The organism is Pseudomonas sp. NPDC087598, assembly GCF_044743525.1.
In the GTDB taxonomy this organism is placed as follows: Bacteria; Pseudomonadota; Gammaproteobacteria; order Pseudomonadales; family Pseudomonadaceae; genus Aquipseudomonas.
In genome coordinates, this window is sequence record NZ_JBIUWQ010000014.1 from 50,233 (window position 1) to 105,524 (window position 55,292).

Annotated in this window: 58 protein-coding genes, 1 tRNA gene and 1 pseudogene (2 of these 60 only partly in view); 26 read left to right on the forward strand and 34 right to left on the reverse strand. The window is 56.4% G+C overall.

Annotation, left to right across the window (positions count from 1 at the left end; translation table 11 throughout):
- Positions 1 to 889, forward strand: partial view of a DNA cytosine methyltransferase gene (locus tag ACIOWE_RS10670; RefSeq protein ID WP_401390740.1) — the 3' portion only. It extends 713 nt beyond the left edge of the window; 889 of the gene's 1,602 nt are visible here — the last part of the coding sequence; its start codon lies beyond the left edge, outside the window; its stop codon occupies positions 887 to 889.
- On the opposite strand, the gene ACIOWE_RS10675 is transcribed toward ACIOWE_RS10670, so the two are convergent.
- Positions 890 to 1,111, reverse strand: coding sequence for a hypothetical protein (locus tag ACIOWE_RS10675; protein ID WP_401390743.1), 222 nt, complete (start codon positions 1,109 to 1,111; stop codon positions 890 to 892).
- 105 nt (positions 1,112 to 1,216) lie between these two features.
- Here ACIOWE_RS10675 and ACIOWE_RS10680 point away from each other — a divergent pair, with 105 nt between their 5' ends.
- A complete protein-coding gene (locus tag ACIOWE_RS10680; protein ID WP_401390746.1) occupies positions 1,217 to 1,861 on the forward strand; it encodes a hypothetical protein in 645 nt (214 codons plus the stop codon).
- Positions 1,858 to 2,172 carry a DUF4406 domain-containing protein gene (locus ACIOWE_RS10685; protein ID WP_401390749.1) on the forward strand — a complete coding sequence of 105 codons (315 nt, stop codon included), beginning with the start codon at positions 1,858 to 1,860 and terminating at the stop codon, positions 2,170 to 2,172. Before ACIOWE_RS10680 ends, ACIOWE_RS10685 begins: the two co-directional genes overlap by 4 nt.
- On the opposite strand, the gene ACIOWE_RS10690 is transcribed toward ACIOWE_RS10685, so the two are convergent.
- Positions 2,156 to 3,010, reverse strand: coding sequence for a hypothetical protein (locus ACIOWE_RS10690; RefSeq protein ID WP_401390751.1), 855 nt, complete (start codon positions 3,008 to 3,010; stop codon positions 2,156 to 2,158). The genes ACIOWE_RS10685 and ACIOWE_RS10690 overlap by 17 nt on opposite strands.
- Before the next feature lie 129 nt (positions 3,011 to 3,139).
- Here ACIOWE_RS10690 and ACIOWE_RS10695 point away from each other — a divergent pair, with 129 nt between their 5' ends.
- The 8 genes and pseudogenes from ACIOWE_RS10695 to ACIOWE_RS10730 all read left to right on the forward strand — a co-directional run bounded on the left by ACIOWE_RS10695 (position 3,140) and on the right by ACIOWE_RS10730 (position 7,631).
- Positions 3,140 to 3,643 carry an HNH endonuclease gene (locus tag ACIOWE_RS10695; protein ID WP_401390754.1) on the forward strand — a complete coding sequence of 168 codons (504 nt, stop codon included), beginning with the start codon at positions 3,140 to 3,142 and terminating at the stop codon, positions 3,641 to 3,643.
- Positions 3,644 to 3,716: 73 nt separating this feature from the next.
- Entirely contained in the window at positions 3,717 to 4,052 is a 336-nt protein-coding gene (locus tag ACIOWE_RS10700; protein ID WP_401390756.1) for a hypothetical protein, read from the forward strand.
- Positions 4,053 to 4,303: 251 nt separating this feature from the next.
- Complete coding sequence (locus ACIOWE_RS10705; protein WP_401390759.1) at positions 4,304 to 4,483, forward strand: hypothetical protein; 180 nt, start codon at positions 4,304 to 4,306, stop codon at positions 4,481 to 4,483.
- Positions 4,484 to 4,732: 249 nt separating this feature from the next.
- Complete coding sequence (locus ACIOWE_RS10710; protein ID WP_401390762.1) at positions 4,733 to 5,098, forward strand: hypothetical protein; 366 nt, start codon at positions 4,733 to 4,735, stop codon at positions 5,096 to 5,098.
- 42 nt (positions 5,099 to 5,140) lie between these two features.
- Positions 5,141 to 5,383, forward strand: coding sequence for a DUF4224 domain-containing protein (locus ACIOWE_RS10715; RefSeq protein ID WP_401390765.1), 243 nt, complete (start codon positions 5,141 to 5,143; stop codon positions 5,381 to 5,383).
- Position 5,384: 1 nt separating this feature from the next.
- A complete protein-coding gene (locus tag ACIOWE_RS10720) occupies positions 5,385 to 6,434 on the forward strand; it encodes a tyrosine-type recombinase/integrase (RefSeq protein WP_401390768.1) in 1,050 nt (349 codons plus the stop codon).
- Between the two features lie 370 nt (positions 6,435 to 6,804).
- Positions 6,805 to 7,008, forward strand: a pseudogene (locus ACIOWE_RS10725) (hypothetical protein); the annotation flags it as partial.
- 233 nt (positions 7,009 to 7,241) lie between these two features.
- On the forward strand, positions 7,242 to 7,631 hold the full coding sequence (locus tag ACIOWE_RS10730) for a hypothetical protein (protein WP_401390771.1): 390 nt from the start codon (positions 7,242 to 7,244) through the stop codon (positions 7,629 to 7,631).
- Positions 7,632 to 7,909: 278 nt separating this feature from the next.
- Here the strand turns inward: ACIOWE_RS10730 and ACIOWE_RS10735 are convergent, their stop codons facing one another.
- On the reverse strand, positions 7,910 to 8,167 hold the full coding sequence (locus tag ACIOWE_RS10735; protein WP_401390774.1) for a hypothetical protein: 258 nt from the start codon (positions 8,165 to 8,167) through the stop codon (positions 7,910 to 7,912).
- 171 nt (positions 8,168 to 8,338) lie between these two features.
- Complete coding sequence (locus ACIOWE_RS10740; protein ID WP_401390777.1) at positions 8,339 to 8,854, reverse strand: hypothetical protein; 516 nt, start codon at positions 8,852 to 8,854, stop codon at positions 8,339 to 8,341.
- 90 nt (positions 8,855 to 8,944) lie between these two features.
- Between ACIOWE_RS10740 and ACIOWE_RS10745 the strand changes: the two genes are divergently transcribed.
- Both ACIOWE_RS10745 and ACIOWE_RS10750 read left to right on the forward strand, forming a co-directional pair.
- Positions 8,945 to 9,445, forward strand: coding sequence for a hypothetical protein (locus ACIOWE_RS10745; protein WP_401390780.1), 501 nt, complete (start codon positions 8,945 to 8,947; stop codon positions 9,443 to 9,445).
- Between the two features lie 2 nt (positions 9,446 to 9,447).
- Positions 9,448 to 10,089: a hypothetical protein gene (locus ACIOWE_RS10750; RefSeq protein ID WP_401390783.1), complete on the forward strand. Its 642-nt coding sequence runs from the start codon at positions 9,448 to 9,450 to the stop codon at positions 10,087 to 10,089.
- A 607-nt stretch (positions 10,090 to 10,696) separates the two neighbouring features.
- Here the strand turns inward: ACIOWE_RS10750 and ACIOWE_RS10755 are convergent.
- Positions 10,697 to 11,059 carry a hypothetical protein gene (locus ACIOWE_RS10755; RefSeq protein WP_401390786.1) on the reverse strand — a complete coding sequence of 121 codons (363 nt, stop codon included), beginning with the start codon at positions 11,057 to 11,059 and terminating at the stop codon, positions 10,697 to 10,699.
- Between the two features lie 272 nt (positions 11,060 to 11,331).
- A complete protein-coding gene (locus ACIOWE_RS10760; protein ID WP_401390789.1) occupies positions 11,332 to 12,252 on the reverse strand; it encodes an EamA family transporter in 921 nt (306 codons plus the stop codon).
- A 109-nt stretch (positions 12,253 to 12,361) separates the two neighbouring features.
- Here ACIOWE_RS10760 and ACIOWE_RS10765 point away from each other — a divergent pair, with 109 nt between their 5' ends.
- A complete protein-coding gene (locus ACIOWE_RS10765; protein ID WP_401390792.1) occupies positions 12,362 to 13,144 on the forward strand; it encodes an AraC family transcriptional regulator in 783 nt (260 codons plus the stop codon).
- Positions 13,145 to 13,334: 190 nt separating this feature from the next.
- Here the strand turns inward: ACIOWE_RS10765 and ACIOWE_RS10770 are convergent, their stop codons facing one another.
- Complete coding sequence (locus tag ACIOWE_RS10770) at positions 13,335 to 13,985, reverse strand: DUF2625 domain-containing protein (RefSeq protein WP_401390794.1); 651 nt, start codon at positions 13,983 to 13,985, stop codon at positions 13,335 to 13,337.
- Positions 13,986 to 14,126: 141 nt separating this feature from the next.
- Here ACIOWE_RS10770 and ACIOWE_RS10775 point away from each other — a divergent pair, with 141 nt between their 5' ends.
- A complete protein-coding gene (locus tag ACIOWE_RS10775; RefSeq protein ID WP_401390797.1) occupies positions 14,127 to 14,336 on the forward strand; it encodes a hypothetical protein in 210 nt (69 codons plus the stop codon).
- A gap of 212 nt (positions 14,337 to 14,548) precedes the next feature.
- On the opposite strand, the gene ACIOWE_RS10780 is transcribed toward ACIOWE_RS10775, so the two are convergent.
- Positions 14,549 to 14,962, reverse strand: a complete 414-nt coding sequence (locus ACIOWE_RS10780) for a cupin domain-containing protein (protein ID WP_401390800.1) — start codon at positions 14,960 to 14,962, stop codon at positions 14,549 to 14,551.
- A 123-nt stretch (positions 14,963 to 15,085) separates the two neighbouring features.
- Entirely contained in the window at positions 15,086 to 15,994 is a 909-nt protein-coding gene (locus ACIOWE_RS10785; protein WP_401390803.1) for a transcriptional regulator GcvA, read from the reverse strand.
- 109 nt (positions 15,995 to 16,103) lie between these two features.
- On the opposite strand from ACIOWE_RS10785, the gene gstA reads away from it, so the two are divergent.
- On the forward strand, positions 16,104 to 16,715 hold the full coding sequence (gstA, locus tag ACIOWE_RS10790; protein WP_401390805.1) for a glutathione transferase GstA: 612 nt from the start codon (positions 16,104 to 16,106) through the stop codon (positions 16,713 to 16,715).
- Between the two features lie 7 nt (positions 16,716 to 16,722).
- On the opposite strand, the gene ACIOWE_RS10795 is transcribed toward gstA, so the two are convergent.
- A complete protein-coding gene (locus ACIOWE_RS10795) occupies positions 16,723 to 17,421 on the reverse strand; it encodes an alpha/beta hydrolase (RefSeq protein ID WP_401390807.1) in 699 nt (232 codons plus the stop codon).
- A gap of 139 nt (positions 17,422 to 17,560) precedes the next feature.
- On the opposite strand from ACIOWE_RS10795, the gene ACIOWE_RS10800 reads away from it, so the two are divergent.
- Positions 17,561 to 17,941, forward strand: a complete 381-nt coding sequence (locus ACIOWE_RS10800) for a RidA family protein (RefSeq protein WP_123464338.1) — start codon at positions 17,561 to 17,563, stop codon at positions 17,939 to 17,941.
- Positions 17,942 to 18,286: 345 nt separating this feature from the next.
- Complete coding sequence (locus ACIOWE_RS10805; RefSeq protein WP_401390810.1) at positions 18,287 to 20,275, forward strand: U32 family peptidase; 1,989 nt, start codon at positions 18,287 to 18,289, stop codon at positions 20,273 to 20,275.
- A gap of 115 nt (positions 20,276 to 20,390) precedes the next feature.
- Here the strand turns inward: ACIOWE_RS10805 and ACIOWE_RS10810 are convergent.
- Positions 20,391 to 20,465, reverse strand: a tRNA-Gln gene (locus ACIOWE_RS10810).
- A gap of 318 nt (positions 20,466 to 20,783) precedes the next feature.
- Between ACIOWE_RS10810 and ACIOWE_RS10815 the strand changes: the two genes are divergently transcribed.
- Positions 20,784 to 21,812: an alpha/beta fold hydrolase gene (locus ACIOWE_RS10815; protein WP_401390813.1), complete on the forward strand. Its 1,029-nt coding sequence runs from the start codon at positions 20,784 to 20,786 to the stop codon at positions 21,810 to 21,812.
- A gap of 228 nt (positions 21,813 to 22,040) precedes the next feature.
- Here the strand turns inward: ACIOWE_RS10815 and ACIOWE_RS10820 are convergent, their stop codons facing one another.
- The 19 genes from ACIOWE_RS10820 to ACIOWE_RS10910 form a co-directional block, all read right to left on the reverse strand.
- Positions 22,041 to 22,397, reverse strand: a complete 357-nt coding sequence (locus ACIOWE_RS10820) for a DUF6124 family protein (protein WP_401390816.1) — start codon at positions 22,395 to 22,397, stop codon at positions 22,041 to 22,043.
- A gap of 118 nt (positions 22,398 to 22,515) precedes the next feature.
- A complete protein-coding gene (locus tag ACIOWE_RS10825) occupies positions 22,516 to 22,881 on the reverse strand; it encodes a DUF6124 family protein (protein ID WP_401390818.1) in 366 nt (121 codons plus the stop codon).
- 464 nt (positions 22,882 to 23,345) lie between these two features.
- Positions 23,346 to 23,837, reverse strand: coding sequence for a hypothetical protein (locus ACIOWE_RS10830; RefSeq protein WP_401390821.1), 492 nt, complete (start codon positions 23,835 to 23,837; stop codon positions 23,346 to 23,348).
- 208 nt (positions 23,838 to 24,045) lie between these two features.
- Positions 24,046 to 24,540 (reverse strand): hypothetical protein, encoded by a 495-nt coding sequence (locus ACIOWE_RS10835; protein ID WP_401390824.1) that lies wholly within the window; start codon positions 24,538 to 24,540, stop codon positions 24,046 to 24,048.
- Positions 24,541 to 24,842: 302 nt separating this feature from the next.
- Positions 24,843 to 25,160 carry a hypothetical protein gene (locus ACIOWE_RS10840; RefSeq protein ID WP_401390827.1) on the reverse strand — a complete coding sequence of 106 codons (318 nt, stop codon included), beginning with the start codon at positions 25,158 to 25,160 and terminating at the stop codon, positions 24,843 to 24,845.
- Between the two features lie 116 nt (positions 25,161 to 25,276).
- Entirely contained in the window at positions 25,277 to 25,573 is a 297-nt protein-coding gene (locus ACIOWE_RS10845) for a hypothetical protein (protein WP_401390830.1), read from the reverse strand.
- A gap of 227 nt (positions 25,574 to 25,800) precedes the next feature.
- The gene (locus ACIOWE_RS10850; protein WP_401390833.1) at positions 25,801 to 26,427 is read right to left on the reverse strand and encodes a hypothetical protein; all 627 of its coding nucleotides are present in this window, start codon (positions 26,425 to 26,427) and stop codon (positions 25,801 to 25,803) included.
- A 136-nt stretch (positions 26,428 to 26,563) separates the two neighbouring features.
- Positions 26,564 to 27,292, reverse strand: a complete 729-nt coding sequence (locus tag ACIOWE_RS10855) for a hypothetical protein (protein ID WP_401390836.1) — start codon at positions 27,290 to 27,292, stop codon at positions 26,564 to 26,566.
- The gene (locus tag ACIOWE_RS10860) at positions 27,293 to 31,966 is read right to left on the reverse strand and encodes an RHS repeat-associated core domain-containing protein (RefSeq protein WP_401390839.1); all 4,674 of its coding nucleotides are present in this window, start codon (positions 31,964 to 31,966) and stop codon (positions 27,293 to 27,295) included.
- Positions 31,967 to 32,079: 113 nt separating this feature from the next.
- On the reverse strand, positions 32,080 to 32,343 hold the full coding sequence (locus ACIOWE_RS10865; protein WP_123462276.1) for a PAAR domain-containing protein: 264 nt from the start codon (positions 32,341 to 32,343) through the stop codon (positions 32,080 to 32,082).
- 82 nt (positions 32,344 to 32,425) lie between these two features.
- Positions 32,426 to 32,641 (reverse strand): hypothetical protein, encoded by a 216-nt coding sequence (locus ACIOWE_RS10870; protein ID WP_150776455.1) that lies wholly within the window; start codon positions 32,639 to 32,641, stop codon positions 32,426 to 32,428.
- Between the two features lie 8 nt (positions 32,642 to 32,649).
- A complete protein-coding gene (locus ACIOWE_RS10875; RefSeq protein ID WP_401390842.1) occupies positions 32,650 to 37,296 on the reverse strand; it encodes an RHS repeat-associated core domain-containing protein in 4,647 nt (1,548 codons plus the stop codon).
- Positions 37,293 to 40,199, reverse strand: a complete 2,907-nt coding sequence (locus tag ACIOWE_RS10880) for a type VI secretion system tip protein VgrG (protein ID WP_401390845.1) — start codon at positions 40,197 to 40,199, stop codon at positions 37,293 to 37,295. The genes ACIOWE_RS10875 and ACIOWE_RS10880 overlap by 4 nt, the downstream gene beginning before the upstream one ends.
- 127 nt (positions 40,200 to 40,326) lie before the next feature.
- The gene (locus ACIOWE_RS10885) at positions 40,327 to 40,842 is read right to left on the reverse strand and encodes an Hcp family type VI secretion system effector (protein WP_123593248.1); all 516 of its coding nucleotides are present in this window, start codon (positions 40,840 to 40,842) and stop codon (positions 40,327 to 40,329) included.
- Positions 40,843 to 41,281: 439 nt separating this feature from the next.
- Positions 41,282 to 42,304 (reverse strand): GlxA family transcriptional regulator, encoded by a 1,023-nt coding sequence (locus ACIOWE_RS10890; RefSeq protein WP_401390849.1) that lies wholly within the window; start codon positions 42,302 to 42,304, stop codon positions 41,282 to 41,284.
- Positions 42,305 to 42,354: 50 nt separating this feature from the next.
- A complete protein-coding gene (locus tag ACIOWE_RS10895) occupies positions 42,355 to 43,473 on the reverse strand; it encodes an agmatine/peptidylarginine deiminase (RefSeq protein WP_401390852.1) in 1,119 nt (372 codons plus the stop codon).
- Positions 43,474 to 43,525: 52 nt separating this feature from the next.
- A complete protein-coding gene (locus ACIOWE_RS10900; protein ID WP_401390854.1) occupies positions 43,526 to 44,629 on the reverse strand; it encodes an extracellular solute-binding protein in 1,104 nt (367 codons plus the stop codon).
- Position 44,630: 1 nt separating this feature from the next.
- Positions 44,631 to 45,539 (reverse strand): N-carbamoylputrescine amidase, encoded by a 909-nt coding sequence (gene aguB, locus ACIOWE_RS10905; protein WP_401390857.1) that lies wholly within the window; start codon positions 45,537 to 45,539, stop codon positions 44,631 to 44,633.
- A gap of 3 nt (positions 45,540 to 45,542) precedes the next feature.
- Entirely contained in the window at positions 45,543 to 46,595 is a 1,053-nt protein-coding gene (locus ACIOWE_RS10910; RefSeq protein ID WP_401390860.1) for an agmatine/peptidylarginine deiminase, read from the reverse strand.
- Positions 46,596 to 46,706: 111 nt separating this feature from the next.
- On the opposite strand from ACIOWE_RS10910, the gene ACIOWE_RS10915 reads away from it, so the two are divergent.
- Entirely contained in the window at positions 46,707 to 47,567 is an 861-nt protein-coding gene (locus ACIOWE_RS10915) for a LysR substrate-binding domain-containing protein (protein ID WP_401390863.1), read from the forward strand.
- A 7-nt stretch (positions 47,568 to 47,574) separates the two neighbouring features.
- Here the strand turns inward: ACIOWE_RS10915 and ACIOWE_RS10920 are convergent, their stop codons facing one another.
- Complete coding sequence (locus ACIOWE_RS10920; RefSeq protein ID WP_401390866.1) at positions 47,575 to 48,735, reverse strand: radical SAM/SPASM domain-containing protein; 1,161 nt, start codon at positions 48,733 to 48,735, stop codon at positions 47,575 to 47,577.
- Between the two features lie 118 nt (positions 48,736 to 48,853).
- A complete protein-coding gene (locus ACIOWE_RS10925; RefSeq protein ID WP_401390869.1) occupies positions 48,854 to 49,747 on the reverse strand; it encodes a LysR substrate-binding domain-containing protein in 894 nt (297 codons plus the stop codon).
- A gap of 113 nt (positions 49,748 to 49,860) precedes the next feature.
- Between ACIOWE_RS10925 and ACIOWE_RS10930 the strand changes: the two genes are divergently transcribed.
- Complete coding sequence (locus ACIOWE_RS10930) at positions 49,861 to 50,262, forward strand: RidA family protein (RefSeq protein WP_401390872.1); 402 nt, start codon at positions 49,861 to 49,863, stop codon at positions 50,260 to 50,262.
- Positions 50,263 to 50,370: 108 nt separating this feature from the next.
- Here the strand turns inward: ACIOWE_RS10930 and ACIOWE_RS10935 are convergent, their stop codons facing one another.
- A complete protein-coding gene (locus ACIOWE_RS10935; RefSeq protein WP_401390875.1) occupies positions 50,371 to 50,823 on the reverse strand; it encodes an Lrp/AsnC family transcriptional regulator in 453 nt (150 codons plus the stop codon).
- Positions 50,824 to 50,936: 113 nt separating this feature from the next.
- On the opposite strand from ACIOWE_RS10935, the gene ACIOWE_RS10940 reads away from it, so the two are divergent.
- The 5 genes from ACIOWE_RS10940 (at position 50,937) to phnE (ending at position 54,966) form a co-directional block, all read left to right on the forward strand.
- A complete protein-coding gene (locus ACIOWE_RS10940) occupies positions 50,937 to 51,554 on the forward strand; it encodes a LysE family translocator (protein WP_401390878.1) in 618 nt (205 codons plus the stop codon).
- Positions 51,555 to 51,726: 172 nt separating this feature from the next.
- Positions 51,727 to 52,590 carry a putative selenate ABC transporter substrate-binding protein gene (locus ACIOWE_RS10945; protein WP_401390881.1) on the forward strand — a complete coding sequence of 288 codons (864 nt, stop codon included), beginning with the start codon at positions 51,727 to 51,729 and terminating at the stop codon, positions 52,588 to 52,590.
- Positions 52,587 to 53,384 carry a phosphonate ABC transporter ATP-binding protein gene (locus ACIOWE_RS10950; protein WP_401390883.1) on the forward strand — a complete coding sequence of 266 codons (798 nt, stop codon included), beginning with the start codon at positions 52,587 to 52,589 and terminating at the stop codon, positions 53,382 to 53,384. The genes ACIOWE_RS10945 and ACIOWE_RS10950 overlap by 4 nt, the downstream gene beginning before the upstream one ends.
- Complete coding sequence (locus ACIOWE_RS10955; RefSeq protein ID WP_201238357.1) at positions 53,378 to 54,202, forward strand: ABC transporter permease; 825 nt, start codon at positions 53,378 to 53,380, stop codon at positions 54,200 to 54,202. Before ACIOWE_RS10950 ends, ACIOWE_RS10955 begins: the two co-directional genes overlap by 7 nt.
- Positions 54,199 to 54,966, forward strand: a complete 768-nt coding sequence (gene phnE, locus ACIOWE_RS10960) for a phosphonate ABC transporter, permease protein PhnE (protein ID WP_401390887.1) — start codon at positions 54,199 to 54,201, stop codon at positions 54,964 to 54,966. Before ACIOWE_RS10955 ends, phnE begins: the two co-directional genes overlap by 4 nt.
- A 14-nt stretch (positions 54,967 to 54,980) precedes the next feature.
- Here the strand turns inward: phnE and ACIOWE_RS10965 are convergent, their stop codons facing one another.
- On the reverse strand, positions 54,981 to 55,292 hold the 3' portion of the coding sequence (locus ACIOWE_RS10965) for a bpX6 domain-containing protein (protein ID WP_401390889.1). It continues 2,589 nt past the right edge of the window; only the last 312 of its 2,901 coding nucleotides appear in the window; the start codon falls outside the window, past its right edge; it ends in the stop codon at positions 54,981 to 54,983.

Here is a 55,292-nt window from a genome sequence, read left to right on the forward strand (position 1 = left end):
CGGATGTGGATACACCTTCGACGAGTCACTAGGGCAGTACGGCTGCCCAAACTGCGAGGGCGACGAAGGCCCAGCGGTTGGTGTGTTCTGCGGCGTACCGGCGTTCGGCGGCCACAGCCTCAGCGGATCGGTCGAACGGTCTGCCACGCTCACAGCGAAAGACACCCGGCTCGACATGGAAAGCGAGACGTTCTTTCTCCACCCTGAAGTGGCTGGAGCGCTCACCAGTCATGCATTCAGTGGTGGCGCGGGCGGCCGTCCAGATGGCGCGGCCGCCGGCCATTTCGTTGTGGCGCCTACGCTCGCCGGCGGTGCGCGAAAGTCCGGCGGTTACAGCTACGACGATGTGCCTGTCGTCGCCGCAACCCTGGATGCAAGTTATGGACGCCTTCAGGGCTGCTCCGGTCAGGACGCCAACCATGGCCACAGTCATCTTGTTGTCCACGGCACACAGGATCCATGCGTGCTGAATGATCAGGCTCACACCCTCGGCCGGAACAGTGGCCAGGAGAACGTGCTCTATTGCCGCGAAGTTGCCCAGACCGTCACCAGCAACTACGGCAAGCAGCTGGACAATACGAACTCTGCCTTAGGTCCAAACATCGTCGCCGAGCTATCGCCGACCTTGCGATCCGGGAATATGCGCGACAACAGCAATCCAGTAACCGAGGCCGAAATGCTCGTTGGCGGCTCGAAGGTTCGCCGCCTGATCCCGCGAGAGTGCGAACGGCTCCAGGGCATGGTCGACGACTACACGCTGATCCCGTGGCGCGGGAAGCCCGCCAGTGAATGTCCAGACGGGCCGCGCTACAAGGCGATCGGGAACAGCAAAGCGGTCACCGTCGTGCGCTGGATAGGTAGAAGGATTCTGAGACAGATTGAGCGCTGATCAGCGAGAGCTACCTTCAAAGCTGCCCGGCAGAAAAGGCCAACCTCCGCGCTTTTTCTTTCCTGACTTCTCTGCGCTGGCAGCTATGCGCTCGCGCTCAAGCTTTTCATAAAGTTTTGCCTGGTACTCAGCTGGGGTCGACTCAAGCAGTTCTTTCATTTCCTTGAAAGGATGTTTTCTCTTAAGGCGTTCAGCCCTGGTTAATCTCTTCTTGCCTTCCATGAACTCAATCCTTCCGCGCCACTGACTTGTTTCAGCAAAGTTAGCTCAGCCCATTTAAAACTTCCACCCTCCACCGCCCGGGCATGCCCCGGCATAGGACGCCCCATGCCCACAGAAAACAAACCGGCCGAGCCGCTGAAGGTTGAGCGCTCGACTGTGACCAAGCTGGTGATCACCGGCGCGCCGCGGCTTGACCCGATTACCGTGTTCCTCGAGGACTTCGGCCGCCGCGACTGCCCTACAGAATCCGACCCGAGCTATCAGACCGCCCAGGGCAAGATCACGATCAACTGCTGGGACAACAGCTGGAACGCCTACTGGGGTGGAATGGGCCCGCGCACCGTCGCGGAGTTTGTCGCCGACTGCGACTGGCATTACATCCTCAACTGCCTGGATCGCGGGATCAGCCCCACAGTTTTCAGCGGTAACGCCCTTCACGCTCTGGCCAAGAAATGCATCGTTCAGCGCCGCCGGCAACAGACAGGGCGCCATGAGTGGGAGCTGGGTGAGCTGAGTAAAGACGAAGCCAGAGAGCTTTGGCGCGACATCGACGAGCTGCGCGGCATAGAGAGCGCTAACGAGTGCTGGCATCAAAGCAGGTTACTGACAGAACTGTTCGGTGATGAATGGCATTACCCGCTCGACGGCAAGGCGGTCGAAGAGAACCAAAAATTCACCTACCTGCGTCGCGTTGTTGAAGCGGTGCAGCAGGCGCTGCGCCAAGAACAGCCGCAGCAGGAGGCAGCATGAAGCGCATCTACCTCAGCGGGCCAATTACCAACATGCTGGACCTGAACTTCCCGCTGTTCCATTCCACGGCCGCCACCCTGCGCGCCGCCGGGCACAGTGTCATCAACCCCGCGGAACTCAACCCAGATCCTGGCACCTGGAACGAATGCATGCGCCGCGACATCAAGGCCCTGATGGAATGCGACACCGTGGCCACCCTGCCCGGCTGGCAGGATTCCCGCGGCGCCAGCCTTGAGGTTCATATCGGCAAGGAGCTCGGCATGAAGGTTGTGAATGCCCATGATCTGGTATCGGCTATGAAGCTGAAGTAGCAGGCCAAGGTCCTACATGAACAGACTTTCCATTGTTTAGCCGCCCACCAACTGGCACAAAAGGACGACTCACTTTCCATTTTATTTTTGAAAGTAATTCGTAATAAAACGGTTCGGCTGCTTTTCCATGGACGGCATGGCAGCAAACATACGCAACGACATCCGCTAACTGGAGAAGCTCAAGGAACGGCCCGCCAATGTTTGACTCTATTTTATAAACCTCATTGGGAGCTGCTCCTATCGCCGAAAACCCGCCAGCCAGGTAATGGGCCTGCTGTTTGACTCCGCCCCAAAAATCGACTTTGGTATTATCGGGAGATGTATAAATTTCGCACTGAGCTGCAAGCGGCCCTTCTGATCCATCGGGATTGATAGCGAAGCAGATATTCGCAAGTATGCCGAGCACACCTTTCGGATCATAACGAGTATCAATCATGAAATTTGGCATATTAGGATCATTCGAACCCACTTCGATCCCGCGTTCAAAATATTCTTTAACATCCTCCGATGCGTGGGAATATCTAACCAAAACCTTATATTTATTTAAAATAGTAATAATATTTCGAAAAATACTTTCAACGTCAAACCTACTCAAATGACTCAGCCCAAGCTTTTGCCTTTGCTGACCGCTGGTCAAATTCCGACAATGGAGATCTACCCCCTGCGGGAATCTAAATCGTTTTTTTACAAGCAATATCTCTCTGAGTATGGATTTTAGTTTAGTTCGTTTGAAGAAGATGTAAGCGTATACAAGTTGCCCTTTGTACTGACTATCGTCACCAAATGCCATATATGGCGCGCTAGTCGAATTGCCGGTCACTACGGTAACTGTTTCCATTAGCTTGCTTCCCTTCGGCAGGCGGGCGATTTCGCGAACTCACATTACTCCAGCAATGCCCTATTGGCCATCTAGTGGAGTTTCCCCCTTCAAAGTCAGCCGCTATAGCGGCAAAGGATGAGTGCGCCCATGAAAACGCACCAACTCACGCACGCACGCCTGCTGGAAAAAGTGGTGTACGACCCCGACACGGGAAAATTCACGCATCTAGGGCGGCGCCGGCCAAAGGTCGGTCAGTTCGACAAAGATGGTTACGTGAAGATTTCTATTGATGAGGTCAAGCATCAGGCGCACCGGCTGGCTTGGCTGTATGTGACCGGCAACTATCCGCCTGAGGATATGCAGGTCGACCACATCAACGGTGTCAGGGATGACAATCGATGGACAAATCTGCGCCTTGTAACTCACGCAGAGAACCAAGCTTACCGCCTTGCATCGGGCAGAGAGCAGTCTGCTCGGGGAATCAGCGGCGTTCGCGGCGTTTACTGGCACGGAGGCAAGGGGAAATGGATTGTTACCGTCCGAGCGGACAAAAAATCGCATTTCGGCGGTTACCACGCCAGCGTTGAATCTGCCGCTCTGGCCGCGACTGTGCTGAGAAATCAAATTCAAGAAGAGAGGGCGTCAGCATGATCCTCAAATGCATGGCCGGCTGCACCCTCTTCTTCTGGCTTCCATTGGTACTGACCATAAAGGCGGTGATCGGATGAGCGACCATTCAAAACTGAAACAACTGGCCGAGGCTGCCGAACTCCAAATGCCCAGCCCTTGGTTTGTCCACCGCGACGGTATGGGGTCAGAGTTCCCGACGCATCCGAATCAAAACTTCGGAGTTGACGACGCTCGAGGCTGGGCTGTTGCTTGGCATGGCGTGGGCCGCAACAGCGGAATATGGCTCGAGGAGGTGGCCGAGTTCATGGCTGCCGCGAACCCCGCCGCTGTCCGCGCCCTGATCGTCGAGAACGAAGCGCTGCGCAAGGAGCGAGATAACTTGCGAGCAGATCGCGACAGCCTCCTCGAAGCCGGAGCAGACCTATTATGATCTTGATTCCAATTGCCGCCCCGCTCTACATGGCCTACCTCATCTACAAGGGGCCGTGGCGATGAGTGCACCCATCGAGCTACAGGATTTTCTGTACGGAGTAAAAGTTGTACAGATCGAAGATCTCCGGGTGGCCCGCGGCCTAGTATCTTGCCCACCGTCAAGTGCGGCGGCGATCTGATCACCAAGTATCTGACCTACCCGAAGTAGCTCCCCTCCCCAAAAGTCGGGTCTTTAGGGTAGTCCTAGTAATGGATATTCCAGAAAAGATAGACGACGCCCCACACAAAACAGAGCGTGATAAAAGCGCCGACGATAAGGACTGGAAGAGCAAACGTGACGACCCAAATCTTGTTATGCGGTTGGACCTCTTTCTGGAGGTCCGTGAACAAGCGAGCCGCAAGAAATACGATACCTACAGTGAACAGTGAGGCGACGACTGCAGTTACACCACTGACAGAAATCTGAATTATCGAGGCATTTTCTAGGACTTTTAAAGTGCTCAACCACACCAGTGAAACCCCGGTTAAGGTAGCGATCGAGCTGGCAATACTAAGTAATTCTGACCACTTCACCACAACATTCCTTTGGCTGTTGAAATAACACAACATTTTCACATGCCTACCCCCACCCATTGCAACCATTCAAGCCTGCCGGTGTACGGCGGGCGAGGAATTCGTATGCGCGAAAAAGTATCCGTCCAAGACCTGGAAGGCGCCGACCTGGCTCTGTGGGCTGCCCGAGCCCAGGGCGTCGAAGAAAGGAAGGGAATCAAGCTGTACGCCTCCGGCCCATGCCTTTACCGCGATACAGGCCCCGGCGGTGAACCCTTTCCTTTCCGACCCGACTCGAACCTCGGGGACTCAGCGATTTTGATTCAGGAGCTGACGCAGGCAGGAATCTTGACCCTGTTCGGACATGGCGCGCAGTTCGAGGCTCAAGGATTCGGACACGTCGGTTATACGGGCACGCTTTCTGCGGCGCTGACCCGCTGCTACATCGCGTGGAAGCTCGGTCAAGACTTCACTGCCACACCAACCAACTGATCACCACCTTCTGCCGCCACGCGCGGCATGGAGCAATACCTCATGGAAACCGAAATCCTCTCCGACGAGGAACTGTCCGAACTCACCGGCTACAAGGCCCGTGCCTACCAGCGCCGCTGGCTGATTGATCGCCAGTGGGTGTTCGTCGAAAGCCGCGGCAAGCGCCCGCTGGTGGGCCGCATGTATGCTCGCATGAAGCTGGGCATGATCAGCCCTACGATTGCCGATCCGAACCCGCCGCTGGCTGCACCAGTATGGACACCTGACTACTCGCGAGTGAATTGATATGCGCCCCCGCAAGGCCGACACACGCAACTTGCCGCCTCGGATGTACCAATGGACGCGAACACGAAAAAGCGGAAAGGTTTGGATCGCCTATTACTATCTGGACATGACAGGCAAGGCGATCCCGTTGGGCAAGGATCTGGACTTGGCCAGGGTCAAATGGGCGGAGCTGGAGGCGAAGGAAAAGCCGCTTGATCTACGCACCATGAAAGGCATCTTCGACCGATATATCCGCGACATCGTATCGAAGAAAGCGGCACGGACGCAGAAGGACAATTTGGCGGAGATCAAGCAGCTTCGGCCGATGTTCGACAGCGCTCCCATCGACTCAATCACCCCAGCAACTATTGCAGGGTACCGCGACGCGCGGACCGCCAAGGTTCGCGCGAATCGCGAGATTGCTACCCTCTCCCACGTGTTCAACATTGCTCGGGAATGGGGACTGACGACCAAAGAAAATCCCTGCCAGGGCGTGCGCAAAAACAAGGAAACGCCGAGGGACTATTACGCGAATGATGTTGTTTGGGATGCTGTTTACGTGAAGGCAGCTCAAGAGCTGAAAGACGCGATGGACTTGGCCTATCTGACCGGGCAACGACCGGCAGATGTCCTGGTCATGAGGAAGGACGATGTCGAGGGAAATTACTTGGAAGTGCAGCAGAACAAGACACACAAAAAGCTGCGTATCCAGACTACTGACGGTGATGAACCCAACAGCCTAGGCTTGCTTATCGGGAAAATGGCCGAGCGCAATGCTCAGCACATTTGCAGCTATTTGATTGTGAGCGCACGCGGCAAGCGGATGACGGCGAAGATGCTTCGCGATCGATGGGACGACGCCAGAGAAAGGGCCAAGAAAGAAGCTGAAGAAAAAGGCGATGTTCAGCTGGCGGAGAAAATTGGAGGCTTCCAGTTCAGAGACATCAGGCCGAAAGCGGCGTCGGAAATCCTCGACGTCGGCGATGCGAGCCTACTCTTGGGGCACACTAAAGGAGACATTACCGAGCGCGTCTATCGACGAATTGGCGCCATTGCCAAGCCATCGAAATAGCCCCAAAAACCGTTACAAAACTCAAAATCCGCCCCTTGTAGAATGCGGGCTGTAGCGGTGTAAAAAAATAAACGTATCGTAACGAAAAGCGACTACAGGCCCCGGTTTCATTGGCTTTGCATATCGGTCTTGAAAACCGTCGACTGTAACAGGTCCATGAGTTCGAATCCCATCGCCTCCGCCATATTTGATACGACAAAGCCCTGATTATTCAGGGCTTTGTCGTTTCTGGGGTTTGAGATTTTCGCCGCGTTCGTTGAAGCGTTGCAAAACCTTCTTCTTTTTCTCCCTTCTCCGGCGCCCTGCCAAACGTAAAACACTCTTCATGTAGCACGGTGCTGCGCTGGGCTCTTTCACGGAGGAACGCCCAATGCCAAATTCAGATCTGCTCCCTTCCCTGCTTTACAAAATCAATGAAAACCAACTCGCCCTCGAAGCCGCAATCATGGAGCGATCCAACTGGGTCGAGGAGCGCGGATCAGCCGATGTCGCCGAGAACGTCCGCGGCGCCCTTTGGGCAGCCGACAAGAACGAGGAATTTATCAAGATGACCTTGGCCGTTTTGATGACGCCATCTAAGCTTCTGCCCACTACAGATGATCGCCTCGACGAGCCTGCGGTATTCGCTGCGCTCCAGAAATGAAAGGGGCCGCCGATATGGCGAGCCCTGAATTAGTGGCGCTAATAGCCTTTCGAGCTTGTGGAGCAGGCGCGGCAGTAACTCCATGCGCTCGATTTCCGTGGGCGCATGAGAAAATGGCCGTAGGCCATGTAGAATTCCCTCGTCATCAATCCAAGGACAAGGGTATGAAAATAACAATATCGCTGGCACTGCTTGCATCACTCGGGCTTTCAGCCGCAACACAGGCCGCTGACTTTTCAAGCGCCGACCTCTGCAAGGCCGCAATTTCCGTGGAAATGGGCCGACCAACGAAGACGATGAAAACCAAGAGCGCCGGAGCAATTCCAGAAATCTCTTACCGCCGACCGGATGGCGATGCCTTCCGATATCGCTGCCAAGTGTCCGAAGACAGAGTTATCTGGTCAGCGTTCCTGGACGATACCGGGGAGTGGGGCCGCTGGAGAAATCGATATTCGGAGGGCGATGCTTCCACCACGTACTCCATCGAGAGCGGCGTGCTCACGATCAAAAACGATCAATCGGGCGAGCAAATCTTCAAAAAGAAGGATTTTTGAAGCCTGAATAGGTGCGCTCGTCTTTCCGAACTGTCTGCCAAAGGCCTTGTCAACGTCGACGCCCCTATGCATCGATCTCGCTGATCCAATCTCGCGCCACCCTGAAAGCTAGTTTGAGTTCGGAGCGCGCCTGCTGCCGGTGTTGATTCCGTACGTCGCACTCTCCGACCATCGACGTCCAGGCCTTCCCGAAGGCTGCCTTGGCTGCAGGCAAAATCGAGGCGAAAAAAAGCCCCGCAAAATGGCGAGGCTCGAAAAATTTCTATTGCAATAATTAATCAATAAACCACTATTTTCACAATTCTGCCTTCGTGGCGACTGACGCTGCCGTTGAGCCTGCCCGCGATGATTTGTTTCTCAAGGGCAATCTCAAGCTCGTTGAATTCATATTCATTGGGCTTTTCAGCCGCATTCATCATGATGTTGTAAGTGCCAGCAACAGCTCCGGCATCCACTTGCAAATCTTTCGACATACCATGAACGATGCCTTTAGTTTGCTCCACAGCGCCCATCAACATCTCAGTATCTATGCTCATGCGTCCCTACCTTTAACTGTCCGGTCCTCTCTACGATAGCGCATCGGGGTGTGATCTGAATCCTGCGGCCAAGCAGCGAAGCTTCCATCAAGCGAGGCTCGGAGGAATGAACTCGGGTCGATGCAGGGTTTAGCACGCGCCACATCACACCTCGATGCGGACTGAGTACCGTTAATCAGCCGGATTGGCCATGAGCTCTTTGAGTGGACGCACAGTCTTTGCCTGCAAGTATCCACCGGTTGGCGTGGGTTTCTCGTTGCGGGTTTCAAAGCAGGTCTTCAACAGACGATTACGCCTGTAGTCGTTCGGCAGCTCAATGATATGCCCAAACCCGCAATTGTCCTGATTAACGACATAGGCGGGATCCTCCGCCCAGAACGAAATAAGCGTCATCAACAGAAACATTGACTGCAATCCTTGGCGACACATTGGGTCGGCTTTGTAGCAGACGCCCTTCCCGCCATCAACATTTTCGACACCACCCGAACGCACTCCCCTCCGCGCCAGCGGAGCGGATGAGTTTATCCGCGTTTTGTTGGCCATCAACGACCAACACCTGCTGGCAAAAACAGAGCAGAAGCTGAACCCAAAAAATTCACCGCCGAAGCTGCGCGACTTCAAAGTGAACGAAGAGCACTGCTCGGGCAAGTGACTATCCTTTTGCGCGTGTCCGATCAGCGGGGCCACCTCTTCCTTGAGAATCAGCGTCTGCTGAGGGAAGCTCGCGAGAGGAGCAAGTGAAGGCTAGGCTCAGAGTCGACTTTGAGGAATCAGTCAATGTGCCGACGACTCTCCCAATACAGTGGAACTCAAGACTTTGAAGCTACGCTGAGCATGCCGAACGCCCTGGTCAGCTCGACCAGCGAGCAACCGCTCGAGCGGTACAACGCTGCACCAACAGCTCAGTTCGCCCTCTTCTACCAAAGAGGCCAGTTTCTGCACGCCGACTTGGTGCTCGGCCAGTACCCGAATGAAGAACACCACACCGGCGAGCATCACGCCTTTGTGGTCATCACCGTCGACAGTGCTGGCGGTGTGGATATTCACGATCGGCGGCCGGTGTTGCTTACTCCGGAGCTGGCGCGAGCGTTGCTCGACTTCGTAACACCCAAGAAGCGCTCCGAGCAGAGAGTGCTGGACCAGCGCGAATCCGCCAATATTTTTGAGTGGTTCAGAGTCGGACTTAAGGCAGGTACTAAATCAGGCAGCAGCGCTAATAATGCGAGAAAATTCATAAAGATTCGCCCCCCCAAAAAATCACCAACAAGGATGAATTAAAAATGATTTCAGTCTATACAATTGGACATGGATTTGAGCATACAGGAAAGCAAATAAATACAGAGCGCTGTACCGTTTACGAATTCGTCCCATCCGGACTAATGCATGACGGACGGAATAACAAAAAAATAATTGACGGTGGTTATGATGCCTTGATGAATAGCGCGACCTCCTCGCCAGACACAGCGTTAGCTTCGAGAGCAAAAACTGTAGCTGGCGGGGTTAATCCAGAAGGGGCCGCGTCCTTTGGTTCAGAGGCAATGGTGTTCTATAAATACCCTCCGGGCCATACTATTAACGAGATGTACGGCATCACAACGATGGACACATACAAAGACAAACTCTCAGAAACATTTGGCCTATCCGTAAATGACCAAAAGTCAGAAGCGTACATCACACTGACAACAGAATACACCGGAACCCTTTACAGAAGCACAGTAGACTCAAGCAAATATTACTTTGTGGGCACGCTAAATCCCAGCGAAACAAAATCACACTTCAAGTTATCAAGCTTAATTAAAGGTCTCCAGGCATACTTCATCAACGAAGAAATAAAAATCCATTGGACATGCTGTCGAGTCCATATCCCAGCGGACAAAATAAGTGATACAGAAATAAGAAGCTGGATAGCATCCGAACTATAACAAAGCAGCTATTGTAATTAAATCATCAATTACAATAGCCGCACAAACAAACAGGCGCCATGCACAGCTACTTGGGGCGTAGATAATTATTCAACGAAGGACTGACGTACCTGCATGGGCAATCAATCCTGGCCAGCCTGGACGAATTCACCGCCGACTATATGCTCCTCTTCAACGACGTCCAGCAGTTGCTGATGATGAAAATGTGTTCGCTGCTCACTGCCCAGCAGCGAACGTTGCGCAACTACACAGATGAGGTGAAAGCAGGAAGAATTCTTCGGGCTGAGGACAATATTCGATGGATTTTCTGGAGTCCCTTGGCACCTTTGTAGCGCTTTCAGCAATTACCAGGGCTATGAAAAACCTCGCCGCGTTCTCACCCGAGGATTTGTCGCGTTCTGCGTGTTTGTGGCTGCGTTCGAGCTGATTGTTCTGAATCTCTACTACTAGCGCTTCAAGCGGAGCTGACTGAAGCCCGACACCGGCCCAGTGCCTGGTTTTGTTCATGCCGGCCCATCAGCGGCGCGACGCTAGCCAACGATTACCTGTGAAATGCGACAGGAAAAATGGTCGACAAGTCTGGCGCGGCTCCCGTAATGCCAACGGTCTATTTGAGTTTTTTTCCTGCAGCTCGCCATATCGTTAACGAAAGCAAGGCCAATAACGCGCCAACCACTCCGGCGAAAATACCCAGTTGAAGATAGGCTGAGGGAGTGAACCAGCAGGGGCTGACCGGGAATCCTGCCTGAAAGAAATTACAAGGCTCAGGAAACAGGATGCGCCATAGGTGAGGAACAGAGGTGATCCAGAAGAAGCCGATAGCAAAGATCCCCGATAACCACCAACGGGAGAGGTTTGGCCACTTTTTACGAAGCAGGGCCAAAGCCGTGAACAGCACAATAGTTGAAATTCCGGGGACCACCAATGCGTCAAAATAAAACCGATTGAACTGTTGGGCAGCAGTTTCCATATCACCTCTGCAATAATCGGCTCAGGGCCGCTTTCGGATCGTTCGTATCAGGAGGGCTCTGCAGGCTGTGGCCGCTTGGTCAACTCAGACCTTTGTCAGTTGAGTGGATCAAACATCGTGTCACTCCTTGTTAATGCACAGGATAATCGCACTTAGCTACCATCCTGAAACTAATCTGTTGGACTAACCTGATCGCCGTCTGCAAGTCCGTTGTCGATGAACTCACCGCAGCACTCCCCAAGGCACAAATCATTTTCAACAACATGGCGAGCCTATTCGTGCCCCCCCCTGATCTGATCGTTCAACTTGCGCCCGCGTCTGCGAAGACGTCCCCACAATACCTGAGCACTACCTGAACCCAAGGCCAGTGCCAGCAGCACCAGCAAGATCAAGGCCCAATTGGACGGACTCGGCTGTTGGCCAAGGATGAGCATTGAACTGACGATGCCAAATACCGGAATCAACAGTGACAGTGGTGCCACGCGCGACACCGGATATTCACGCAACAACAGATTCCAGCCCCAGTAACTGAAGTGCGTCGCGGCATAGACCTGGAACGCCAGTGAAAACAGCGTCATCGCATTGAGCTGTGCAGGTAACGCGGTGAACGACGCTGCGCCATGCAACAGCCACGTCATCAGCAATAGAGGAATGGGTGGGAACAGACTCGCCCAGACCACGAAAGCGAAGATCTCGCGCACCTTCGACACTTTGATAATGATGTTGCCGATGCTCCAGGCTACGGCGCTGGCAATGACCAGCGCAAAACCTGCCGTCGATGCGTCGCCGGGCCTGCACAGCACAATCCCCAGCAACCCTGCGGCCGCCAATCCACTCGCCAGCCATTGCAGGCGTCCCACGCGCTCGCCGAACAACAGCACACCCCAGCCCAGAGTAAAAAATGCACTGAGCTGGATCAGCAGCGATGCCGTACCGGGCGGCACACCCCATGCAATCCCCTGATTGATCATGGCCCACATGGCGACGCCAAAAATCAGTCCGTAAGCGGCGACCCAACGAAAGGCTACACGCGGTCGCTCGACGATAAAAACCCAAGGCAAGGCCGCCAGTGCGAAACGCAATGCAGTCAGCAACAGAGGGTCGATGTCGGCGAGACCGAGGCGCGTCACGGGGAAGTTAATTCCCCAAACGGCCGTCACCAGCACCGCGAGTAAAAGATGTTTCTTCTGCATGGTCAGGCATTATCCAGAGTTGAGCGTCAGTGCGCGTGCCTGAAGAAATATGCCGACAATCAGACTGGCCCGCTTTCAACCACAGGCCAGATTTCATTAGAATCGGGCCATGCGCGAAATAACCCTGCCTCCTTACGAAAATACCTCGCACGACGCTGTCGTGACCGCACGTGAATATGCGGACGGAACGCTGTTCCCGACCCACGACCATCCACGTGGACAATTCGCGTACGCGGCTAAAGGGGTCATCACCGTGTTCACGGAACAGGGCAACTGGGTGGTGCCGCCCCAACGCGGCATATGGGTTCCGGCGCAACTGTCGCACGCGATGCAGATGCGGGGTCCGGTGACGCTGCACAATACCTATATCGACACTGCTGCCGCGCAGCGACTCGGTTTGTCGGCGCATTGTCAGGTCGTAGACGTGTCGCCGTTGTTGCGGCAGTTGCTGTTGAAGGCAATCGAAGTGCCTGCGGGATACGTCACCGAGGGCCGCGATGGCCATCTGATGGGGTTGCTGCTGCATGAAATTGCCGCAATGCCCGCCCTGTCGCTCAATGCCCCGCTCCCCGCCGAGCCACGTCTGGCGTTGATCTGCCGCGAGTTCCTCGCCCGGCCTTCACTGGAGGTGGGGATCGATGACATGGCTCGACGCGCTGGAATGAGCCGCCGCAGTTTCACCCGCCATTTTCGGCTGCACACCGGTATCAGTTACGTCGAATGGCGGCAACAGGCCTGCCTGCTCGCGGCGATCATTTTGTTGGGAGAAGGTCAGTCGATCACAGAGGTTGCCATGGTCTTGGGTTACAGCAGCTCAAGTGCATTTGCGACAGTGTTCAAACAGGTGTTGGGCGAAGTGCCAAGTCGGTATTTGGCGGGCGATCAATATTAGCGGTTGGCCAATACAACTCCCGCGCTCAATCGATGAATCCGTGCTGCGACATCATCAAACAGATGATTCATTTTCATGGATGCACGGGCTGTTATTGCGAGGAATCGCCGAGGCTATGCCCAGACCCGGTTACTTTGCCGTAGCCAATCCGCCGATTTGTGCGGAGCCAATGCTCATTGCCTTTGGGCCGCTAAGCACCACTATCGAGCGTCCCGGCTAATTCGACATTCATCTTGAATTGCTCACCAATCCCGACCATCGTCCGCTTGCTTGCTTCTACTGACCCTTCCCGAGTCCAGAGAAACGGAAAGAATGAAAAGCACTGATCGGTTTGTAGGGTCGCTAGATCACGCTTCCATCCGTTCCAGCGCAGTCCGTCGTAAAACACTGCCAGACGTTCGCTCACTGCCCAACCCAGAAAGTCGGTGTAACCGATTTCCAGCGGTTCCCAACGTAATGTATCGGGCGCCCAGTAATACATCGCCCCCATGTCATCACCCAAGGCACCGCCATTGATAGCGAAGAAACCGCCCACAACATCGTCGGCGACCAGCAGATAACCCGTCCCACGGCCCTCATTCCAGTCAATCAGATTTCGCGGCAACTGCGGATGACCTGAGCCGAGTACACGCAACCAGCCGTGGTCGATGATAAGCCCGCCACTGTCGTAGGCCATCGAACCCAAGGTCGATCGGGTCGATACTTGAAGGCCGGACAGCACCTCAGCGTTTTTTGAAGACGGAGGTAATAACTGGAAGTCCAAAGCAGCGTCTTCCAGCATTTCCTCAATGAAGGGCAACGCGGGGTTGTGGTGATCTATCAGGTCTTGCAGGTTTTTCATCTACCGATCCTTCGGGGAAAAGGACGATTATAGCGATATCGTCAATGCGCATGACCACCGGGCAAGTCCATTTGATGACATGGAATGATCGGCGCCATCATGCTAAAAACCCTGCCTCCAGTCGTACAGGACAGTTTCTGAATGCCCAAAAAACAGCCGGTCAGTAAAGAGACCGCAACCGCCGCCGACATCGAGCGCTCGATCCAGGCCTTGAACAAAATGGCCGAACGCCTGTGGGGTGACGGTCGAGAAGCCGAAGCCAGAGCGCTTCTCGATGCGCTTGATGCGTTAAACCGAGCGCTGGACCGGATCCGGATTGGCGAAAGTCGCAGGGTTGTTACCCTGCATTAAGGTCGTCCCTGCCGAAATGGCAGGATCAGGGAAGAATCGATGCGCTTTTTGAAATTACTGCTGGCTGTTGTGTTGGTGCTGTGCAATTTCGACTTTACCTATGAAAAACCGCGCAGAGTCTTTACTGCGGGATTCGTCAGATTCTGCGTGATAGTGGCTCTGATGGAGGTGCTGATACTGCACCAGATTTACTACGGTCAGGGATCGTAGGGCTATGGTTTGAGGATCAACAGTGGCTCGCCCTTCTTGACGATGTACGTCGCCAACTCTGAGCCCTTGTCCGCGCCGACATTCTTCGCGATATGCGCAACACCCTCCGGGATAAACAGCGAATCGCCAGCCTTCAGTGTTACGGGCGCCCTGCCCTCCAGTTGATATTCGAATGTACCGCTGATCACGAAAGCGACCTCGACACCGGGATGCGCATGCCGTGGCGAGGTCACGCCAGGTTCGAAATCGACCCGCGCTTGAAGCACTTCTCGATCGGCGGCGCCGAGGTCCTGACGCACCAGATCGGTACGACTCAGGCCTTGCTGCCAACTTTTGGGTTGGGTGTCAGCGGCGTGTGCGATGCCGGTCAGGGACGCGAATATTGCAGCGGTAGCCAAAAACAATGGACGGCGCATGATGTTGCCCTCTTGAGCGTAGGGTTGGGGTGACCTCTACTCTGCGTGGGGCATGTATGGCGGATGTGTCGTAAACCCGATGTTTGTTATCGGCGTGTGTATCCGACCGGGGTAGATACACGTTTATACAAACGTTTCGCGGTCTTGCCGCATCGCCAGCAACCATGTTCTCAGGGCGACGATTTTTTTCGAGTCCGCTGTTTCGTGTGGCGTCACCAGATAAAACCCCAGATCGTCCTGCAGACGCAGATCAAACGGCACCAGCAGTCGTCCCGCCCGCAGATCATCATCCACATAGGTTGAGCGCCCGATGCAGACGCCCTGCCCGTCAATGGCGGCCTGCACCGCCATCATCGCCAGATCGAAGGTCAGCCGGGGCGCTTCGGCCAGTCGAGGCGGCTGCCCCTCCGCGCGTAACCAGAGGTTCCAGTCGTCGGCGGTCATGCCACTGACTTGCAGCATCGTGTGGTTGATGAGATCGGCGGGCGTGCTCAGTGCCTTCGTGCCGTTGAGCAATGCCGGGCTGCACACCGGAAAGATCTCGTCGGACATCAGAAAATCGGCACGCAAGCCCTTCCAGTCACCTCGACCATAGCGAATCGCCGCATCAATACCGCCGTGACGAAAATCCACCAGTTCGGTGGATGCACTGACCCTTACTTCGATATCGGGAAAGGCCTGCTGAAACGCCGGCAGGCGCGACAACAACCACTTGGACGCCACCGACACCAAGGTGCTGATGGTCAGCACAGGCTTGTTGCGCGACGCCAGCAACTGCTCCGTCGAATAACGCAATTCATGAAACGCCGAGCGCACGCCCGGCAAGTAGTCTTGGCCGCTTTCAGTGAGCGCCAATCCGTCCTTGAGCCGAAGAAACAGCGACACACCCAGCTCCTCTTCGAGTCGGCGGATCTGATGGCTGATGGCGGTCTGGGTAACGTTCAGCTCTTCGGCCGCCTTGGTAAAACTCATGTGGCGAGCGGCGGATTCGAAGGCTCTCAAACCATTGAGAGAAGGCAACCTGACAGCCATATGACGCTCCGTACCCATGAGATTTTGTCATACGCTATCACTCGAAATGACCTTTGCGAAAGCTTCGGCGACGGTGGATTCTGGCGCCTTATTTCAGCAAGGAAACGCCATGAAACTGTATTTCGCGCCGATGACCTGTTCGTTGTCGCCACACATTGTGCTGCGGGAACTCGGTCTGCCCTTTGAACTGATTCGCGTGAATAACCAGACCAAGCGCACAGCCGATGGCCGCGACTTTCGCGAGATCAATTCCAAGGGTTATGTCGCAGCACTGATGCTGGATAACGGCGAGGTACTGACGGAGGGGCCGGCAATTTTGCAATTCCTCGCTGATCTGGCTCCCGGGAACGCATTGGCGCCGGCTCAAGGCACCTGGCAGCGCACGCGTTTACAGGAACATCTGAACTTCATCAGCAGCGAAATTCATGGCGGCAGCGCGCCGCTGTTCAATAGCGAAATCCCGGAAGCGGTCAAGGCCATCTTCAAGCAAACTCTGTTCAAGCGTCTGGATTTCCTGAGCCAGACGCTCGCTGAGCGGGATTATCTGATGGGCACATTCGGCGTGGCCGACGCTTATCTGTTTACCGTTCTGCAATGGCTGCCGGTGTTCAATATCAACATCGAGCATTGGCCGACGCTGGCGGCCTATATGAAAGGCATTGCCGAGCGCCCAAGCGTTCGCTCGGCAATCGCAGCGGAAAACGCCACACAACCAGTCTGAACAGTGGTTACGCTTTCACCGATGCAATTGCGGCCTCATCGATAAACGCTGCCACTTCGCTTGCCCGTGACGCCAGCGACGCATGGCTGGCATCCAGCGTGATGATCTTTTTCGCCCCCAGCCGCGCGGACATCTGCCGCTGGTTGTCCGGATGGATCATGTGATCCTCGGTGGAGATCTGATACCACGACGGCTTGTTCTTCCAGGCAGGATTGCTGATCGTATCGCCGAAAGTGCTGGCCACCGGCGCCTTCTGAGTGACTGCCATGACCAGCGCTTCTTCGGCTGAGAGATCCTGACAGAAGCTTTCATGAAACTTGTGAGCCTTGAGCCACAGAAAGCCGTCGCTGTCCGGTTCGAGATTCGGCGCGGCGGCCGGCAAATGTTGCTGCGTCAGACCGCCGGGGCTTTCGCCGGCATCCGGAGCAAATGCGGCGATATATACCAGGCCAACGACATTCGGCTGATTGCCGGCCTCGGTGATCACCGCCCCGCCATAAGAATGCCCGACCAACAACACCGGACCACTTTGTTGCGCGATCATTTTACGCGTGCGTTCAGCATCGTCGGCGAGCGAGGTCAATGGCATTTCTACGGCATGCAGTGCCGTGTAACCCTTGCGTGTCAGTTCGACAATGACCTTGCCCCAATGTGCGGCGCCACCCCAGAAACCGTGTACCAGCACAATTGTCGGTTTGTTGCTCATGGCCCTGCTCCTTTGTCTGTAAACAGAAGATGGTTTGCCAACTACGCGCAGCAGTATGGTGCCGATTGCGCAAACGGGCCATGTCGACGGCGAATCTGTAAACTGGCGCGATCCTCACTCACTCGAACAAGAGATCAGCATGGCCAACCAAGACATCACGTTCACTCCGGATCCGGACGCCGACTCCATTTCTTCCGACGTCGCGACCTTCGGCGGGATCATGGTTTCCACCCAGATCCCGACCCGTGCCGATGGCAGCCTGGAACTGGGCGGCATCACCGAGCAAAGCGAATGCACACTGCAAGCACTGAAAGTCGCCCTGGAGCGCGCCGGCAGCTCGATGGACCGAGTCATGCATCTGACCATCTACCTCACCGACATGGCTGACCGCGCAGCATTCAACGAAGTGTACAAACGCTTCTTCGCCAAGCCTTGGCCTGTGCGTGCGGCAGTCGGCGTTGCCTCTCTGGCCGTTGAAGGCATGCGGGTGGAAGTGACTGCGATGGCCGCCAAGGCCTGATCGTGTAACACCGAATCATTGTGGGAGCTGGCTTGCCAGCGATGGCGTCGGCACATCACACATTGACGTCGCCTGATACTCCGCTATCGCTGGCAAGCCAGCTCCCGCAGGTTTTGGTGTCGACCATTGCATCTGTGTCTGGCACAAAACCCTGTAGGAGCTGTCGAGTGGAACGAGGCTGCGATCTTTTGATCTTTGAAAACGAGATCAAAAGATCGCAGCGTGCCGCATCTCCTCCAAAAGCAGGATCAGACCTGCAAGGGCCATCGGGCAGCACAGGCGTGCCGGGCGCGCGATTCGCGGGTAGAATGCGCGGCTAACCGTGACAGCCTGACTAAAAAAACTATGTCCTTGCCCAAGCATCATCTGGAATTGCTCAGCCCTGCCCGCGATGTGGCCATCGCCCGTGAGGCGATCCTGCACGGCGCTGACGCCGTCTACATCGGCGGCCCGAGCTTCGGCGCCCGCCACAACGCCTGCAACGAAGTGAGCGAAATCGCCGATCTGGTGGAATTCGCCCGCAAGTATCACGCGCGAATCTTCACCACCATCAACACCATCCTGCACGACAACGAACTGGAGCCGGCACGCAAGCTGATCCATCAGTTGTACGACGCCGGTGTCGACGCGCTGATCGTCCAGGATCTGGGCGTGATGGAGCTGGATATTCCGCCGATCGAGCTGCACGCCTCGACCCAGACCGACATCCGTACGCTGGAGCGCGCGAAGTTCCTCGATCAGGCCGGTTTCTCGCAACTGGTTTTGGCCCGTGAGCTGAACCTGCAAGAAATCCGCGCCATCGCCGACGAAACCGACGCCGCCATCGAATTCTTCATTCATGGCGCGTTGTGCGTGGCCTTCTCCGGCCAGTGCAACATTTCCCACGCGCAGACCGGGCGCAGTGCCAACCGTGGCGACTGCTCGCAGGCCTGCCGTTTGCCGTACACCCTTAAAGATGAAAAGGGTGGCGTGATCGCCTACGAAAAACACCTGCTGTCGATGAAAGACAACAACCAGAGCGCCAACATCCGCGCCCTGGTCGAAGCCGGCGTGCGCTCGTTCAAGATCGAAGGTCGCTACAAGGACATGGGCTACGTGAAAAACATCACGGCCTATTACCGTCAGCGCCTCGACGACGTCCTCGAAGATCGTCCGGACCTGGCCCGCGCTTCCAGCGGCCGCACCGCGCACTTCTTCCTGCCGGACCCGGAAAAGACTTTCCACCGGGGCAGCACCGACTATTTCGTCACTGATCGCAAGATCGACATCGGCGCCTTCGACTCGCCGACCTTCACCGGCCTGCCGGTTGGCACCGTCGAAAAAGTCGGCACGCGTGACATGCAGGTCGTCACCCACGAACCGCTGTCCAACGGCGATGGCCTGAACGTGCTGGTCAAACGCGAAGTGGTCGGTTTCCGCGCCAACATCGCCGAAGCCAAAGGCGAGTTCGAAGAAGACGGCGAGAAGCGCTACCGCTACCGCGTCGAGCCGAACGAAATGCCCGAAGGCCTGTTCAAACTGCGCCCGAGCCACCCGCTCAATCGCAACCTCGATCACAACTGGCAGCAGGCGCTGCAAAAGACCTCTTCCGAGCGTCGTGTGGCCCTGAGCTGGATGGCTCGCTTACGCGAAGAACAGCTGGAAGTCACCGCCACCAGCGAAGAAGGCATCAGCGCCAGCGTCACCCTGAACGGCCCGTTCGGCGTGGCCAACAAGCCTGAGCAAGCGCTGGAGCAGTTGCGCGATCTGCTCGGTCAGCTCGGCACCACGCAGTACCACGCCACCGACATCAAACTCGATGCGCCACAGGCGTTCTTCATCCCGAACTCGCAGCTCAAATCCCTGCGTCGTGAAGTGATCGAAGCGCTGACCGCTGCCCGTGTCGCCGCGCATCCGCGTGGCAGCCGTAAAGCCGAAACCAGCCCGCCGCCGGTGTACCCGGATTCGCACCTGACGTTCCTGGCCAACGTCTACAACCAGAAGGCCCGCGACTTCTATCACCGTCACGGCGTGAAGCTGATCGACGCCGCGTATGAAGCGCACGAAGAGCCAGGCGAAGTGCCGGTGATGATCACCAAGCACTGCCTGCGTTTCTCCTTCAACCTGTGCCCGAAACAGGCCAAAGGCGTGACGGGCGTGCGCACCAAAGTCGCGCCGATGCAGTTGATCCACGGCGATGAAGTGCTGACGCTGAAGTTCGATTGCAAGCCGTGCGAGATGCACATCATCGGCAAGATGAAAGGCCACATCCTCAACCTGCCGCAACCGGGCAGCGTGGTCGGCCACATCAGCCCCGAAGACCTGATGAAAACCATCCCGCGCGCACCGCACTGAGTGGTTGGCGGGTACGGTGCTTCGGCGCCGTACCCGCCTGCCCTGCTTCACGGCGGGACAAATCGCAGGCATAAAAAAACGCCAACTTCTTGCGAAGTTGGCGTTTTTTCGAATATGGCAGGGGCGGCTGGATTCGAACCAACGCATGGCAGGATCAAAACCTGCTGCCTTACCGCTTGGCGACGCCCCTACTGCTCTTTCCAGCGCCTCGTTGAGGTTTTCTGTGAGAACGGGGCGCAATTTACCAAGGTTTTTCCGCTTTGTGAAGCGCGAAATGAAATATTTTTTGTTTTAAAACAGCGACTTATTATTTTGGCTGGATTCTGGCCACTGATCTGCCGGTTTGGCGCTATGTATCACACTGTGTACGAACGCCGCCGCGATACAGCGACACTCAACTACGCCCCTCTTCGACACAGGCCAGATACGTCCCCGCGCTCAAATGCACCCAAGGTTTGAAGGATTCATTCAGAACCCTTGGCCAAAGGCTCGCACAGGAGACGTCACCATGAAGATGGCACTGCACACCCGCAAAACCGCTTTCGGACTTTCGATGCTGGCGCTATCGCTGTTCGGCGCTTTTGGTACGGCTCAGGCACAAACCACTGAACCTGCGGCAGTCAGCTATTCGGCGCCCTCGCCCTTCGGCCCGCTGAAACATGTGCAGGCGGGTGTGCTTGATGTGGCCTACGCCGAAACCGGCCCTGCCGATGGCCCGGTGGTGATTCTGCTGCACGGCTGGCCCTACGACATTCACAGCTACGACGAGGTCGCGCCGCTGTTGGCGGCAAAAGGTTATCGGGTGCTGATGCCGTATGCGCGGGGTTATGGCGATACGCAGTTCCTCTCCAAAGACACCCTGCGCAACGGTCAACCGGCGGCGCTGGCCAGTGACGTCATCGATTTCATGGACGCACTGAAGATCAAGCAAGCGGTGCTCGGCGGTTATGACTGGGGCGCACGTTCGGCAGACATCGTCTCGGCGCTGTGGCCGGAAAGGGTCAAGGCACTGGTCTCGGTCAGCGGCTATCTGATCGGCAACCAGGCCGCCGGCAGGAATCCGCTGCCGCCCAAGGCTGAATTGCAGTGGTGGTATCAGTTCTACTTCGCCACCGACCGTGGTCGCGACGGGTACCAGAAAAACACCCATGACTTCGCCAAGCTGATCTGGCAACTGGCGTCACCGCAGTGGAAATTCGACGACACCACCTTCGACCGTTCCGCCAAAGCCCTGGAGAACCCGGATCACGTCGACATCACCGTGTTCAACTACCGCTGGCGTCTAGGCCTGGTACAGGGCGAAGCGAAATACGCCGCACTGGAACAAAAACTGGCCACCGCGCCGTCAATCAGTGTGCCGACCATCACCCTTGAAGGCGACGCCAACGGCGCACCGCACCCGGCGCCCGAGGATTACGCCAAACGCTTCACCGACAAATACCAGTTCCGTTTGATCAATGGCGGAATTGGCCACAACTTGCCGCAGGAAGACCCGCAGGCGTTCGCCAAGGCTGTGATCGACGCCGATCACCTGTAGAAACAAAAAGGCAGTCAGCCGCAAAGGCTGACTGCTTGATTGTTTGGATGGTGGGATTGAGGCTCGGGTGGTGGTCAGACGCGGTGTTATGGTTTTGCAGATTCTTTGCCTGAACTGGCGTTATCGCGAGCAGGCTCGCTCCTACAGGGGAATGCATTCCAAATGTAGGAGTGAGCCTGCTCGCGATGAGGCCTCACCAGACACCCACAAACTGACTAACGTGCGTGATTACTCTGTTGGCACAACAAGATCCAACGCCTTGTTCACCGCCAACTCTCCCAACATGACCACCTGCGCAATGCCCAGTAGCGTATGGCGGTTTGATCCCTCCAACATCCCGGCAAAATTGCCGAGCATGACCGAGGCGGACGCCAAGGACCCGCAAGCGTTGGTCAGCAACGACTCAGTGTCTGCGTGCGGATTGGCCATGAACAGAGCGTTGGGCGTGTAGGGTGTGGCCACGATCGCGGCAGGCAACAGGTAATGGTCAAGCGCGCGCTCGGCCGCTTCGTGGAGCTTTCTTGAATTGGGCGATGCGTACGGCGATACCAGGTCTGTGACCGGTGGTTCGGGTGGCTGAGACATCAGCTGAAACTCCAGACAAGAATCGTTCGAGGTTCTTTGATAGAAGGCATGAAGCGTCGCGATCGCGGACGCTTCTGTGCAATGAGGGGGCACGCCCCCTCACCCATCGGCAACGCGACTAGTGCGGCAAGCGCTGGTTGTCCAAGACTCGACCCACGACCAGCTCACTGAGCATGATCACCTGTTGCAGGATCAGCATCTTCCGACGCTGCGAAATGTCTATCGAATCAGCAAGTTCACGCGCCATGTCACTGGCGGAAGACAAGGTTTCAGTCGCCTCGACGAGCAGCGTTTCGTCATCCACCGTGGGGTCGATGAGGTAGATCCTGCCGGTTTTTCGGGTGGGGATTGAGGTTTTTAGTGCTGAGGGATTGAGATAGAAGTTGATGGCGCGTTCTGTGGCCTCTTTGATGTTTTGAGGTTCGAGCGCGGCGTCGTAGGGGATTGGGTCGGATTCTGGTGGGTTCGGCGTAATTTTGAACATAGATGACACCTGTTTTAAAAGATAAAAGGAGCCATCACTCTCGCTACCAAACGAAGGGTGGCGGCCATTTGTGGGTTGGTAGACCGGTCAAAACAGTAAACCCGGCGCTCCCGAGGGAGCCCCACGCATGGCCACCATATAAATCTCAGCCTTAAAAACGAGGCTGCAAATGGCGACGCCATAACTGTAAATGAAGCGGGCTACCAAACCCGATCACTGTTTTGCAGTGACAGGGAAACGATACAGCCCGCCTCAAGGCGCGTAAGCCGGCGGATTCTGGCGTACGCGTAGGCAAAGGCGCAAGGTGTTGTAGCCTTTATGGCGTAACAGTTGGTGTAAATTAAACGTGTTTGCAGAATCTTGTTTAAGCACTGCGATGATAGTGAATCCTTCGCCACTTTTTGGGGGGGAGGCTGAAAGCTTGACGACTTTGCTCATAGTTTTGTTATAGATCTCAACCAGTTTCATTTGGAGTTATTCAGGATTTTTTCAATTTTTTTCATGACGCTTGGATCTCGCTTTGAGTGCTTCGCAATTATATCCAAGCCTAGAGCAATACCTTCCTTTCCCTCAGATGTTGACTTGTCAAATAAAGTGTCGAAGACATACATTACATATTCGCGGTCAAAATAACGTGCGAGCATGTCTCCTGCAATCCAGCAAAATTCCAAATTGGCATATTTTGAGTAGCTATCTCGGATGGTATCCAGCAGTTTTTGCTTTCGCTCCTTCGACAGCCGTTCTGTATCCGTTGAAATATTCATCAGAAATACATCCATTCCCGGCTTATTGAAAAGCTCTTCGGTCGATAGTATTTCTACAATCAGGTCAAAACATATTTGAGGGAATGTATCATGCCCCATTGCAAGCCGGTCATATTCAGTTGCGAGCTTCATTATCCGCTTGCGCGCGCCTTTTCCTTCTATCTCATATAGTGCTTTTCTTAGATCTTCCATTACTACCTCTTCATTTTTGTAATCAACGATAGACGTCTATTTTTTCAATCGGCAGGAGCAAGATGGCTTTTCGTTACCGCCGCACTGCTCATCGTACTCAGCTTCAAGACGCCGTATATTTTGGTCTTCCCTATTTATGAGGGTTCTATGACCTCTGCGCGTTTGGAATAACTATTCTCTTGGGCCAATATATTCAGGCAACCCCTGATCATCGGATTGCAGCTCCTGCCATCGAGTCCGTCAATTCCTGCGGCGTGCCGAGGTGATCGCACTGATACCGGGCCAACGCATCAAACGGTAATGCCGTCGCCTTGTGATTCCACACCGGGTCTTCATCGAGGCTGTATTCACCGCTGTAATCCGGTAGCCCAATCAGATTGATCGGCGCATGCCGTACAGCCTGAGCGACAGGGACAAAAGTCCCCGGTTCAAAGACGTAGTGCACCGTGCGGCCCGGCTCGCCATCGCTCTGCGCCGGGCTACTTTCCCAGGCGAGGTTGTCGCCATCCCAGCCGTACAAGGTGAAACCGCAGCCGAGTTCACGCTGTTTGCGCGCGTGTTCGTTTCTGTTCCAGAGGGAACCTGCTTCAGGCCGCTGTTTGTAGTGGGCACGGGAATTTTTGTGTAGGCGGCGTCCGAGTGCGTCGTAGGCGAAATCCACGCTCAGGCGCGGGTCTTCGAAATGCACCAGTCGATCAAACAAGTTCCAACGCAGGTCGCTACGCAGACCATTGAGCCAGCGCTAAATCTGGTTACCGCGTTCGTCGTAGTCGTAACGCGTAACGGCGTATTCGTGCAGTATATTGTCGACCAGTTGCTGCGCGGAATTTTATCAGGGACAGACTGGATTTAAACAGTATTAAAAACGTGATCCGCCCCTTAAAAATTCTCAGAGGCAGGTTACGTTTAATCAATCTTCAAAAACGTGGCCTGCCCCTGATAAATTTCGTGGGCTTTTAGAGATTAGAACGTGACTATTCCGCTGCAATCTCACTGAAAGTCAACCTACATACGGAAGGCCTCATTTAAGCCAACCTCTTCATCGTCGCCCTCACCCTCAAGACACCTGAAATTTCTTCCATTGAATGCTTTTTTAAATAGGCCGTACAGTTCTGCTGATTGAAAATTCACTTGGAGCCACAGGGATCCGTCATCCACATAGATCAGACGAGCATCGTACGTACTACTGCTATTTAACGAGTGATCCTTCAAATAAAAATCACCGTCTTCCGCGTAAATACAAGCACTACTGGATTTAATAACGTCGATGACAAGCTGGGCTGTAGAGCTGTCATCAAGCACCAATTTGTATTCATAACTCATGATCCGTGTGGTCTCCACCGCTTAGCAGTAGGCAGCTCTCATGACATATGAACATGAAGCGCTTAACTCAAATTTTAGGTGTATCCGCTGACAGCAATATTGATCTTGCCCTTCTGCTAAACGCGGGGAAGATCAATGTTATTTCTACGGAGAATCGAGGACATCTTCTCTATGAACTTCACCGGCAGGTCGGTTGGTGCGCCATACAAATCGACTATCCCCACCTCGACCGCGCTATCCACAATCTGGCAAAAATCGTCAATATCTTTTGATGGGATCGATTGACTAAGATCTGTTGGCAGATCATCGCCCCTCCCATTAAGTGGCAACAGGGCACCCATTTTCTCCCATTCACCGAGGGTATAGTTTTCAGGATAATTGTTTAGATGTGCTATCAAGTCGTTGATAGCCATGTGCTGAATAGACTTTGCTTTACAATAAACCTGTAGAAATTTTGACGCATAAAATTGTAAGTCTCTCGGAGAAAACTTGGAAAGCTCGCTTGAAATCTCTGACATACTGTTTTCATCCGCATCCTATGACAACATTCATGGCCGTTGCCATAGGAGGAAAAATCGTGTTCTGCGACTACTTTCTCGAATTTCAGAAGAAAACTTCGAAAAAAAAATTGTTTTCCAAACTAATACATCGGAAGTTGAGATGGATCATCAACCACTGTCCACACTGCGAACTCTCCTGCAATACCGCCAAACTCGTCAAAAAAATAATTTAAGTCACCAGAAAAAACATCAAAGGCGCCATACCCATATTCGCCTGAAATTTTCGCGATCGCGACATATTGGCAGGCATTTTTGAAAAGATTATATACATCTTGGCTTATGGGCAACTCATCATTCTGCAAAAAAACAGTCAGTATGGGAGGGGTAGGTTTTTCCACGCTTCGATGCCTTGAGAGTATTTCATATTTTTTGACATCTACTTCGTATCGTCTATGCGCGCTCACTGCGCGCTCGAACTCTCCATCTTTATCTCTAAACATAAAAAATGGCATGTAACGAAGTTCTTTATTTGATGGCAATTGAAGCTTTCTATTAATATCAATGTAGTAGCACTTGGTAATTAATGATTTAATCGCCGTAACGCCCTGCGTAGTTTTATCGAAACCAATGGAGCCGTTTTGATCAACAGAGGCTAGCAGTGCGAAATCGTCATTAATTCCTGCTGGGATACTCTTAATGCGACTGCTAGTGAATTTTTTGAAAGCGTCGAATTTTGCCCGATAACAAATAATTTTGTAGTTCTTCACACTACATCACCTTGGATAAGCGAATATTTCTGACTCGCCTTTTTGTTCTTTACATGAACATTTGGAGTGCTGGAATTTATCAGGGACAGACTGGATTTAAACAGTATTAAAAACGTGATCTGCCCCCTAAAAAATTTCACCCGTAAAACTGCTTCATAGCAGGTCTGATCAATTGTGCGTAATCCTTTTCGATTTTTTCCATTTCCAAGAAAGCTTCATCTTCAATAGCCTTGATCAAAGTCATAAAATGGTTTCTTGGCAATCTTTCACTCCAGACATTCAGATAGCTTAAAGAAAGCGGAGAATTATAAAGATCGTTAAATATCGCACAGATCGCATCAGGAACGTCTTTCATAATGTTTTTTATGTATTCATCCCACTCAGACGTTGAACACTCCCATCGATCATGAATTTCTTCCCAAGCAAGATCTGTTTCTGTATCTAAAGGCACTTCAACAAATTGAGCCTGAATGACTGCCTCGATTAACTCGTCAGAAATTTCAATCTGGAAGTCGTCGGCATTCAACCAATACATTCTGGCTGATACGCTTTTTATAAGTTGAATCGAATTGGCGCTCTGGTTTGTAGTACGCTGACTAGCAATTGAGTCAAGCTCAGCAAATCTTCCAGTAATTGAATCGCTAAGCATCGTGAGTTTTTGGAAAAAATCATTTTTTGTCTTACTTATTCTTTCCTCTGTAAAATCTGCATCGTAGTAATAGTCAGAATCTCCATTCATTAACTCCAGAGTCGCCGTTCTGGCGATATTCTTTACGCCATCAAGATCATCAGCAAACCGCTTCCCTAAAAGCCTTGCTGAAAAGCAGTCGGTGCTCGCAATAAAAATAATATGATCGAAGTTCATTTATTGGCCCACTGGAGCTGTAGGGATCTTTGCATATGCCATCTCACGTATGCGAGTTGGCACTCGATAGTACTCGCCGCATCCATCACTGTCGAATTTCTTAATATCACCCTGCAGACTAATTTGGAGATCTTTCCCCGCTTGCACATGACCATCATAGGACCCTTTGCCTCTCAGAGGCCCAACTATCATTTTATTCTTTGGCGCATGTCGATAAAGATCGTACTTATCTTCATGTAAGTGATCAATACGCTCTTGTAATCCTCGCGCACCATTTGCCGATTTTGTTCCTTCCGACTTACGATATATCGCACTAAGCTGAGCAGCGCATTTTTTCTTTTGACAAGGAGTCAAGCCAAGAGGATCCACCCATCCAATCGGGTTTGGCGCATAGCTATACAGATTCAATCCACCTGCATAACTGATCGGATCCTTACTAACAAACCGCCCAACCCCCGGATCGTAATACCGATACCGGTTGTAATGCAGCCCCGTCTCATGATCGTGGTACTGCCCCTGAAAACGTATCGGGTTCATCACGCCGTGCTGCTGCGCCCACTCCGAACGCTGTTCCGTGACTTGACCCCACGCCTTGTAGTGCGCGGTCCAGGCCAGGTTGCCTTGGGAATCCGTCAGTTCCTCGGGTGTACCGAGGTGATCACATTGGTACCAGGCCAACGCATCAAACGGTAATGCCGTTGCCTTGTGAGTCCACACCGGGTCTTCATCGAGGCTGTATTCACCGCTGTAATCCGGTAGCCCAATCAGATTGATCGGCGCATGCCGTACAGCCTGCGCAACAGGGACAAAAGTCCCCGGTTCAAAGACGTAGTGCACCGTACGGCCCGGCTCGCCATCGCTCTGCGCCGGGCTGCTTTCCCAGGCGAGGTTGTCGCCATCCCAGCCGTATAAGGTGAAGCCACAGCCAAGCTCCCGTTGTTTGCGTGCGTGCTCGTTTCTGTTCCAGAGGGAACCTGCTTCAGGCCGCTGTTTGTAATGCGCACGGGAGTTTTTGTGCAGGCGGCGTCCCAATGCGTCGTAGGCGAAATCCACGCTCAGGCGCGGGTCTTCGAAATTCACCAGTCGATCAAACAGGTCCCAACGCAGATCGCTGCGTTGGCCGTTGTGCCAGTGCTGAATCTGGTTGCCGCGTTCGTCGTAGTCATAATGCGTGCCAGCGTATTCGCGCAGCAGGTTGTCGACCAGTTTGCTGCGCGGTGGGGTCAGGTCCAGTGGGCGGCGAATTTCTGTCGCCTTGTCGTCGAGCAGGTTACCGGCCGGGTCGAAGCCAAAGGTTTCCACGCCTTGACGCGTGGTGGCGCTGAGCAGCCGGCCGACGGGATCGTAGCGATAAGCGAGTGGGCCACGACGGCTGTCGTTGATGTCGGTGAGTTGGCCCGCGGCGTTGTAGGTGTACTCGCGTTTGAGCAGTGTGGATTTGTCGTCGCTGCGGCCCAGCAGTTGCTCTTGCAGGCGGCCAGCCGGGTTCCAGCTTTGGGTTTGCAGCAGGTGGTTGCCTTGATGGCGGGCGACTTCGCGGTGCAGGTCGTCGCGTTCGTAGCCGATCAGTTCGTGCTCGTCCAGGCGCAGACCGAGCAAATGGCCGCTGCCGTAGGTCAACCAACTAACGCGGTGGCCGTCCGGACGAACGGTGGCGACACGTTGGTTGAGCACGTCGTACTCGTGCTGCCAGATGGCGACAGTGGGCTTTTCCAGTCCGAGGTAATGTTGATGTTCGCGTATCAGATTACCGGCCGGGTCGTGAAACCACTGCAGGCGGCTGTCGGCGTTGTCGGCCAGCACCATGTTGCCATTGCCGTCATAGGCGAAGCTTTCGCTTTGCGACTGGTCGCCTAAGGTCGCTCGGCGTTCGGCCAGCCGGCCCATCGGGTCGAAGCTAACCGAAATTACGCGTTCACCATTGATAGATTGGGCCAGGCGCCCGGTGAGTGGGTCGTACTGATAACGCGTGCTGCGGCCGTCGAAGCCTTTTTCTTCAAACAGGCGACCGACCGGGTCATAGTGAAAATAGGCCCTTTGTTCATTTTGATTTTCCAATACGAGTAACTGACCAAGGCGGTTCCAACGATAACGCAGGGTCTGCTCGGCGGCATCGACGCGTTCGGCGATCAAACCGGCCGCGCTGTAGCTCCAGGTGGTGCAACGATTGAGTCCATCAACATGGGCCAACAAGCGACCTTCGGCGTCACGATCAAAGCGCTCTTCGGTCTTGTCCGGGTGCTTGATCAGCACCAGTTGGCCGGCCTTGTATTCGTATTCGGTGGCGTTGCCGGCAGCGTCGGTGAAGCAGATCATCTGCCCCAGTTCGTTGTATTCCCAGGTGCTGGTTTTGCCCGAGCAATCGACGTACTCCACCAATTGACCGGCGTCGTTGTAGTCGAGGGTTTTTTCGTTGCCGTTGGCGTCCTTGATCGCGGTGGGCTGGCCGGATTTGTTGTAGGCGTATTCGGTTTTGTTACCGAGCGGATCCAGCGCTTCGACCAGGTTGCCCTGATCGTCATAGGCGCGCTGCCATTGCCCGCCCTCGGCATCGCTAATCTTGATCAGCAGATCCTGATCATCGTAGGCGTAATGCATCACCGTGTGGTCGGCGCGGATGTGTTCGAGCAGGTTGCTGCGTTCATCGTAGCTGTAGCGATCGGTGCTGCCGTCGGCATTGACGCGGCGCACGATGTTCTTCGCCTCGTCACGGAAGAACCATTCCGAACGCTCATCCGCGTAGCGAATGCGGTAGGTGTAGCCAAGGATGTCGTAGTAGTGCCAGGTCTCGTTATCGAGCGCATCGGTGACGTAGGTCAGACGGATGTTTTCGTCCCATTCCAGGCGCGTGTCGAAGCTGCCGTCATCGGCCCATTCGCGAATGGCTTTGGCCTTGGCGCCCGAGCCGTCCCACTGCAGATTCATGCCGCGGCCGGTGCGGTCGGTGTAACGGGTGATCAAGTGATGTTGGTACTGATACGACCAGACTGCGCCGTTCTCGTCCTGCGCCTGAATCAGGTTGCCATACGCGTCGTACTGGTAGGCGCAGAGTTGTCGCAGTGGAGCACCGTCAACGATTTGCCAGAGGCCGATAAACCGGCCCTGATCGTCGATCATCGTGCCGAGGTGCAGATGCACTTTGCTGAAGTCGTTTTCCTGATAGGTGATCAGGTCAGAGAGCACCGAGTGTTCGCCGTGGCGATGCTCGTAATGCAACATGATCCCGGCGCCGTTGCGCAGGGAAATATTGCTCAGCACAAAGCGCTGGCCACGGCGGACGTAGGTTTCCTTGCGCTCGAAACCACGGCACAGCAACAACTGATCTTCGCTGTTACGGACCAGCGTGATGTCTTCAATGGCGTCGTAATGGAACAGACCGACCTTTGGCAGCGGATAGCTGTGGTCGCGGCCGTCGGCGCCGCAGAACGTCAGGCCATCGTCCACGCAGTCAAAACTCGTGGTGAATTCGCTGATCCAGCGAGCGCCGAGTTCGCTCTGATCGTAGGCGTCGAGGCGTGAGTTGTAAGTGCGTGTCCACTCGACCGGAAATGGGCCGGGCAGGCTGAAATCGGTATGGCTGAGGCTTTCCGAACCCAGCGCAAAATTGATGCTATGCGCGGTGCTAGTGCAGGTGCCGTTTTTCTTCGGCTCGGGCGCGCCTTTCGCCGGAGCTTGTTGGCCGCTGGATCCCAATTGACCATCGGACGCCGTGTGCTTTGCCTGTCCAGTCTTGTCTGGATGGACCGCGGCGCTCTGACCATGAGCATTGCGCTTGCGCCACAGGGTCACGGCACTGGAGAGGATCAGCAGCAACCAGCCAATGGAGTTCTGCACCGACTCATCGTCAAGCTTGCTCAACTGAGTGCGCAACTCCGGGCCCATTACCCGCAGTTTTTTAGTTTCTTCGGAGACGGTTTTTTTGAAGTCATCGGGCACCAGATTTTGTGCCACGCTGTTGGCCAGGCCCTTGCCAGCCGCTTTATAAGCACTCGCGGCAGCCCCGAATACATTGCTGAATGAGGCCAGCGGATCATTCTTGAATTGATCGACTGCGGCGCTCGCCTGGGCGCTGGCCGCATTCAGATCACCTTTGGCATCCAGATTGCCGAAAGCCACCGCTTCGATGCCTTTGGCAATCTCGTTGATGACGTCTTCACCGAGCTTGCCAGCGTCCGCGAGGATGCCGGGCAACTTGCCTTTGGTCTGTTCAACAAAATCGTCCAGCGTGCCGATAATCGAGGCGTTCAGGTGACCGATCAGCACCTCGATCACGGAGGTGCTGAGCAACAATTTGCTGCTGGCCTTCATCTCCTGACGCACCAGAAACAGCGTCGGGCGCAGGGTCATGCGCGCTGCTGCCATGGCCGGCGGCAACGGCAAAACGCCGATCAGGTTGATGCCAAGGCTGGCCCACGCGAGCAAATCGCGCTGCTTGGCGTTCGACAAGGTGACGATGTCACCAAGCGCATCGACCAGCGCCATGATGTTGCCCACCACCGGCAAGGCGCCGGCGACGTTCTTGATCCGGTCAAGCGTGACCACGCCGTCAGTGGCTGATTGCAGCCAGGCATCGAAGGTTGCCGCACTGCTGGCGACGTCCTGAATGTCGATGGCATTGAGTGGAACGATGGCGACTTGGGGCTCACGTTTTGCGACAGCAGTTTCAGTGGTCATTCACAGCATCTCACCCGCCAACAAGGCCCGGGTCTGGAAGAAAAAAGGTCAAGGCTTCAGCAAGAGGGCGACAAAAAGCCGCCTCTCTGAGGCACGAATCAAAGAAATCCGGATTAGCTGACGACAGCCCCTTTCGGGCCACTGGCAATCAACGCAGCACCGCAGGCGGTTTTCATGCCGTCGAGGGCGATGGGCGTACCGTCGACGGTGTAGGTGCTGCTGCCCTCGGCAATCGGGAATATCCCTTTGCACAACGGGCAACTGACCTTGTGACCGAGCCCGGCAATGGGTTTGCCGTTGAGGTCGGTCCGGGAGAAGGCTTCGAGGACTTTGCCACCGTGGGTGGTGGAGTCGCCGAGGCGAATTGCGTCTTTCATGGTGTCACTCCTTTGACTTGTCAGATGGCTCAAGCCATCAGCACGGTCGACGATCTGGCGACTCGTATTCAGCAGTCCCTCGTCAGACCCTGCGCACTAGCTCGAGCTCGTCCCAATCCGGCTCAAGATTACGCTCTGTCAGGAAGTCGGAGACGTCTAGAAATGTTTCGCCGAGAGGCTCCGCCTCAACTGTTTTCCACAGTGAATCGCACTCGGTACAGACGAGGACTTCTTCGCCTGTTTTTTTCACTTTAACGATGGCCAGATCGCCGTACTCGCCACAAGTTGGACATTGCATATCAGTTCCTATTTCACTGGAAAAGCAGTGATGACTTTGTTGGTGTTGTGCTTTGTAACGATCCTGACTTTCGTCTCGCCCTGAGTTCCGACTACCCGTCCCATGTTCGCGTGGTACACATCGTTTTTACCAGACGGCGTCGCAGCTCCCCGCTTACCCCACGCCTCGTCGACAATCGCCAGCGATTCGCCGGTCTTACACTTGAATACCGAGTGTTTAGGTTTGGTTGTATCGACCTTCTCATGGGCCAATACGTGTTTTTTACGATGTCCGTCTACAGAGCCTGATTCATAGACCAACCCTCCCGGACTGGTCCATGGACCTTTCTTCTTCGCTAGCCCCAGCGGATCGACCCATTCAATCGGATTGGGGGCGTATTGGTAAAGATTCAGTCCACCATTGAAACCGATCGGATCCTTACTGAGGAAACGGCCAACCGCCGGGTCATAATATCGGTATCGGTTGTAGTGCAGGCCCGTCTCGTGATCGTGGTACTGCCCTTGAAAACGAAACGGGTTGGTCAGCCCATGCTGCTGCGCCGGAACCGAACGCTGCTCCTGTATCTCGCCCCAAGCCTTGTACTGGCCACTCCAGGCAATTTCGCCATTCTGGTCGGTGAGCTCCAATGGCGTACCCAGATGGTCGCATTGATACCAGGCGAGTCCATCGATCGGCAGCACATTGGGGCTGTAAGCCCAAAGCGGGTCGTCATCGACGTTATATTCGCCTCGGTTTTCAGGCAATCCACTGAGAACAATCGCGGCATTGCGATGAGCCTGCACCACCGGGACATGACTACCGGGCTCATAAACATAATGCACCGTGCGCCCAAGGTTGCCGTCAATCTGACCGGGACTGCTTTCCCAGGCAAGATTGTCACCGTCCCAGCCGTACAGGGTAAAACCACAGCCAATCTCGCGCTGTATGCGAGCGTGTTCGTTACGGTTCCACTGAGAACCCGCTTCCAGGCGGGCCTGATGATGCGCCTGCGAATGCTTTTGAATGCGGCGACCCAAGGCGTCGTATGCAAATTCCACGGACAGGCGCGCATCTTCGAAATGCACCAGGCGGTCGAACAGATCCCAACGCATCCGACAACGGCTGCCATTCTTCCAGCGCTGGATCTGATTACCACGCCCGTCGTACTCGTAGTGAGTACCCGCGTACTCGCGCAACAAATTGTCGAGCCGTCGGCTTCGCGAGGGTGCCTGATCCAGCGGACGACGCACCTCTGCATGTTTTTCATCAAGAAGATTGCTGGCGGGATCGAAGGAAAATGTTTCGATCCCGTAACGGGTCGTCGCGCTGAGCAATCGTCCTACGGGATCATAGGCATACTCGCGCTCACCACGACGAGTGTCACTGGTTAGGGTCAACTGGCCTGCGGCATCGTATTGGTAATCACGCTTGAACAGCGTTGATTTATCGCCACTACGTGACAGCAACTGCTCCTGAAGTCCCCCTGTTGCGTCCCATTTCTGAGCTTGCAGCAAATGGTTGCCCTGATGCCGAGCGACTTCGCGATGCAGGTCGTCCCGCTCGTAGCCGATCAGATCATGCTCGTCGAGACGCAGTCCTGCCAGATGACCACTGCCGTAGGTCAACCAACTGACACGATGACCATCGGGGCGAATCGTGGCAACACGCTGATTAAGTGCGTCGTACTCATGTCTCCAGACGGCAACCAGCGGTTTTTCCAGGCGCAGGTAATACTGGTGCTCTTGAAGCACGTTGCCCGCCGGATCATGAAACCACTGCAACCGGCTATCGGCATTGCCGGCCATGATCAGGCTGCCATTTGCGTCATAGGCAAAAGTTTCGCTCTGTGACTCACCGCCCGATGTGGCGCAGCGTTCTATCAGGCGCCCCATTGGGTCGAAGCTCACGGCAATGACACGATCATCGCTCAGAACACTGGACAATCGCCCTGTTTCAGAATCGTACCGATAGCGAGTGCCGTGTCCATCAAAGCCAGTCTCCTCCAGCAAGCGCCCAAACGGGTCATAGTGGAAATGTGCACGTCGCTCGTTCTCGTTTTCCAGTACAACCAACCGACCGAGTTTGTCCCAGCGGTAACGCAGTGTCTGTTCAGCGGCATCGACTCGCTCGGCGATCAGACCCGCAGCCGTATAGCTCCAGGTTGTGCAGCGATCCAGGCCATCGGTATGCGCCAGTAGACGCCCCTCGGCGTCGCGCTCAAAACGCTCCTGCGTTTTGTCCGGGTGCTTGATCGATACCAGTTGGCCCAAGCTGTACTGGTACTCAGTGCAGTGTCCGGCGGCATCGGTAAAACAACTTACCTGTCCGAGCGAGTTGTATTCCCAGGTACTGGTCTTGCCCGAGCAGTCAACATGTTCCAATAACTGACCAGCATCGTTGTAATCCAGGGTTTGTTCGTTGCCGTTGGCATCCTTGATTGCCGTGGGCAAACCCGCCGCGTTATAGGCGTACTCGGTTTTATTACCGAGCGGATCGATGGCTTCCACCAGATTGCCGTGATCATCGTAAGCGCGTTGCCACTGACCACCCTCTGCATCACTGATTTTGATCAGTTGATCCTGATCGTCGTAGGCAAAGTGCACCACGCTGTTGTCTGCACGAATATGCTCAAGAACGTTGCTGCGCTCGTCATAACTGTAACGATCAGTCGTTCCATCAGCATGAACATGGCGTATCAGGTTTTTCGCCTCATCGCGGAAAAACCACTCGGAACGTTCATCCGGATGTCGAATACGGTACGTGTATCCGAGGATGTCGTAGTAATGCCACGTCTCATTGCCGTAAGCATCCGTGACATAGGTCAGGCGAATGTTCTCATCCCACTCCAGCCGGGTATCGAAGCTGCCATCGTCGGCCCATTCACGTACAGCCTTGGCATCCGCACCCTGGCCCTGCCACTCAATGTTCATGCCGCGGTCAGTACGGTCGGTGTAACGGGTGATCAAGTGCGACTGGTATTGATATGTCCAGGCTGCACCATTTTCGTCTTGAGCCTGGACCAGATCGCCAGAAACATCATATTGGTAAGCGCAGAGCTGACGCTGGGGTTCGCCTTCACGAATTTCCCAGAGCCCCATCAATCGACCATGTTCATCAATCAGAGTCCCTAGATGGGTTTTAACGTCAGCTATATCGTCCTGGTAGGTGATGAGGTCGGACAAGACCGATCGCCCACCATGGCGATGCTCATAATGCAGCATGATCCCCGCACCGTTACGCAACACCACTTGAGTCAGTACAAAGCACTGGCCTCGGCGCAAGTAGGTCTCATGGCGCTCGAACCCGCGAGACAGAAGCAACCGATCATCACTGATTCGCGTCAACGTCATGTTTTCAATGGCGTTGTAGTGCAGCCCCGCAATCTTCGGTAATGGAAAGGCGTGGGTGCGACCGTCAGCGTCATAGAACATCAACCCATCATCACGGCAGTCAAAACGGGTTGTCAGCGCCGTGATCCACCGAGCGCCCAACTCACTGTGATCGTAGGCATCGAGCCGCGAGCAATAGGTACGTGTCCACTCAATCGCAAATGCACCAGGCAGGCTGAAATCAGTATGACTGACCGACTCCGAGCCAAGCGCGAAGCTGATGCTGCGCTCAGTGCTGGCACTTACTCCGTTCTTGCATTCCTCACAGTGACTGGTTGCTGGAGCTTGCTGACTCGTGACTTCCAGCCGCCCTTCCGGTGCCATATGTTGAGCCTTGGATGTTGCATCAGGCTTAACGCTCGTGCCCTGACCGTGCGCTTTACGCTTACGCCATGTCACTACAGCACCCGCGAGCATCTGCAACAGCCAGCCAATGGAGTGCTGCACGCCTGGATCGCCGAGCTTCTTCATTTGGACTTTCAGATCCACACCCAAGGTACGAAGCATGGACGTGTTGCTCAGCACCAAAGCCTTGGCACTCTCAGGCAGCAGGTTTTTCGCCGCGCTGTTGGCTACACCTTTGCCGGCTGCTTTGTACGCGCTGAAAGCGGCGCCAAAGATATTGCTGATGGCAGCCTTCGGATCGTGCAGCAATTGCCCACCGGCGGCACTCATCCTGGCGCTCGCCGCATGCATATCGCCCTTCGCGTCGAGCTTGCCGTTGACCACGGTCTCCAGCCCTTTGGCGATCTCGTTTACCGCTTTTTGGCCGAGCTCGCCGGCGTCGTCCAGAATACTGGCAAGCTTGGGCTTTGCCTGTTCGACAAAGTCATCGATTGTGCCAACGATGGTGGCATTCAAGTGTCCGATCAGAACTTCAATCAGCGAATCACCCAGCAACATTTTCGCACTGTTGCGCAGTTCTTGACGCACCAGGGACAACGTCGGACGCAAGGTCATCCGCGCGGAGGCCATCGTCGGTGGAGCCGGCAATACGCCAATGAGATTGATGCCAAGACTGACCCAGTCCAATATCTGACGTTGCTTGCTTTTGGCTAGGGTGACAACGTCCCCGAGCGCATCGACCAATGCCATGATATTGCCGACTACCGGGAGCGCTCCAGCGACGTTCTTGACCCGTTCGAGCGTGACGACACCCCCACTGATCGATTGCAGCCAGGCATCAAACCTGGCGGCACCGCGCCCGACATCCTTGATATCGATGGCATTCAGGGGAACGATGGCAACCTGAGGTTCCCGTTTTACCACGGCATTTTCAGTGGTCATGACAGCATCTCACCCGCCAGCAGGCCTGGGGTTTTCAAGGAAGGTTTTGGAAGCGTTGGCGCGGGAAGCGTCGGCAACTTTCCGCCCTTGCTTGCTGCGCCGAGGATGCTCGACGCACTCGGCATCGCAGCGCTCGCCAGCTTCGGCAACCCGGCCACCCCGCCCTGCACCGCGCCTTTCACTTGCTGCGCCGTTTGCATCGCACCTTGGGCGGTCTGCATCGCACTCATCCCTGTTTGCGCCATGTCCTTGCCCTTTTCCAGGATGTCCCAGCTCTTGCTCGGCAAGACCTGTGCGACCATCGCCTGCACCTGGCTCGGCACTTCTTCAGCCCCAGGCGGATTCAACGGCCATTCCGGTTTACCGATGTAGCTGCCATCGCTCCAGGTGTCCGCCAGATCCTTGCCGAACAGCACGCGCGCCGGCCCCGGTGCGGCGCCCGCGACGCTGGCGAAACCTTTGCCGTCGAGCTTGCCCTTGATGCTTTTGCCCAGTGCATCGATGACTTCGTAATCGCCTTCCTTGATGCCCTGGCGCCCGGCGTACTGGTTGAACAATTCCAGATTGCCCTTGCCCGGTTTCGGTGGTTCCGGGAATACACCGGCCAGGGATTTCGCCCCGGTGTAGGCGAAGTTCGCCGCGTGTGCGGTGTACGGGCCGCTGGTGGCGTGGGTGATGCCGCCGGCGTTATAGGTAGTCGCGCTGCCGCCACCCTGAATCACCAGCTCGGTTTTTGCGGTGATGGTGATGCGATCGGCGTTGGCGGTGATGTTCAGCTTGGCCAGCAGGTTGATGCTGTCCTTCAGCGCACGCACGTCGATGTCGCCGGACGCCGCGACCAGACGCCAACCCATGCTTTGCACGAACAGACGCATGCCCCGGCTGGCACTGGCGAGCAGGCGTTTGCCGATCGACAGGCTGGTGTGCCCGGTGCTGCTCAGCGCCAGGTGTTCGCCCGTAGCGATGTGGCTGGAGCGCGGCGTGGTCAGAGCGATGCCGGCCGGGCTGGCGAGAACCAGATGCGGCTCGGTGAATTCCGGAAATTCGTTGGCGGTGAGGTTGGCCGGGCCGCTGCCGAGCACGCCTTGATGCTGGGCGTGCAGCGCTTTGGCGACGTCGTCCTGATCGCCCGCCTCCTGGGCTTGCAGCTCCTTGGCCTGCACCGCGAAACCGTCCTGCTGATCGCTTGCGGTAGCGAGGCGCTCGGCGGTTTCTGGCAAGTCCTTGTGGTGCCTGGATTCGTTCGGGCGTGGTTCGGTGGTGATCAATAAACCGGCAGCGGCACGTACGGCACCGTGGCGGTCGGTGCGCAGTTCAAAACCTTCGCCGCGTGGCTGACCGCCGCTTGGACGCGGATGGGTCAGATAACCGAGGTTGATCGCACTCGCACCGTGGTCACTGCGCAGCGCGATGCTGATCTCGCTGGTGGTGTCGTCGATGCGCAGTTCGTTAGCGCGGCTGCCTTTGTATTCCTTGCTCTTGACCGTGGCCAGGGTCTTGAAATCCGGCAGTTTGTACGGCGGCAGATTCGCGCCGTGGTAAAGACAACCGGTGATCAGCGGCTGATCGGGATCGCCCTCAAGGAAGGTGATCAGCACTTCCATGCCGACTCGCGGAATATTGATCGAACCAAAGGTTTCCGCGGCCCAGCTCGACGCCACGCGCATCCAGCAACTGGTCATGTCGTCGTGCTTGCCTTCACGATCCCAGAAGAACTGCACCTTCACCCGGCCGTACTGGTCGCAGTAGATCTCTTCACCTTCGGGGCCGCAGACCACAGCGCTTTGCGTGCCGAGGACTTTTGGTTTCGGGTGATCGAGCGGTGGGCGGTAAGGCACGTCCCACGGGATCGCGCTGAAGCGGTTGCGGTAGCCCTGGTGAAAATCGTCCTTGTTGTCAGTGGTATCGCTGGTCACCGACTCTTCCAGCACTTGCGGCTGCTTGCCTTCGTGGAAGATTTCGGTGAGCAGCCAGAGGTCATTCCATGTCGGATTGGCGTGGTCGGTCAGGGCGAGGAAATGCCCGCTGACGAGGATCGGTTGATCGCTGTTGCCTTCGGCCAGACGATAGTCGCTGCGATGGCGTTCCAGGGCGCGATTGGCCAGGTGCTTGCCACGCTCGCGGTCGACGAAACGGCCCGGGTAATCGTAATCTTCGAGGTCCGGTTGGGCGCTGCTTTTGGCGTCGCTTTCCAGCTCGATCTTCGGTTTGACGAAGTCGTAATCGCGCCGCGTGGTGCGACTGGTGCGGGTCGCCAGACGCAGCCCGAAACGCTTGACCACCGGTTTGTCGGCGACCAGTCCGGAGTCCTGCTGATAGGCCACCGGCGCCAGTTTCGGGAACACCGTCTGGTCATCGCCGAAGGTCAGTTTGTGGCCGCTGGCGGTGTGCTGAAAGTGGTAGTGAATCCCCTCCTCCTCGCACAAGCGCTGGATAAAATCCAGGTCCGACTCGTCGTACTGCACGCAGTAGATGCGCTCGGGATAGATCGCGCTCAGCTGGAAGTGATAATCGCTGGCGAGGATGCCGTGTTCTTCCAGTACCTGACTGATAATCTGCTGCACGGTCATCTGCTGGAAGATGCGCTGATTCACCCGATGCGCCAGGTACGCCAGTTGTGGGCGCAGGGAGATTTTGTAGCGCGTCAGCCGCTTGCCCGCCTCGCCCTGGGCGATGCTGTAGACCAGCCCATGAATGCCGCTACCGCTCGGCGACAACTGCAGAAACGCCAGTTTGTGCAGCACGCTTTCGAGGTTGATCGAAGCCTTTTCGCTGACCAGTTCCAGTTCGAACTCGAAGGGGGTATTGAGTGCCTCTCGACCGGTGAACGACAGCACCTGGAAATCGCTGTCCACGCCATCGACGGTCAGATTGAAATGAGGCTGATTGGCCGGTGAGAACATCCCTTGTTCCTCGCGCAGTGCTGCAACGCGCCATAGCCTCTGGTGGGCCGGTGGCGAAAAATTCTTTAAGTCGTGAACGTGCCTCGACCGGCAAAACCGGCCGAGGCGGTAAAACCATCAGCCGTAATTAAACGACTGGAGCACGCCAGTCATCGGAACCCGAAGTACCGGATACTTCGTGGGTCCAGGTGATTTTGCGGTAGGTGAACTGCACTTCTTCCAGGTGGGTGAAGTGCGAGTTGCCCGGGTCCTGGCAGTTGTGCATTTTGTTGTTGATGGCGACGATGATCGCGTCTTCCAGTTTGGTGGTGTAGTAGTGCTCTTGAGTACCTTGAGCCGAAGTACGGAACCACTGGATAACGATTTCGCTCATGCGCTCGCCCGAGGTCAGCGCCGCTTGCAGCAGAGGCGAAGCCTTGTCGTAGACCTTGGTGATCACGACTGGTTTGTGTACGCGCTGACCGGTTGGCTGACCGGATTGCGGATCACGCGGGATGATCACGTCGTGGGTGAATGCCTGAACCATGACCTGGTCTTCATGACCTTCCTGGTAGGTGTTGCCAACGGAGTCGGCGGTGAATGCGCCGGCAGTGATCAGACCTTGTTTTTCGCCGGTAACCGACATGTACGCTGGTGTTGCCATGGGGATGCTCTCCTTGCTCAAAAAAACTCACTCGACAGGCACCATTGCCCGTCAGAGTGGCAATGAGCTATCAAACTTCATGCCAGATATTTCGAACCCCTTTCGGATCAATGCTTTGAGCTGTACCCAGCGCATTCCTACGTCGTTTAAACCAAAATAAACAAAGAAAAGTGCGCAACTTCTTGCGCAGTGGTGTGCAAGAAGTTGCGCACTCGTCTGTACAGAATGGATTACGTGGCCTGGAGAGATGTGTCCACAGGGTTATCCACATTTGAGTGCGCAAGAAGTTGCGCACATTGGTGTGACGTCAATATTTGGTTGAGCCTGAATTGCCCCTCACCCTAACCCTCTGCCAGAGGGAGAGGGGACTGACCGGGGTGTTTGGGGGAGATACGCAGACGTGTGAAACCGTGTTGAACTCGGGTTAATGGACGGCTTGTTATTTAACGAGGCGTTTTTCTTTCGATGGGCGATAGCCGAAATACGAGCTGTAGCATTTGCTGAAATGGCTTGGCGAAACGAAGCCGCAAGCGACCAGGACTTCTACCTGCGACAGCTCGGTGTGTTGCAGCAAGCGCCGCGCTTCGGTGATGCGCAGCTCCAGGTAATAGCGCTGTGGCGTGGTACCGAGTTGCTCCTTGAACAAGCGCTCCAACTGGCGCCGCGAACGACCGGCGTAAACCGCCAGTTGTTCCAGCTCCAACGGCTCCTCCAGATTGGCATCCATCAACTTCACAACTTCACGCAACGGTGCACTGACGCAGATGTTTTCATCCGGTTTGATTCGCCGATAGCGCGACTCTTCGAACGCCAGAATATCTTCAATGCCCTCGACCAGCGCCTTGCCGTGCAAGCCTTTGATCCAGTCCAGCGCCATGTGAAAAGCCCCGGACGGGCTCGACGCGGTGAGCCGGTCGCGATCGATCACGTAAGGCTCGCTACTGACCTGGGTGAACTTGGCGATTTCGGTGAGCGCCGGGCGATGTTCCGGGTGGATCGCGCAGCGGTAGCCATCGAGCAATCCGGCGCGGCCGAGGAACCACGCGCCGTTCCATAAACCGGCGAGGGACACGCCCCGCTCCGCCGCCGCCCGCAACAAACCGATCAGCTCATCCGTTGCCTTAAGCTCGGTTCGATAACCACCGCACACCACCAGCAAATCCAGCTCCTGAAGCGCCGCGAGATCAATCCGTGCGTCCGGGCGAATGACCAGGCCCAGATCGCTGATCACCTCGGCTTCGCTCAAGCCGAACGTGCGCGACGCAAACAGCTCGGCGCGCAACAGGTTGGCGGTGATGATGGTGTCCAGCGCCTGGGTAAAGGCCGGCAACGAAAAGTGTTCGAGCAGCAGAAAACCGGTGCGCGTCATGCGGGTGTCAGCTGATTGCTCATTCAGATAGCGGAGGTTTTTCCCCTTCATGCCTCCGCTGAATTGGCGTCGTTCGATCAAGGTCTGGTCCATCGGTCATGTTGTTATCCGCCGATAGTTGGCCCGATCCGCCGCAGAGTCAATCACGCCTGCGGTTGATGGCTGGTCACGCAGTGAATCCCGCCGCCGCCCGCCGCAATCGCATCGATGTTGAGCTGGATGATTTCACGATCCGGATACAGCTTGGCCAGCAGATCAAAGGCCTTTTTGTCCGCCGTTTTGTCGCCGAATTCCGGGGCGATGATCGCGCCGTTGATCACGAAGTAGTTGATGTAACCGGCGGCGAAGTCCGGATTGTTCTTGTTGAATTTGCTGTTGCGTGGCTTGAGCGGTGGCGAAATCGTATGAATCTGTAGCTTGCGGCCGTCGGCGTCGGTGGCGTTCTTGAGGATTTCCAGGTGCGCCAGTGTGACCTTGTGATCGTAGGATTCAGGATCGGTATCGAGGTTGGCAATCACCACGCCCGGTTTGATGAAGCGCGCATAGAAATCGACGTGGGCGTCGGTGATGTCTTTGCCCTTGATGCCCGGTAGCCAGATGATTTTGCGCAGGCCCAGGCGCTCCTTCAGTTCGGCCTCGACGTCGGCCTTGCTCCAGTCGGGGTTGCGATTGCGGTTGATCCAGCTGCTCTCGGTCATGATCCCGGTGCCGTGGCCATCGACTTCGATGCCGCCGCCCTCGCCCACCAGTTCGCTGCGTTGATAGGCTGCTTGTGCATCGGCAGACACCAGTGCGGCGATTTGTGCGTCTTTGCTGTGCTGCTGTTTGTTGCCCCAACCATTGAAGTTGAAGTCGACGGCACCGAGGCCGCCCCTGTCGTCGATGACGAAGTTGGCGCCGATGTCGCGCATCCAGATGTCGTCGAGCGCAGCGGTCACGTAATTGATGTTGCTGGTGCCGCAAAACTCTTCGGCGACACTGCGCTCGTTCTTGCGACAGAACACCGTGACCGGTTCATAACGGGCGATGGCGCGGGCGATGCGGCCGAGGGCTTCCTGGACGTCTTCGGTGAAGTCTTCCCAGATCGCATCCTGCGCGCCGAAGGCGATGTAGGCCCGCTCGTGCTTGTCGCCCTCGTCGGGCATGAACCAGCGTCCCTGCGCGGCTGCCAGCACCTGGCCCGGCAGACCGAGGCCCATGACCGCAGCGCTGACACCGGCAAGTACCGAGGCCTTTTTGATGAATTCGCGACGTGTCGCCATGTGGTTTTTCCTGAGTAACAGTGAAGGCCGGCGATGGCTCGCCGGCCGTGGATCATTGGCCAGTGGCGGTTTTGAATTTGGTCCAGGTGCGCATACGGGCGCGCATGTCGGCCTGGGGAATATCCTTGCCGGGGATCAATCGAGCATAGGTCGCTTCGTCGAGGTAGATGTCCGGGTTGTCGCGCATCGTCGCATCGACGCTTGACCGTGCCTTGGCATTGGAAGTCGGGTATCCGGTGAAGTTGCTGATCGCGGCCATGTTCTCCGGGCGCATGACGAAGTTGATGAATGCGTAGGCGTATTCCGGGTGTTTGGCGTCCACAGGAATGGCCATGGTGTCCATCCAAATCGTCGTGCCTTCGCGAGGCACTCGATATTGAAATTTCGTTTGTTTGCCGGCGCTGTCGGAGGTGCGCTGCGCCTGGGTCATGTCGCCGCTGTAACCGAGGGACAGGCACAGGTTGCCATTGACCAGATCGGTCACCGGTTGCGACTGGAACTTGCGCACGTACGGGCGCATTTTCATCAGCACTTCGCTGGCCGCCGCCAGATCCGCCGGTTTCGCGCTGCGCGGATCACGCCCGAGGTAATTGAGCACCACTGCCAGCACTTCGTCCGGCGAGTCGATCATCGAGATGCCGCAGTCGGCAAACTTCGCCGCCAGCTCCGGTTTGAACAACATGTCCAGGCTGTTCACCGGCGCATCGGCCATGCGCTGCTTGATCTGTTCGGCGTTGTAGGTCAGGCCGATGGTGCCCCAGGTGTAAGGCACCGTGGCTTTGCTGGAGTGCTCGTAGTGGCTGCGCAACTTCTGCAAACCGGGCTCGATGTCGTCCAGTTCCGTCAGCTTCGACTGATTCAGCGGCAACAGGCTGCCGGCGCGCATCAGGCGTTCGGCCACCGTGTCACCGGGGAAAATCAGGTCGTAACCGCTGCCACCGGAAAGCATCTTGGCTTCGAGGGTTTCACTGCCGTCCATGACGTCGTAAATCACTTTGATCCCGGTTTCGGCGGTGAAGCGGCTCAGGGTGTCTTCGGCAAAATAATCCGCCCAGTTGTATAGCCGCAGGGTCTTTTCTTCGGCGTGCAACGACGGCATGAAGCAGGTCAGTGCCAGGCCCATCGCGCCGAGTAACCGCTTGTGGTTCGTAAGCATGTCAAACCCCTTGAGTGTTCCAGCGTGCGTGGAGGTGACGACCGTCCTGGCTGAGCAATGCGCCGTACATGTCCGGACGGCGGTCGCGATAAATGCCCCAGGTCAAACGGTCTTCGCGCATGGCCGCCAGATCGAGGCTGTGCACCAGCACGCCGGTACTGTCGCGGTCAGCTTCGGCAAGCAACTTGCCCTTGTGGTCGCTGATGAACGAAGAGCCGTAGAAACCCATTTGCAGCATCGGATCCGTGCTGGCGGTTTCGCGCCCGACCCGATTGCACGCCACCACCGGCAGCAGATTCGCCGCCGCATGGCCGCGCATGGTCATCTGCCAATGGTCGCGGGAATCCAGCGTTGCGCAGCCCGGTTCAGAGCCGATCGCCGTAGGAAACAGCAGCACCTCGGCCCCCATCAGCGCCAGACACCGCGCGGTCTCGGGGAACCACTGATCCCAGCAGATGCCCACGCCGAGACACCCGAACGCGGTGTCCCAGACTTTGAAACCGGTGTCGCCGGGGCTGAAATATTCCTTCTCCTGATAGCCGATGGCGTTGGGGATGTGTGTCTTGCGATACACGCCCAGCAAGCGCCCGTCGGCATCGGCCACGGTCAGCGAATTGAAGTAGGCATTACCGGCCTTCTCGAACCAACTCAACGGCAACACCACGCCCAACTCGCGGGCCAGCGCGGCGAAGCGGTCAAGTACGTGGCTGGCGCGATACTCCTGCGCCAGCGCAAGGTGTTGGTGGTTCTGCTCGATGCAGAAATACGGCGTGGCAAACAGCTCCTGCAACAGGATCACTTGCGCACCTTTGGCAGCGGCCTCGCGTACCAGTTGTTCGGCGCGGTCAAGGTTGCCCGGCAAATCCCAGGTGCACGGCATCTGCGTGGCGGCGACGGTCAGCATCGTCATGTTTCAACCCTCCAACGACCAGGCTGGTTGCTGCTGGGTGATGCAATGCACACCGCCGCCGCCATGGGCCAGATGATTGATGCGTACCGGCACCACTTCGCGTCCCGGGAAAGCCTGTTCCAGCACTTTTGCGGCAATAGTGTCGGCCTCGATGCCGTACGCCGGCATGATGATCGCGCCGTTGGCGATGTAGAAATTGGTGTACGAGGCGCAGAACACTTCGGCTTCGCTGTCGACCGCTTCGGAGGCTTCGAACAGTTCGATCAGTTCGAATTTACGGCCGCGAGCATCGGTCGCCAGTTCCAGTGCGCGCCGGTTTTCCCGCGCCACTTCGGCGTACACCGAGCCCTGAGCGTGAGTCGCATCGACCAGCAACACGCCGGGCCGGGCGAAGGCGCAGACGCCATCAACATGGCCGTCAGTCATGTCGCCGGTCACGTAGTCCGGATCGCCCGGCAGCCAGATGGTTTTCTTCACGCCGAGCAGGCGGCTGAAGATTTCTTCCATCTCGGCTTTGCTCACGCCCGGGTTGCGATTGGGGTTGAGCAGCACCGATTCGGTGGTGATCAAGGTGCCTTCGCCGTCAACGTGGATCGCCCCGCCCTCATTGCTCAGCGGCGTGCCGAAGCATTCCAGACCGAGGTGATTGAGCGCACGACGCGCCACGCTTTCATCCAGGTCATGGGCTGACTTGCCGCCCCAGGCATTGAAGCGCCAGCTGACACCGGCCAGCCCTTGTTGCGGATGGCAGACAAAACTTGGACCGGAGTCACGGAACCAACTGTCGTTGACCGCCAACGGGATCAGCTCGATGTTCGGCCCGCACAACGCTTTGGCGCTGGCAATCGCCGACGGATCGACGACCATTTTTACCGGTTCGAAGCGGGCGATGGCATTGGCCACTCCGGCGAAATCCTTCTGTACCAACGGCAAGGTCACGCGCCAACCGGACTGCCACAGTGCCTCGTTATGCGGCCAGACCATCCACGTCGCCGCGTGCGTCACCCATTCCGCCGGCATCATCCAAGCGCTGTTTTTGTTGTCGTTGTGCTGCATGATATGCCTCGTCAGTTAAGCTGTTGTGTTCACTGAGCCCATGCTACGGACGCGCAAACAGGCAAACAAACGATGGATTTAGCGCACAACTGATTAGAGGAACTTATCGATATGCTCAAACACTGGCCTCCGCTCAGCTCGCTGCGTGGCTTTGAAGCCGCCGCCCGGCTGGGCAGTTTTCACAAGGCTGCCGATGAGTTGAACCTCACGCAGTCGGCAATCAGTCAGCAGATCCGCAGCCTCGAGGCGTACCTGGAGCAACCGCTGTTTTTCCGCAGTGGTCGCAGCGTGGCGCTCACCGATGCCGGGCACGATTTGCTCAGCACCACGCAGGCGATGCTGCAACAATTGGCCGTGGGCATTCGTCGTCTCGGGCAGTATCAGAAGCCCAATCAACTGGTGCTCAACACCACGCCGGCGTTTGCCCGCCATTGGTTGTTGCCGCGACTGGGGGAGTTTCGCCGCGAGCATCCGCAGGTCGATCTGTGGATCTACAGCACCGATGAAGTGCCGGACATGGCCAGCCAGACCATCGATCTGGCGGTGCGTGATGACATCAGTTCACAAGCGGAATGCAGCTTCAAAGTGCTGCACACCGATCGCCTCTACCCGGCGTGTCACCCCAACGTGTTGGCACTGCCCATCGCGCAACGCACCACGTTGCATGGTGAGCGCGAAATGGACTGGAGCCATTGGGCGGTAGAGGCCGGAATCGATGTGGGCCAACAGGATCAGGGGCTGAACTTTTCTGATCCGGGCTTGCTGCTGGATGCTGCTTGCTCCGGGCTCGGCATCGCGCTGGTGAGTCAGTTGCTCAGCCGTCAGGCGCGGGCTGACGGCGTGTTGCTGCCGTTGGTCGAGGACACTATTCGCGGTCCGAACTGGGCGCTATTGACTCACCGTGACAGTGAGAATGATCCGCTGGCACAGCGTTTTACCGCTTGGCTGTCGGACCATCTGCAGTCAGCCTGATCATCGTTTAAACGAAGGAAAACACACCGGCACCGAGCCGTCCTTCCAGACGCCCGAACAGCACGTAATGCTGATAGCCACTGGAGAAAGAGCCGTTGCGAACTGCCTGCCGGACATCGTCGTTCAATTGAAGGTATCGATCTTCATCGAAGTCTTCGGCACTGACTTCACCGGCCCGGCCGAGTTGTTTGCTATCAATCGGCAAACCCGCAATGCTGCGCTGCTGGAAATCGATCATGCGATTGATTGCATGGCTTTCAAGCGCGCCCTTGCCGGGATACATCGCGTAGATGTGCATCCCCTTCTTGACGCACCGGTTGCACATGTCGGTGCAGTTTTTCTGGGTATTTTTACGCTGCATCAACTCATCGACAGCGATGTCGAGATACTTGCCGACCTGGTATTCGCTTTGATTGAAGATCGTGCAACACAGCACCGTATTGCCGTTGCAGTCGATCACCAGCCAGTTATCTTTGAGCGTGCACGCTTGCTTGTGGAAGTGCTGCACAATATTGACCAGATCATCGTAAGGCGGCAGTGCCAGCCTTTTCAGGGTTTCGTGGTCGGTTTCGGTCACAGAAGGATCGTGTTCGACAATGGCCAGCACTTTCTCCAGCGGCATCATCACGGAATAACCCGTAGTGAATGCGAAGCCGAGACGCTCACTGAACTCGCGCATCAGCGTTTCTTCTTCCAGGTTGTCCAGATAACGATGGTAATAAACCTCGACCTGGGTACTCAGACCCTGCCGCTGCACTAGCTCACTCAGGGTGATCATGTTCTGTTTTACAACTTCGATATCGCCCCCAAGATGCCCCTTCGAGTAGGTCTCCTGGTAAAACCCTGACAGCGAGATACGGAAAAACCCTGGCTCGGCCAACAAAGCTTTTTCCATGTTCTTGGCGAGGTTCAGGTTAGTGCTGACGCCACTGTTCATGCCCGCCGCATTGATGATCTCGATGAACTCGCCGACCTTTGGATGCACCAGAGGCTCAGTCCAGTTGTAGAGAAAGATGGAGCGAACGCCTTCACGTTTGGCCTTCTCGACAATCGCCCGGAACATGTCGAGCTGCATGGATTTCTTGAAATTGAGGTTCTCCGAATTTCCCATCGGGCAAGAGGGGCAGCTCAGATTGCAGGCGCCGACGATATCGATGTACATATTCATGAGTGAAATTCCTTGAACCCAGAGCTTTTCTGGTCAACGCCTCAGGTCTGCGGACGCCAGCAGTGTTAGTTATTTGACGGCTTCGGAGCGAGCAAGCAAAAAGTACACCAGTCACTTTTTACGCCATTAACTTCACTACCCAATCGATAAACACTCGCAACTTCAAACTCACATGCCGGTTTGGCGGATACGCCACATAAAGTGGCATCGGCGCCAACTGCCAATCTTCGAACAGCGGCACTAACTCACCGCGCGCTACATGGGCGTCGGACATATACGTGGGTAGCCAAAGCACACCCATTCCCGCCAGGCCTGCCGCGAGATAGGCATTGCCGTCATCCACCGCCAGTACATGGCGCCCTTTGATCTGCAGGTTTTCACTGGCGTTATGCAAGGCATAAGGCACGGGTTTGCCGGTGCGCGCCCACAAGAACCCAACGACCCGATGATGTGAATCTTCCAACTCTTTTGGGTGTGCCGGAGTGCCGGCACGCGCCAGATAGTCGGGGGCGGCAAACACGCCCAGCGGCAGATCCGCGACTTTGCGGGCCATCAGTGACTGGTCCAGCAACTCGCCGCCACGCACCACGCAATCAACGTTCTCATCGATGATGTCGACGATGCGATCGCTGACGCCCATGTCGATCTGAATCTCTGGATAGCGCGCATGAAATTCAGGCAATGCCGGCATCAGAATCAACCGCGCAAACGGGCTCGGCACATCGACGCGCAACCGTCCGCTGGGGATCGCCGCCACGCCGGGCAGGCTGGTTTCGGCATCATCCATATCGGCCAGCAGTTTGATCACGCGTTCGTAATATGCCGCGCCGTCGGCGGTGACGTTGACCTTGCGCGTGGTGCGGTTAAGCAACTTGACCCGTAATCGCGCTTCCAGTTGCTGGACGAGTTGGGTCACGGTGGTCTTGCTCATGTGCAGGGTGTCGGCGGCTTTGGTGAAACTCCCCGCCTCGACCACCCGCGCAAAAGCCTGCATTGCATCGAAACGATCCACTTATCAATCTCCGATTGTTTGGATTTCACAAACAGTGAACGCCAAGGTTGCGCGTTTATCCGCTCAGCGCAAGCCCCTAAAGTCACACCATCAACTCACTGATGGAGACCCTCATGACTCAGCGCGATGTCGTTTTTCCAGCTGGCCGCCAAGCACTTTACGAGCGCAACCGCTATTCCCCAGCCGTGCGCTCGAATGGCTTTCTGTTTGTCTCGGGTCAAGTCGGCAGCACCGAGGACGGCACGTCGGAAGCGGATCTGGAAACTCAGGTGCGCCGCGCCTTCCAGAATCTCAATGCGATCCTGAACGCTGCCGGAAGCAGCTTCGACGACGTGGTCGACGTGACAATATTCATCGTCGATCCGCAGTCGAAGTTCGAGACGATATGGAATCTGGTGCTTTCGGAGTTCTGGGGCGATGCGCCGCATCCGACCGTGACCGCCGTCGGCGTGACCTGGTTATATGGCTTCGATTTCGAGATCAAAGTCATCGCCAGATGCCCCGAAACCCATTGATCCCCCTTTTGTAGGAGCTGCCGAAGGCTGCGATCTTTTGATTCTGATCTTTAAAAACAAGATCAAAAGATCGCAGCGTGCCGCAGCTCCTACAGGAATTTTTGTAGTTCAGAGAGGTAATGGGCGGTCTTGAATGACGCGCTTCATCACCAGCGTCGAGGTCAGGCGCTGGACGTTGGGCAGCGTCGACAGGCGTTCGTCGTACAGCTGCTGGAAGGCTGGCAGGTCGAGCGCGACAACGTGGAGCAAATAATCCGGTTCGCCGAACAGGCGTTGGGCTTCGACGATCTGCGCGATTTGCGTCACCGCCTCTTCAAACGATTCGACTGCCTGGCGATTGCCTTCACGCAGGGTCACAAACACCATTGCCGAAAAATTCAGCCCCAAGGCCGCCGGCGCCAATTGTGCGCGATAGCCGACAATTACCCCGGAGTCTTCCAGTGCTTTGACTCGCCGATGACACGGCGACAAGCTCAAGCCGACCCGATCTGCCAGTTCGGTGATCGACAAACGACCATCCGCTTGAAGCTCGGCAAGAATCTTCTGATCAATCCGATCCATTCGAATCTTTCTCCCCTAAGTCACAGCTTTTACTGGAATAAACAGGAAAAGATTCTAGCCCGATTTGAATATTCTTTTTCACGGACTTGATAACCACTTCAACCGGGAAAAATATGACCCTGAGTATTCTTGCTGCCTTCTGGGCGGTGTCTTTTCTGTTTGTGATCACCCCCGGTGCCGACTGGGCCTATGCCATCTCGGCAGGCCTGGCCGGCCGTGTGGTGATACCGGCAGTGGCCGGTTTACTGCTGGGCCACTTGCTCGCCACCGTGATTGTCGCTGCTGGCGTCGGAGGCCTGATCGCGAGCAATCCGACGGCAATGTCGGTGCTCACCCTCGGCGGCTCGATGTACCTGCTGTGGCTGGGCTGGAATATGCTTGTGCATCCCTCGGCGCCCCGCGTAGCCGAGGCCAAGGCGGCCCAATCGCCGGCACGCTGGACCGTCAAGGGTGCCTGCGTCAGCGGCCTCAACCCAAAAGTGTTCCTGCTGTTCCTGGCACTGCTGCCGCAATTCACCGATCCCGACGCATCGTGGCCGGTGCCGATGCAAATTATCGCGCTCGGCCTGTTGCATGCGTTCAGTTGCGCGGTGGTCTATCTGCTGGTGGGATTCGGATCTCGCGCCGTATTGCAGACACGTCCCGCCGCCGCGCAATGGGTCAGCCGCCTCTCGGGGGTGATCATGATCATCATTGCTACGCTGTTGTTGATCGAACAGATAGCGCGTTGATCCATGCATCCGCTCCCGGGGAACCCTGGCGTAAAACTTCGCCGCACACTGTGCTGGTCTTTGAGCCATAGGCTGCGTATAACCTCGCCATTTCGTCTAACCTGACTGCGCGCCTGCGCTGATTATTCTGCGCAAGCGCACCGACATTGACGCTCATGAAACGGAGATCTCCATGCTCAAGCAAACCCTGGCATTGACGGCCGGCCTGGCCCTGTCCTTTTCCGCACTGTGGGCGCAAGCCGCAGACGTATTGAAGGTCAGCGCCATTCCCGATGAAGCCCCGACCGAACTGCTGCGCAAGTTCGAACCGCTGGGTGCCTATCTGGAACAGCAATTGGGCATGAAGGTGCAGTTTGTGCCGGTGGCCGATTACCCGGCAGTGGTTGAAGCGCTGGCGACCGATCGCCTGGACATGGCCTGGCTGGGCGGCTTCACGTTTGTTCAGGCACGCTTGAAGACCGATGCCACGACTCCGGTGATCCCGCTGGTGCAGCGTGAACAGGATGCGCAGTTCACCAGCAAGTTCATCACCGCCGACCCGAATGTGCATAGCCTCGCGGATCTGAAAGGCAAGACTTTCGCCTTCGGCTCCGTGTCGTCGACTTCGGGCAGCCTGATGCCGCGCTACTTCATGCTGAAAAATGACGGTATCAAGCCTGAAGCGTATTTCAGCCGCGTCGCCTACTCCGGTGCCCATGACGCCACCGTTGCCTGGGTGCAGGCGGGCAAGGTCGATGCCGGCGTATTGAACGCCAGTGTCTGGCAGAAACTGGTGGATGCCGGCAAGGTCGACACCAACAAGGTCAAAGTCTTCGCCACCACCCCGACCTACTTCGATTACAACTGGACCGTACGCGGCACGCTCGATCCGGCGCTGGCGGCGAAGATCAAAAAAGCCTTCCTCGATCTCGACCCGGCCAACCCAGAGCAGAAGAAGATCCTCGATCTGCAAGCGGCTACCCGCTTCATCGACACCAAGCCTGAAAACTACAAGGGCATCGAGGAAGCCGCCCGCGCTGCCGATCTGCTGAAATGACCCTTCGGCTTACCCAATGCAGCCTGCGCCACGCCAATGGAGTCGATGCGCTTCGCGGCATCGACTTGCAGATTGGCGGTGGCGAACAGGTCGCGATCATCGGCCCGTCCGGGGCCGGTAAATCGACATTGCTCAATCTGCTGGCCACCGCCCTGCGCCCGAGCAGCGGTGAGGTCGAGGTGCTGGGCGAACGCGCCTGGCACTTGTCCGCCCGCCAGCGGCAACGCCTGCGCGCACGAATCGGCCTGGTACATCAGGCTCCGCCGTTGCCGTTGCGCCAGCGCGTGGTGACGGCGGTGCTCGCCGGCAAACTCGGGCAATGGAGTCTGGGCAAAAGTCTGCTGAACCTGCTGCACCCGCTTGACGTGCCCGGCGCTCGTGCAGCGCTGGCACGCCTTGATCTGGGCGACAAACTGTTCGCCCACTGCCAGCAGTTGTCCGGTGGCCAGTTGCAGCGTGTCGGCATCGCCCGCGTGTTGTATCAGGCACCGGAAATTCTGTTGGCCGACGAACCGGTGTCGGCGATGGACCCGGTCATGGCCGGGCACACGCTGTCGATCCTTTCGCGCCATGCGCGCGAGCATAACGTCACCCTGGTGGCCAGCCTGCACGCGGTGGATCTCGCGCTGTCGCACTTCCCGCGCATCATCGGTTTGCGTGACGGGCAGATTCTGTTCGACAGCCCGGCCGATCACGTCAGCCATGAAATGCTCGATGCGTTGTACGCCAACGAAAAACTGCAATCGCCGGCCGCTGCGCTCGCGCCTTTGACTGTGCAGATCCCACGATGCTGAGAGTCGATTCACGCGATCCCGCCGCCTGGCCACGATTGCTGCTGACGCTGCTGGCCATCGTTTTACTGTGGCCGGGCATTCAGCTCAGCGAACTGGATCTGCGCGTATTGCTGCCCGACAGCCAGAATGAAATGGGCCGCTTCGTCGCGCAGTTCTGGCCACCGGCGCACGACGAAGCCTTCGTGCAGTTGCTGCTTAAAGCAACCTTGCAGACCCTGGCAATCGCCACCGCCGGCATGGCGTTGGCGCTGCTGCTGGCCGTCCCTGCCGGCCTGCTCGCCAGTCGCGCCTTGTCGCTGTCCGCTGCTTCACGCGGTGGCGTGCCGAGTCGCCTCGGCCGCTTGTTGCGCTGGCCGGTGCGCGGCTTGTTGATCTTCCTGCGCAGCGTGCCGGAGATTGTCTGGGCGTTGTTGTTTGTGCGCGCAGTCGGCCTAGGTCCGGCGGCGGGTGTACTGGCGATTGCCATCACCTACAGCGGCATGCTCGGCAAGGTCTACGCGGAAATTTTTGAATCCACTGACCAACGCCCGGCGCATGCACTGTTGCAATCGGGCAGTGGTCGACTGGCCAGTTTTGCCTATGGAATTCTGCCCAATGTCGGCGCGGAGTTGCTGTCGTACACGGTCTATCGCTGGGAGTGCGCGATCCGTGCTTCGGTGGTGATGGGTTTTGTCGGGGCCGGTGGGCTGGGTCAGCAAATCGACTTGTCGATCCGCATGTTTGCCGGCGGTGAAGTCGCGAGCATTCTGCTGACCTTCCTGCTGCTGGTGCTGGCGGCCGATCAACTCAGCCGTCTGCTGCGCTGGAGGCTGGCATGAATCGCCTGATCAATCTGTTGCTGATCGTCGGCATCGCGTTGGCGGTTGTCGCTTCGTTCGCTTATCTGAGCCTTGATCTTGGTGAGCTGGGCAGTGCCACCAGCCTCAAGCAGATGGGCGCGTATGTGCAGCGTTTTCTCAGCCCGGACTTGAGCGCCGATTACCTGAAAGCGATTTTCCACGGTTCGCTGGAAACGTTAGCCATGTCAGCCTTGGGTACTTTGCTCGCGGCGCTGTTCGGCATCGTCCTCGCCCTGCCCGCTGCCGGGCGTTTCGGCTGGCCGCTGCAAAGTACATCGCGCTTGCTGCTGAACGGCCTGCGGGCGATTCCGGAACTGGTCTGGGCGGCGCTGATGGTACTCGCCGCCGGCCTCGGCCCCAACGCTGGCACGCTCGCCCTCGCCCTGCATACCACTGGCGTGCTTGGCCGGTTGTTTGCCGAAGCGCTGGAAAACACCCCGCCACAACCGGCCGAGGCGATCCGTTTGCAGGGCGGCCACCCGGTTCTCGCGTTCTGCTATGGCACCCTGCCTAACCTAGCCCCGCAACTGCTCGCCTACGTTTTGTACCGCTGGGAAAACAATATCCGCATGGCCAGCGTATTGGGTTTCGTTGGTGCGGGCGGATTGGGGCAGATGTTGTATGTGAGCCTGAGCCTGTTTCAGGAAGCGCAGGCCAGTACGGTGATTCTGGCAATGCTGGTGCTGGTGTTTGCGGTGGACTGGTTGAGTGCCTGGAGCCGCCAGCGCTGGGTCAAAGCGTAGGCGGCCCGGTTCGGTCAGTTCAGCGAGAGATTGTGTTGGGTGGCCGCGTCGACGTTGATATGACTGAAACGCCCGTGGTGATCGAAGAGCAAGTAATCGGCCCCCACACAGCGTACCTGCGCACCGTGCACAGGCCATTGCAACGTGGCGCAGAGTTGGTCGCTGTCGCGATGAATGAAATGCAAGCGCATCTCCTGATCATTGATCAGGTAACGGATCAGCATCCATTGGCCATGCAAATACACGTCAAGCGAATCGAATTCTTCGCCACCCAGCCCCGGCAACCGATAGCCCCTGCGCCCGCCGATCCATTCCACCACCAGCAC

What these genes read in the sequence shown, in the direction of transcription:
- ACIOWE_RS10675 (WP_401390743.1), bottom strand. Translation starts at nt 1,111, where the DNA reads ATGGAAGGCAAGAAGAGATTAACCAGGGCTGAACGCCTTAAGAGAAAA.
- ACIOWE_RS10680 (WP_401390746.1), top strand. Translation starts at nt 1,217, where the DNA reads ATGCCCACAGAAAACAAACCGGCCGAGCCGCTGAAGGTTGAGCGCTCG.
- ACIOWE_RS10685 (WP_401390749.1), top strand. Translation starts at nt 1,858, where the DNA reads ATGAAGCGCATCTACCTCAGCGGGCCAATTACCAACATGCTGGACCTG.
- ACIOWE_RS10690 (WP_401390751.1), bottom strand. Translation starts at nt 3,010, where the DNA reads ATGGAAACAGTTACCGTAGTGACCGGCAATTCGACTAGCGCGCCATAT.
- ACIOWE_RS10695 (WP_401390754.1), top strand. Translation starts at nt 3,140, where the DNA reads ATGAAAACGCACCAACTCACGCACGCACGCCTGCTGGAAAAAGTGGTG.
- ACIOWE_RS10700 (WP_401390756.1), top strand. Translation starts at nt 3,717, where the DNA reads ATGAGCGACCATTCAAAACTGAAACAACTGGCCGAGGCTGCCGAACTC.
- ACIOWE_RS10705 (WP_401390759.1), top strand. Translation starts at nt 4,304, where the DNA reads ATGGATATTCCAGAAAAGATAGACGACGCCCCACACAAAACAGAGCGT.
- ACIOWE_RS10710 (WP_401390762.1), top strand. Translation starts at nt 4,733, where the DNA reads ATGCGCGAAAAAGTATCCGTCCAAGACCTGGAAGGCGCCGACCTGGCT.
- ACIOWE_RS10715 (WP_401390765.1), top strand. Translation starts at nt 5,141, where the DNA reads ATGGAAACCGAAATCCTCTCCGACGAGGAACTGTCCGAACTCACCGGC.
- ACIOWE_RS10720 (WP_401390768.1), top strand. Translation starts at nt 5,385, where the DNA reads ATGCGCCCCCGCAAGGCCGACACACGCAACTTGCCGCCTCGGATGTAC.
- ACIOWE_RS10730 (WP_401390771.1), top strand. Translation starts at nt 7,242, where the DNA reads ATGAAAATAACAATATCGCTGGCACTGCTTGCATCACTCGGGCTTTCA.
- ACIOWE_RS10735 (WP_401390774.1), bottom strand. Translation starts at nt 8,167, where the DNA reads ATGAGCATAGATACTGAGATGTTGATGGGCGCTGTGGAGCAAACTAAA.
- ACIOWE_RS10745 (WP_401390780.1), top strand. Translation starts at nt 8,945, where the DNA reads ATGTGCCGACGACTCTCCCAATACAGTGGAACTCAAGACTTTGAAGCT.
- ACIOWE_RS10750 (WP_401390783.1), top strand. Translation starts at nt 9,448, where the DNA reads ATGATTTCAGTCTATACAATTGGACATGGATTTGAGCATACAGGAAAG.
- ACIOWE_RS10755 (WP_401390786.1), bottom strand. Translation starts at nt 11,059, where the DNA reads ATGGAAACTGCTGCCCAACAGTTCAATCGGTTTTATTTTGACGCATTG.
- ACIOWE_RS10760 (WP_401390789.1), bottom strand. Translation starts at nt 12,252, where the DNA reads ATGCAGAAGAAACATCTTTTACTCGCGGTGCTGGTGACGGCCGTTTGG.
- ACIOWE_RS10765 (WP_401390792.1), top strand. Translation starts at nt 12,362, where the DNA reads ATGCGCGAAATAACCCTGCCTCCTTACGAAAATACCTCGCACGACGCT.
- ACIOWE_RS10770 (WP_401390794.1), bottom strand. Translation starts at nt 13,985, where the DNA reads ATGAAAAACCTGCAAGACCTGATAGATCACCACAACCCCGCGTTGCCC.
- ACIOWE_RS10775 (WP_401390797.1), top strand. Translation starts at nt 14,127, where the DNA reads ATGCCCAAAAAACAGCCGGTCAGTAAAGAGACCGCAACCGCCGCCGAC.
- ACIOWE_RS10780 (WP_401390800.1), bottom strand. Translation starts at nt 14,962, where the DNA reads ATGCGCCGTCCATTGTTTTTGGCTACCGCTGCAATATTCGCGTCCCTG.
- ACIOWE_RS10785 (WP_401390803.1), bottom strand. Translation starts at nt 15,994, where the DNA reads ATGGCTGTCAGGTTGCCTTCTCTCAATGGTTTGAGAGCCTTCGAATCC.
- gstA (WP_401390805.1), top strand. Translation starts at nt 16,104, where the DNA reads ATGAAACTGTATTTCGCGCCGATGACCTGTTCGTTGTCGCCACACATT.
- ACIOWE_RS10795 (WP_401390807.1), bottom strand. Translation starts at nt 17,421, where the DNA reads ATGAGCAACAAACCGACAATTGTGCTGGTACACGGTTTCTGGGGTGGC.
- ACIOWE_RS10800 (WP_123464338.1), top strand. Translation starts at nt 17,561, where the DNA reads ATGGCCAACCAAGACATCACGTTCACTCCGGATCCGGACGCCGACTCC.
- ACIOWE_RS10805 (WP_401390810.1), top strand. Translation starts at nt 18,287, where the DNA reads ATGTCCTTGCCCAAGCATCATCTGGAATTGCTCAGCCCTGCCCGCGAT.
- ACIOWE_RS10815 (WP_401390813.1), top strand. Translation starts at nt 20,784, where the DNA reads ATGAAGATGGCACTGCACACCCGCAAAACCGCTTTCGGACTTTCGATG.
- ACIOWE_RS10820 (WP_401390816.1), bottom strand. Translation starts at nt 22,397, where the DNA reads ATGTCTCAGCCACCCGAACCACCGGTCACAGACCTGGTATCGCCGTAC.
- ACIOWE_RS10825 (WP_401390818.1), bottom strand. Translation starts at nt 22,881, where the DNA reads ATGTTCAAAATTACGCCGAACCCACCAGAATCCGACCCAATCCCCTAC.
- ACIOWE_RS10830 (WP_401390821.1), bottom strand. Translation starts at nt 23,837, where the DNA reads ATGGAAGATCTAAGAAAAGCACTATATGAGATAGAAGGAAAAGGCGCG.
- ACIOWE_RS10840 (WP_401390827.1), bottom strand. Translation starts at nt 25,160, where the DNA reads ATGAGTTATGAATACAAATTGGTGCTTGATGACAGCTCTACAGCCCAG.
- ACIOWE_RS10845 (WP_401390830.1), bottom strand. Translation starts at nt 25,573, where the DNA reads ATGGCTATCAACGACTTGATAGCACATCTAAACAATTATCCTGAAAAC.
- ACIOWE_RS10855 (WP_401390836.1), bottom strand. Translation starts at nt 27,292, where the DNA reads ATGAACTTCGATCATATTATTTTTATTGCGAGCACCGACTGCTTTTCA.
- ACIOWE_RS10860 (WP_401390839.1), bottom strand. Translation starts at nt 31,966, where the DNA reads ATGACCACTGAAACTGCTGTCGCAAAACGTGAGCCCCAAGTCGCCATC.
- ACIOWE_RS10865 (WP_123462276.1), bottom strand. Translation starts at nt 32,343, where the DNA reads ATGAAAGACGCAATTCGCCTCGGCGACTCCACCACCCACGGTGGCAAA.
- ACIOWE_RS10870 (WP_150776455.1), bottom strand. Translation starts at nt 32,641, where the DNA reads ATGCAATGTCCAACTTGTGGCGAGTACGGCGATCTGGCCATCGTTAAA.
- ACIOWE_RS10875 (WP_401390842.1), bottom strand. Translation starts at nt 37,296, where the DNA reads ATGACCACTGAAAATGCCGTGGTAAAACGGGAACCTCAGGTTGCCATC.
- ACIOWE_RS10880 (WP_401390845.1), bottom strand. Translation starts at nt 40,199, where the DNA reads ATGTTCTCACCGGCCAATCAGCCTCATTTCAATCTGACCGTCGATGGC.
- ACIOWE_RS10885 (WP_123593248.1), bottom strand. Translation starts at nt 40,842, where the DNA reads ATGGCAACACCAGCGTACATGTCGGTTACCGGCGAAAAACAAGGTCTG.
- ACIOWE_RS10890 (WP_401390849.1), bottom strand. Translation starts at nt 42,304, where the DNA reads ATGGACCAGACCTTGATCGAACGACGCCAATTCAGCGGAGGCATGAAG.
- ACIOWE_RS10895 (WP_401390852.1), bottom strand. Translation starts at nt 43,473, where the DNA reads ATGGCGACACGTCGCGAATTCATCAAAAAGGCCTCGGTACTTGCCGGT.
- ACIOWE_RS10900 (WP_401390854.1), bottom strand. Translation starts at nt 44,629, where the DNA reads ATGCTTACGAACCACAAGCGGTTACTCGGCGCGATGGGCCTGGCACTG.
- aguB (WP_401390857.1), bottom strand. Translation starts at nt 45,539, where the DNA reads ATGACGATGCTGACCGTCGCCGCCACGCAGATGCCGTGCACCTGGGAT.
- ACIOWE_RS10910 (WP_401390860.1), bottom strand. Translation starts at nt 46,595, where the DNA reads ATGCAGCACAACGACAACAAAAACAGCGCTTGGATGATGCCGGCGGAA.
- ACIOWE_RS10915 (WP_401390863.1), top strand. Translation starts at nt 46,707, where the DNA reads ATGCTCAAACACTGGCCTCCGCTCAGCTCGCTGCGTGGCTTTGAAGCC.
- ACIOWE_RS10920 (WP_401390866.1), bottom strand. Translation starts at nt 48,735, where the DNA reads ATGAATATGTACATCGATATCGTCGGCGCCTGCAATCTGAGCTGCCCC.
- ACIOWE_RS10930 (WP_401390872.1), top strand. Translation starts at nt 49,861, where the DNA reads ATGACTCAGCGCGATGTCGTTTTTCCAGCTGGCCGCCAAGCACTTTAC.
- ACIOWE_RS10935 (WP_401390875.1), bottom strand. Translation starts at nt 50,823, where the DNA reads ATGGATCGGATTGATCAGAAGATTCTTGCCGAGCTTCAAGCGGATGGT.
- ACIOWE_RS10940 (WP_401390878.1), top strand. Translation starts at nt 50,937, where the DNA reads ATGACCCTGAGTATTCTTGCTGCCTTCTGGGCGGTGTCTTTTCTGTTT.
- ACIOWE_RS10945 (WP_401390881.1), top strand. Translation starts at nt 51,727, where the DNA reads ATGCTCAAGCAAACCCTGGCATTGACGGCCGGCCTGGCCCTGTCCTTT.
- ACIOWE_RS10950 (WP_401390883.1), top strand. Translation starts at nt 52,587, where the DNA reads ATGACCCTTCGGCTTACCCAATGCAGCCTGCGCCACGCCAATGGAGTC.
- ACIOWE_RS10955 (WP_201238357.1), top strand. Translation starts at nt 53,378, where the DNA reads ATGCTGAGAGTCGATTCACGCGATCCCGCCGCCTGGCCACGATTGCTG.
- phnE (WP_401390887.1), top strand. Translation starts at nt 54,199, where the DNA reads ATGAATCGCCTGATCAATCTGTTGCTGATCGTCGGCATCGCGTTGGCG.